51 protein-coding genes and 1 pseudogene (2 of these 52 running past the window's edge) are annotated in these 57,671 nt (G+C 48.8%); 20 read left to right on the forward strand and 32 right to left on the reverse strand.

Annotated elements, in window-relative coordinates:
• The 3 genes in view from H9I35_RS02980 to H9I35_RS02990 are tightly spaced (each overlapping or abutting the next) and all read left to right on the forward strand, a layout consistent with a single transcriptional unit that may run on beyond the window.
• Window positions 1-1,117, forward strand: the 3' portion of a protein-coding gene (locus tag H9I35_RS02980) for a 6-hydroxymethylpterin diphosphokinase MptE-like protein (RefSeq protein ID WP_187420149.1). 365 nt of this gene lie to the left of the window's left edge; the window shows 1,117 of its 1,482 coding nt (coding positions 366-1,482); its start codon lies beyond the left edge, outside the window; it ends in the stop codon at window positions 1,115-1,117.
• The gene (locus H9I35_RS02985; RefSeq protein ID WP_187420150.1) at window positions 1,114-2,712 is read left to right on the forward strand and encodes a 6-hydroxymethylpterin diphosphokinase MptE-like protein; all 1,599 of its coding nucleotides are present in this window, start codon (window positions 1,114-1,116) and stop codon (window positions 2,710-2,712) included. The genes H9I35_RS02980 and H9I35_RS02985 overlap by 4 nt, the downstream gene beginning before the upstream one ends.
• Window positions 2,702-4,060 (forward strand): nucleotidyl cyclase domain-containing protein, encoded by a 1,359-nt coding sequence (locus H9I35_RS02990; RefSeq protein ID WP_187420151.1) that lies wholly within the window; start codon window positions 2,702-2,704, stop codon window positions 4,058-4,060. The genes H9I35_RS02985 and H9I35_RS02990 overlap by 11 nt, the downstream gene beginning before the upstream one ends.
• Before the next feature lie 44 nt (window positions 4,061-4,104).
• On the opposite strand, the gene H9I35_RS02995 is transcribed toward H9I35_RS02990, so the two are convergent.
• From H9I35_RS02995 to H9I35_RS03010, 4 genes are read right to left on the reverse strand one after another with little or no spacing between them, the layout of a single operon-like run.
• Window positions 4,105-6,261 (reverse strand): ATP-dependent helicase, encoded by a 2,157-nt coding sequence (locus H9I35_RS02995; RefSeq protein ID WP_187420152.1) that lies wholly within the window; start codon window positions 6,259-6,261, stop codon window positions 4,105-4,107.
• Complete coding sequence (gene rimO, locus H9I35_RS03000; RefSeq protein WP_371809474.1) at window positions 6,258-7,757, reverse strand: 30S ribosomal protein S12 methylthiotransferase RimO; 1,500 nt, start codon at window positions 7,755-7,757, stop codon at window positions 6,258-6,260. The genes H9I35_RS02995 and rimO overlap by 4 nt, the downstream gene beginning before the upstream one ends.
• Window positions 7,758-7,764: 7 nt before the next feature.
• A complete protein-coding gene (locus H9I35_RS03005; protein WP_187420154.1) occupies window positions 7,765-8,856 on the reverse strand; it encodes a helix-turn-helix domain-containing protein in 1,092 nt (363 codons plus the stop codon).
• A 13-nt stretch (window positions 8,857-8,869) separates the two neighbouring features.
• Window positions 8,870-9,556 carry a LolA family protein gene (locus H9I35_RS03010; RefSeq protein ID WP_187420155.1) on the reverse strand — a complete coding sequence of 229 codons (687 nt, stop codon included), beginning with the start codon at window positions 9,554-9,556 and terminating at the stop codon, window positions 8,870-8,872.
• A gap of 231 nt (window positions 9,557-9,787) precedes the next feature.
• Here H9I35_RS03010 and rpsD point away from each other — a divergent pair, with 231 nt between their 5' ends.
• A complete protein-coding gene (gene rpsD / locus H9I35_RS03015; protein ID WP_187420156.1) occupies window positions 9,788-10,402 on the forward strand; it encodes a 30S ribosomal protein S4 in 615 nt (204 codons plus the stop codon).
• Window positions 10,403-10,566: 164 nt separating this feature from the next.
• Here rpsD and H9I35_RS03020 read toward each other — a convergent pair whose 3' ends face one another.
• From H9I35_RS03020 to H9I35_RS03045, 6 genes are all read right to left on the reverse strand, one after another.
• The gene (locus tag H9I35_RS03020) at window positions 10,567-11,502 is read right to left on the reverse strand and encodes an AEC family transporter (protein ID WP_187420157.1); all 936 of its coding nucleotides are present in this window, start codon (window positions 11,500-11,502) and stop codon (window positions 10,567-10,569) included.
• 72 nt (window positions 11,503-11,574) lie between these two features.
• Window positions 11,575-12,459 (reverse strand): 3-hydroxy-5-phosphonooxypentane-2,4-dione thiolase, encoded by an 885-nt coding sequence (lsrF, locus tag H9I35_RS03025; protein ID WP_187420158.1) that lies wholly within the window; start codon window positions 12,457-12,459, stop codon window positions 11,575-11,577.
• A gap of 150 nt (window positions 12,460-12,609) precedes the next feature.
• Entirely contained in the window at window positions 12,610-13,686 is a 1,077-nt protein-coding gene (locus H9I35_RS03030; protein WP_187420159.1) for a substrate-binding domain-containing protein, read from the reverse strand.
• A gap of 79 nt (window positions 13,687-13,765) precedes the next feature.
• Window positions 13,766-14,767 carry an ABC transporter permease gene (locus tag H9I35_RS03035; protein WP_187420160.1) on the reverse strand — a complete coding sequence of 334 codons (1,002 nt, stop codon included), beginning with the start codon at window positions 14,765-14,767 and terminating at the stop codon, window positions 13,766-13,768.
• Between the two features lie 5 nt (window positions 14,768-14,772).
• A complete protein-coding gene (locus tag H9I35_RS03040; RefSeq protein WP_252722701.1) occupies window positions 14,773-15,768 on the reverse strand; it encodes an ABC transporter permease in 996 nt (331 codons plus the stop codon).
• Window positions 15,769-15,777: 9 nt separating this feature from the next.
• On the reverse strand, window positions 15,778-17,274 hold the full coding sequence (locus tag H9I35_RS03045) for a sugar ABC transporter ATP-binding protein (RefSeq protein ID WP_187420162.1): 1,497 nt from the start codon (window positions 17,272-17,274) through the stop codon (window positions 15,778-15,780).
• A 289-nt stretch (window positions 17,275-17,563) separates the two neighbouring features.
• Here H9I35_RS03045 and H9I35_RS03050 point away from each other — a divergent pair, with 289 nt between their 5' ends.
• From H9I35_RS03050 to H9I35_RS03070, 5 genes are all read left to right on the forward strand, one after another.
• Window positions 17,564-18,490 (forward strand): sugar-binding transcriptional regulator, encoded by a 927-nt coding sequence (locus tag H9I35_RS03050; protein WP_187420163.1) that lies wholly within the window; start codon window positions 17,564-17,566, stop codon window positions 18,488-18,490.
• Window positions 18,491-18,558: 68 nt separating this feature from the next.
• Window positions 18,559-20,133: an autoinducer-2 kinase gene (gene lsrK / locus H9I35_RS03055; RefSeq protein ID WP_187420164.1), complete on the forward strand. Its 1,575-nt coding sequence runs from the start codon at window positions 18,559-18,561 to the stop codon at window positions 20,131-20,133.
• Window positions 20,134-20,423: 290 nt separating this feature from the next.
• A complete protein-coding gene (locus tag H9I35_RS03060) occupies window positions 20,424-20,777 on the forward strand; it encodes a cupin domain-containing protein (protein ID WP_187420165.1) in 354 nt (117 codons plus the stop codon).
• Window positions 20,778-20,823: 46 nt separating this feature from the next.
• Window positions 20,824-22,599, forward strand: a complete 1,776-nt coding sequence (locus H9I35_RS03065; RefSeq protein ID WP_187420166.1) for a hypothetical protein — start codon at window positions 20,824-20,826, stop codon at window positions 22,597-22,599.
• 179 nt (window positions 22,600-22,778) lie between these two features.
• On the forward strand, window positions 22,779-23,900 hold the full coding sequence (locus H9I35_RS03070; RefSeq protein WP_187420167.1) for a CobW family GTP-binding protein: 1,122 nt from the start codon (window positions 22,779-22,781) through the stop codon (window positions 23,898-23,900).
• Between the two features lie 68 nt (window positions 23,901-23,968).
• On the opposite strand, the gene H9I35_RS03075 is transcribed toward H9I35_RS03070, so the two are convergent.
• From H9I35_RS03075 to H9I35_RS03125, 11 genes and pseudogenes are all read right to left on the reverse strand, one after another.
• The gene (locus H9I35_RS03075; RefSeq protein WP_187420168.1) at window positions 23,969-24,268 is read right to left on the reverse strand and encodes a hypothetical protein; all 300 of its coding nucleotides are present in this window, start codon (window positions 24,266-24,268) and stop codon (window positions 23,969-23,971) included.
• Window positions 24,265-24,609, reverse strand: a pseudogene (locus H9I35_RS03080) (class I SAM-dependent methyltransferase); the annotation flags it as partial. The gene H9I35_RS03075 and the pseudogene H9I35_RS03080, both read right to left, overlap by 4 nt.
• Window positions 24,610-24,866: 257 nt before the next feature.
• Window positions 24,867-25,787, reverse strand: a complete 921-nt coding sequence (locus H9I35_RS03085) for an SPFH domain-containing protein (protein WP_187420170.1) — start codon at window positions 25,785-25,787, stop codon at window positions 24,867-24,869.
• Window positions 25,788-25,915: 128 nt separating this feature from the next.
• Window positions 25,916-26,362, reverse strand: coding sequence for an NfeD family protein (locus H9I35_RS03090; RefSeq protein WP_187420171.1), 447 nt, complete (start codon window positions 26,360-26,362; stop codon window positions 25,916-25,918).
• Between the two features lie 50 nt (window positions 26,363-26,412).
• Window positions 26,413-27,924 (reverse strand): dihydroorotase, encoded by a 1,512-nt coding sequence (locus tag H9I35_RS03095; RefSeq protein WP_187420172.1) that lies wholly within the window; start codon window positions 27,922-27,924, stop codon window positions 26,413-26,415.
• Window positions 27,921-28,373, reverse strand: coding sequence for an aspartate carbamoyltransferase regulatory subunit (locus H9I35_RS03100; protein WP_371809464.1), 453 nt, complete (start codon window positions 28,371-28,373; stop codon window positions 27,921-27,923). Before H9I35_RS03100 ends, H9I35_RS03095 begins: the two co-directional genes overlap by 4 nt.
• 81 nt (window positions 28,374-28,454) lie before the next feature.
• On the reverse strand, window positions 28,455-29,378 hold the full coding sequence (gene pyrB / locus H9I35_RS03105; protein ID WP_187420174.1) for an aspartate carbamoyltransferase: 924 nt from the start codon (window positions 29,376-29,378) through the stop codon (window positions 28,455-28,457).
• Between the two features lie 95 nt (window positions 29,379-29,473).
• On the reverse strand, window positions 29,474-30,691 hold the full coding sequence (fabV, locus tag H9I35_RS03110; RefSeq protein ID WP_187420175.1) for an enoyl-ACP reductase FabV: 1,218 nt from the start codon (window positions 30,689-30,691) through the stop codon (window positions 29,474-29,476).
• Between the two features lie 268 nt (window positions 30,692-30,959).
• Window positions 30,960-32,228: a beta-ketoacyl-ACP synthase II gene (fabF, locus tag H9I35_RS03115; protein ID WP_187420176.1), complete on the reverse strand. Its 1,269-nt coding sequence runs from the start codon at window positions 32,226-32,228 to the stop codon at window positions 30,960-30,962.
• A gap of 195 nt (window positions 32,229-32,423) precedes the next feature.
• A complete protein-coding gene (locus H9I35_RS03120) occupies window positions 32,424-35,093 on the reverse strand; it encodes a polynucleotide kinase-phosphatase (protein WP_187420177.1) in 2,670 nt (889 codons plus the stop codon).
• Entirely contained in the window at window positions 35,083-36,486 is a 1,404-nt protein-coding gene (locus H9I35_RS03125) for a 3' terminal RNA ribose 2'-O-methyltransferase Hen1 (RefSeq protein WP_187420178.1), read from the reverse strand. Before H9I35_RS03125 ends, H9I35_RS03120 begins: the two co-directional genes overlap by 11 nt.
• A gap of 237 nt (window positions 36,487-36,723) precedes the next feature.
• On the opposite strand from H9I35_RS03125, the gene infC reads away from it, so the two are divergent.
• The 6 genes from infC to H9I35_RS03155 are packed head-to-tail and all read left to right on the forward strand — an operon-like array spanning window position 36,724 to window position 39,003.
• On the forward strand, window positions 36,724-37,278 hold the full coding sequence (infC, locus tag H9I35_RS03130) for a translation initiation factor IF-3 (protein WP_016520364.1): 555 nt from the start codon (window positions 36,724-36,726) through the stop codon (window positions 37,276-37,278).
• On the forward strand, window positions 37,271-37,471 hold the full coding sequence (gene rpmI / locus H9I35_RS03135) for a 50S ribosomal protein L35 (RefSeq protein ID WP_016520365.1): 201 nt from the start codon (window positions 37,271-37,273) through the stop codon (window positions 37,469-37,471). The genes infC and rpmI overlap by 8 nt, the downstream gene beginning before the upstream one ends.
• Window positions 37,472-37,488: 17 nt before the next feature.
• Window positions 37,489-37,848 (forward strand): 50S ribosomal protein L20, encoded by a 360-nt coding sequence (rplT, locus tag H9I35_RS03140; RefSeq protein ID WP_187385526.1) that lies wholly within the window; start codon window positions 37,489-37,491, stop codon window positions 37,846-37,848.
• Window position 37,849: 1 nt separating this feature from the next.
• Window positions 37,850-38,206, forward strand: coding sequence for a cell division protein ZapB (locus H9I35_RS03145; protein ID WP_187420179.1), 357 nt, complete (start codon window positions 37,850-37,852; stop codon window positions 38,204-38,206).
• A complete protein-coding gene (locus H9I35_RS03150; protein WP_016520368.1) occupies window positions 38,207-38,509 on the forward strand; it encodes a cell division protein ZapA in 303 nt (100 codons plus the stop codon). It abuts the gene before it with no gap.
• Window positions 38,506-39,003 carry a DUF188 domain-containing protein gene (locus H9I35_RS03155; RefSeq protein WP_187420180.1) on the forward strand — a complete coding sequence of 166 codons (498 nt, stop codon included), beginning with the start codon at window positions 38,506-38,508 and terminating at the stop codon, window positions 39,001-39,003. The genes H9I35_RS03150 and H9I35_RS03155 overlap by 4 nt, the downstream gene beginning before the upstream one ends.
• Window positions 39,004-39,098: 95 nt before the next feature.
• Here the strand turns inward: H9I35_RS03155 and H9I35_RS03160 are convergent, their stop codons facing one another.
• The 3 genes from H9I35_RS03160 to H9I35_RS03170 all read right to left on the reverse strand — a co-directional run bounded on the left by H9I35_RS03160 (window position 39,099) and on the right by H9I35_RS03170 (window position 42,818).
• Window positions 39,099-40,385, reverse strand: a complete 1,287-nt coding sequence (locus H9I35_RS03160; RefSeq protein WP_187420181.1) for an HD domain-containing phosphohydrolase — start codon at window positions 40,383-40,385, stop codon at window positions 39,099-39,101.
• A 106-nt stretch (window positions 40,386-40,491) separates the two neighbouring features.
• Entirely contained in the window at window positions 40,492-41,331 is an 840-nt protein-coding gene (locus tag H9I35_RS03165; protein WP_187420182.1) for an RsmB/NOP family class I SAM-dependent RNA methyltransferase, read from the reverse strand.
• 29 nt (window positions 41,332-41,360) lie between these two features.
• Window positions 41,361-42,818, reverse strand: a complete 1,458-nt coding sequence (locus H9I35_RS03170) for a glycoside hydrolase family 3 N-terminal domain-containing protein (RefSeq protein WP_252722702.1) — start codon at window positions 42,816-42,818, stop codon at window positions 41,361-41,363.
• 496 nt (window positions 42,819-43,314) lie between these two features.
• On the opposite strand from H9I35_RS03170, the gene H9I35_RS03175 reads away from it, so the two are divergent.
• Both H9I35_RS03175 and H9I35_RS03180 read left to right on the forward strand, forming a co-directional pair.
• Window positions 43,315-44,103 (forward strand): SDR family NAD(P)-dependent oxidoreductase, encoded by a 789-nt coding sequence (locus H9I35_RS03175; RefSeq protein WP_187420183.1) that lies wholly within the window; start codon window positions 43,315-43,317, stop codon window positions 44,101-44,103.
• Window positions 44,104-44,141: 38 nt separating this feature from the next.
• On the forward strand, window positions 44,142-44,780 hold the full coding sequence (locus H9I35_RS03180) for a GNAT family N-acetyltransferase (RefSeq protein ID WP_187420184.1): 639 nt from the start codon (window positions 44,142-44,144) through the stop codon (window positions 44,778-44,780).
• A gap of 160 nt (window positions 44,781-44,940) precedes the next feature.
• Here the strand turns inward: H9I35_RS03180 and H9I35_RS03185 are convergent, their stop codons facing one another.
• Window positions 44,941-45,447, reverse strand: coding sequence for a hypothetical protein (locus tag H9I35_RS03185; protein ID WP_187420185.1), 507 nt, complete (start codon window positions 45,445-45,447; stop codon window positions 44,941-44,943).
• A complete protein-coding gene (locus tag H9I35_RS03190) occupies window positions 45,444-45,671 on the reverse strand; it encodes a hypothetical protein (protein ID WP_187420186.1) in 228 nt (75 codons plus the stop codon). Before H9I35_RS03190 ends, H9I35_RS03185 begins: the two co-directional genes overlap by 4 nt.
• 174 nt (window positions 45,672-45,845) lie before the next feature.
• Here H9I35_RS03190 and H9I35_RS03195 point away from each other — a divergent pair, with 174 nt between their 5' ends.
• A complete protein-coding gene (locus H9I35_RS03195; protein WP_252722703.1) occupies window positions 45,846-46,997 on the forward strand; it encodes an IS4 family transposase in 1,152 nt (383 codons plus the stop codon).
• Between the two features lie 236 nt (window positions 46,998-47,233).
• The gene (locus H9I35_RS03200) at window positions 47,234-48,502 is read left to right on the forward strand and encodes a diaminopimelate decarboxylase (RefSeq protein ID WP_187420187.1); all 1,269 of its coding nucleotides are present in this window, start codon (window positions 47,234-47,236) and stop codon (window positions 48,500-48,502) included.
• Window positions 48,503-48,602: 100 nt separating this feature from the next.
• Here H9I35_RS03200 and H9I35_RS03205 read toward each other — a convergent pair whose 3' ends face one another.
• The 3 genes from H9I35_RS03205 to H9I35_RS03215 all read right to left on the reverse strand — a co-directional run bounded on the left by H9I35_RS03205 (window position 48,603) and on the right by H9I35_RS03215 (window position 53,090).
• Window positions 48,603-50,291: an ABC transporter permease subunit gene (locus H9I35_RS03205; protein WP_187420188.1), complete on the reverse strand. Its 1,689-nt coding sequence runs from the start codon at window positions 50,289-50,291 to the stop codon at window positions 48,603-48,605.
• Between the two features lie 12 nt (window positions 50,292-50,303).
• A complete protein-coding gene (locus H9I35_RS03210) occupies window positions 50,304-51,797 on the reverse strand; it encodes a sugar ABC transporter ATP-binding protein (RefSeq protein ID WP_187420189.1) in 1,494 nt (497 codons plus the stop codon).
• 96 nt (window positions 51,798-51,893) lie between these two features.
• The gene (locus H9I35_RS03215; protein ID WP_187420190.1) at window positions 51,894-53,090 is read right to left on the reverse strand and encodes a substrate-binding domain-containing protein; all 1,197 of its coding nucleotides are present in this window, start codon (window positions 53,088-53,090) and stop codon (window positions 51,894-51,896) included.
• A 538-nt stretch (window positions 53,091-53,628) separates the two neighbouring features.
• Between H9I35_RS03215 and H9I35_RS03220 the strand changes: the two genes are divergently transcribed.
• Window positions 53,629-54,774, forward strand: coding sequence for an MBL fold metallo-hydrolase (locus tag H9I35_RS03220; protein WP_252722704.1), 1,146 nt, complete (start codon window positions 53,629-53,631; stop codon window positions 54,772-54,774).
• Between the two features lie 174 nt (window positions 54,775-54,948).
• On the opposite strand, the gene H9I35_RS03225 is transcribed toward H9I35_RS03220, so the two are convergent.
• From H9I35_RS03225 to H9I35_RS03235, 3 genes are all read right to left on the reverse strand, one after another.
• Window positions 54,949-56,145: a substrate-binding domain-containing protein gene (locus H9I35_RS03225; RefSeq protein WP_187420191.1), complete on the reverse strand. Its 1,197-nt coding sequence runs from the start codon at window positions 56,143-56,145 to the stop codon at window positions 54,949-54,951.
• Window positions 56,146-56,635: 490 nt separating this feature from the next.
• Window positions 56,636-57,304, reverse strand: a complete 669-nt coding sequence (locus tag H9I35_RS03230) for an amino acid ABC transporter permease (RefSeq protein ID WP_187420192.1) — start codon at window positions 57,302-57,304, stop codon at window positions 56,636-56,638.
• On the reverse strand, window positions 57,305-57,671 hold the end of the coding sequence (locus H9I35_RS03235) for an amino acid ABC transporter substrate-binding protein (RefSeq protein WP_187420193.1). 458 nt of this gene lie beyond the right edge of the window; the window shows 367 of its 825 coding nt (coding positions 459-825); its start codon lies off the right edge, out of view; it ends in the stop codon at window positions 57,305-57,307.

A 57,671-nucleotide genomic window follows, 5' to 3' on the forward strand; every position in this document is an offset into this window, starting at 1 on the left:
TCCTTCCGCACGCGCGTTCCCCCGAAAAAACGAAGCCGTTTGGCGGGAAATAAAAAACGCCGTCGATAAGGGACGCGACGTTCTTTTTACACGGAGCGCTTTTTCTTCGCGCTGGATACTGAACGCATTTTTTATCTGCAAACACATCGAACGGGCAAAGACCCTTATAAAAGGAAACGCTCCCCTCGTCCTCGCAGCTTCGGGACCAAGCCTTACGAACGCGATTCCCCTTCTCGCCCGCTTTCGAAAATATTATTTTCTCATTGCCGTCTCTTCGGCTCTTTCGGTTTTGACCGCTCACGGCATTGTCCCCGATCTCTGTTTTTCAACCGACGGAGGATTTTATGCAAAGGCGCACTTGGCTCGGCTCGCTTTCGTTTCGGGCATACCGCTTGCGCTCGCGGAAGAAGCGGCGTGCGGCGGAACTATTTTATCACAAAACGATATCGTTCCGCTTTCATACGGCGACGGCTTCGCGTCAAAACTTTTTAAATCCTGCGGCATCCCTTCGATAAAAATCGAACGAAACGGTACGGTCAGCGGCAGCGCGCTTTCCTTTGCAAAATCGATAACGGACGGCCCGATTTTTTTCTGCGGTCTCGATCTGGCGCCCGCCCCCGGCTTGCAGCATGCCGAACCGAACGAACTCGACCTCCGCTCGGAAATTTTTGACATAAAAACATTTCCCAAAGAAACGAGAGCTTCGATTTCGCGCTTTACATCCGGCGCACTTGCGCTTTACCGAAAATGGTTTCAAACGCTTTCAGAAGAGAAAACCCGAAACGTCTACCGTCTCGCACACGAGTACGATTTTTCAAATACGCTCGGTGCAATCGGCGACGTCGATTTCGATTTTTTCGAAAAATCGCTTTCACCGAACGGAACATTGCCGCGCATCGCGGATAAAGCGCTCGCACAAAAAAAAGTTGTACAAAAATCCGCCCTCGACTTTGCAAAACGCCACGGGCGAAGCGACGAATGGCTTCACGAATTTTTTCCTGCGGAATATATTTCATGGAAGCGGGAAACGGACGACGAAGAAAAAGAGCGCAAATCGAAAACGCTTGAACAAAAAAGCGATGAACTTCTAAAAAAAATTGAGAGGCTCTTTTCATGACATCGCTTTTTTCGTCGATCATAACGGCAAAAAACGGAAGTCCGGTTCCGCTTTTTCAAAACGGAAAAAGCATGCATTCCCGCTACGATCCCGAAAAAGAAGCCGAACAGTATGCCTCACGTATGGATGAAGCGGGCTTTTTTATCGTCGCGGGTGCCGGAGGCGGCTACTTTATCAGCGCGCTCAAAAAACGATTTCCCCGTTCCTTTATTCTCGCTGCGGAAAATTCTCAAAGCGATATCGATTTCCTGATGAAGATTCCCGTTTTTAATAATTTATCCGGCGACGAAACCGTCCGTATCGTTCCTACGGAAAAAATTTTCGACACGATGCTCGGGTTTTACGTGCCTGCTTTTTACGGCTCTTTTTCGATAATCGAAACGCCCGCATGGGCAAGCGAAAATAAAATCGGCATCGAAGCGTTTCGAACGCAGACGGCGAGCGCGGCACGGGCGATTGCCGCCGATTATTCGGCGCAAGCGCACTTCGGAAAAATCTGGCAGCGTAATATCATAACGAACTTGGCTCAGATCGGCGTACAATCCGCTCCGGCACGCAGCGTACAAAACGATACGTCGTTCACCGCCCCTATCGGAAAAACGGCTTTGATCGCGGCTGCCGGCCCCTCCCTCGACACTGCCGTTTCGTTCATTGAAAAAAAAAGAGAGGAGCTTTACATCATTGCGACGGATACCGCTTACAAAAGTTTCAGAGAACGCGGCATAGTATGCGACGCCGTCGTATCGATCGACGGACAGCTTTTGTCGACACAGCATTTTTTTTCGGACGCACGAACGGAAAATACGCTTTTTATTTTCGACTTATGCGCAAATCCGAGCGCGGTCCGTTTTATTAAAAAATCGGGAGGAAAAATCGCGTTCGTTCAAACCGGACACCCGCTTTCGCTTTACGCATCGCTCTTTTCGGAATATAAAACCGGTACGGCATTTCCGTTTATCCGCACGGGTGCGGGAACGGTAACGATTGCCGCTCTCGACTTCGCGCTGAAAGCGGGATTTTCGAAAATCGCGGTGTGCGGCGCGGACTTTTCATATTCGGAAAAACCGTATATGAAAGGCACTTATTTCGACGCGCTGTACAATTCGTTTTCGAGCCGCACCGAGCCTGTGGAAACGGCCTTCGACGCGCTTATGTTCCGCACCGAACTTTTTCGAAACGGAAAACGGCGTACGAGCGCGACGCTCGACGCATACCGCAAAACGTTCGAATCAATCCTTTTAGAAACGTGTACCGATATCGACTTCGACGGCTTTTTATACCGCGCAGTTTCCGAAAAAGTCCATCCGCCGCTTCGCTTTTGCCGCACTTTCGATATGCCGTCTTTTATTTCCTTTTTCAAAAAGGATTTTTTGCATTGCGAAAAAAAACTTTCGTATCCCGATTTTTCCCCGGTAATCGCTTCGTTTTTTCCCGCAGTCGCTTCGCTTCGAAAAAACAAACACTTCGACGGAGAGCATTGCGGTATAAACGTTTCGGTGCGAATAAAAAATGAAAATTCATCCGCTGCATTTCCCGAACTTTTGAAACTTGCATACGCCGAGATTCTGAGATATACTCGACAATATGAAACGTAAAAGCATTACCGTCTATTCGATCGTCATCGTCTCCGTGTTTGCCGCGGTGATTATCTTTCTTTCCTATAAACTCGGCTGTGAATATGCGACGGGAAGAGAACGTACCGGACGCGAATTCGACAGGCTGGCATCTTCGGCACGAAACGCACTTTTACGCTATGACGTTTCGTCGCCCAACTTCCGCGACGCATTTTCAAAAGCGTGCGGCAATTACGGCGACTACACTTTTATCATATTAAAAAACGCATCGAAGGTTATATTCATATACCCCGAAAATGCCGAAAGTTCGGAAATACGCGCTTCCCGGCTTTCGGAAATACATTCGAGCAGCTTCCGAACGGGAGGAGACACGTACATTCTCACCGCATCGATGTACCTGATCCGCCCTTCTTCCGTTTTTTATTACGCACGCTTTTCTTTCGTCGTTATTCTTGCACTTACCGTCCTCACTTTGATTTTAATAATTTATCTTGAGTTTGCAAATTCCAAATATTCCGTTTCGTCATCCGCAGATGTCATCGAAGAAAAAACGGGCGCTGCGTTTTCCGAAACGGCAGCCGAAAACACGGATCTCCCCTTTGAAGACGATTTGCCTTTCGACAGCGAGATTTTTTCGGACGGCAATGCCGTACCCAAGGGCGAAACTCAAAACAGTGCCGAAGACGGTTTTTCCGCCCCGTATGAAAAAAAATCGGCCGATACGGCCGACGAAAAAAGCGTGCAAAAAATATCTTACGGAGAATTTGAAAACGATCTGCAGGATACCGAAAGCGAATACGTTCCGCCCGAAACGCCTTATTGGGAAGATGAAAGCGAAATGCAAAACGGTTTTTCGCAAAACGATTTTACGGATAAGTTTTCGCCGCTCACCGGCTTCCATTTGGAACAAAATCTCGAAGAAAGACTCGACCGCGAATTGGTACGGGCTGCTTCTTCCGAACAGGACGTATCGCTTTTTATAGTCCGCATTCAAAACCTTTCGTTCGCTTCAAGCGCATCGAAAAGAATATGTGCGTATCTTTTCGAACGCTTTCAATCGAATGATATGCTCTTCGAATACATGAACGACGGTTTTTCCATAATCAAAATCAATATGAACGTCGACGGGGCTCTTGAAATCGCATCTTCGCTGCGTGAAGATATTATTAAAATTATTAAGGGTGAAAACATGGAGCCGAAGTGTACCGTCGGCATTTCATCCCGATCGATGCGGATGCTTCCCGGAAAGAGACTTATTCAGGAAGCACGCGAAGCGCTCGAAAATGCGGAGGCCGACGAAACTTCTCCGATCGTCGCATTCAGAGCGGATGCCGACAAATACCGGAAATTTATCGCCGAAAAAGATTAGCCGGGTTTCCGAAAATCGAATTTTTCAAAGATGCAGGTTACGGATCAATCGCGCACAAGTATCAAAGAATGCGATTGATATTCGGGCATAAAACGTTTTTTTGCACCGCTTTCAAATTGAACCGAAATAACGAATTCTCCGTCGCCGCTCGTATCCGACGAAACGATTTGTCCGTATCCCCAGTCGTCGTGATAAACTCGGCAGCCCCGCTTCCATTTTTCCGAAAGCCCGCTTGCAGCTTCGAAGCGGCCGCTTTGCAGGACGGATTTTTGCACCTTTTCTCCGAGCACGCAAAAGGCGCTTTCCGCCTCTTCTATAAAAACGCTCGGCTCCATAAACTCCGTTCGCCCGTAGAGGCGGCGGCGGGCGCAGGAGGTAACATAGAGTTCGTTTTGCGCCCGCGTTATGCCGACGTAAAAAAGGCGGCGTTCTTCTTCGAGTTCGCTTCCCGTTTTGTCGCCCCGCGGAAAAATACCGTTTTCCAATCCCGTAATGATCACACGCGGAAACTCAAGTCCCTTCGTGTTGTGCAGCGTGATGAGCGTTACCGCATCCCCTTCTCCGTCATCGCCCGTTTCAAGCGAACGGTCGAGCGTGATCGAATCGAGAAACTGCAAAAGCCCGTCTTTCGTACACGCATACAGCGATGCGCTGTTCATGAGTTCCTGCATATTCGCCGCGCGCTGCGTACCCGATATTTCGTCCTGCGTGCGGTGGTATTCGAGCAAGCCCGACGCGTCGAGCACTTTTCCGACAAAGTGCGAAAGCCGCTCCTCTTCCGAAAACGATTTAATAATGCCGTCGTACGCCCCGCAAAACTCACGAATGCCTTCTTTCGCTTTTTTCCCGACATCGCCCGTACACGCTTTTGCCGCTTCTATAAAACCGATCGATTTTTCACGTGCGCAAAAAACGATCATATCCTGCGTCTTTTCTCCGATGCCGCGCGAAGGCTTATTAACGATTCTGCGGAATGCGATTTCATCACGCTCGTTTGCGGCAAGCGATAAAAATGCGAGCGTATCTTTAATTTCTTCGCGCTCGTAGAATTTCAAAGAGCCGACGACGGCATAGGGTATCCGCCGGCGTAAAAATTCGTTTTCAAATCCGAGCGACTGCGCGTTCGTACGATATAAAATCGCCCAATCGCCGTAAGGAGTCTTTTTTTCCGCATGCGCTTTTTCGATGAGTTCTGCGCAAAATCTCGCTTCCGCATCCTGATCGGGTAAATACACGAGTACGGGATCTTTTCCCGCCCCTCGTTCGGCTTTGAGCGTTTTTCCGATGCGGTCTTCGTTGTTTTTTACGACGGCATCCGCGGCGGCAAGAATTTTTCCCGTCGAGCGGTAATTGCGCACGAGTTTAATAATTTTCGTGCCGGGGAATTTTTTGCGGAAAGTCAATATATTTTGTACTTCGGCGCCGCGGAAGCGGTAAATCGACTGGTCATCGTCTCCCACGACGCACACATAAGTACCGCTCCCCTCGTCAGTGCCCGAAAGCGTCTGCAAAAGTTTGAACTGCGCGACGTTCGAATCCTGATATTCGTCTACCATGATGACGCGGAAACGGAAACGCATCTGCTCGCGCACGGCGAGATTTTCTTCCATCACTCGCACCGGCTTTATTATTAAATCGCCGAAATCGGCGTTTCCCGTTTCGGAAAGCCTTTGTTCATACGCGCGGTAGATTGCAGACAGCTCTCCGGTCGAATCGACGGCGGATAAATCGTCGTCCGGAGTAAGACAGTAATCTTTTGCAAGCGAAATTTTATGCGCGGCGAGCTCGGCCTGCTGGCGTCTGAGCGAGGGAACGGCTTTCATCACGAGAGTGGCCGCATCATCGTCATCGTACACGGTAAACGAAGGAGAAAGGTTTGCAACAGCGGCATAGCGGCGCAAAAACCACGCGCCGAACGAGTGAAATGTGCGTATTTCAGCAAAGCTCGCTCTGTCGTCGAGAGCGATCGCACGCTCGCGCATTTCGTTCGCGGCTTTTTTCGTAAAGGTCACCGCAAGTATGGATTCGGGCGGAATTTTTTTTTCGGCAATGAGATAGGCGATCTTTGTCGTAATAACGCGCGTCTTTCCGCTTCCCGCTCCTGCGAGGATCAAAAGCGGACTGTCCGAATGTTCGACCGCTTCTTTCTGTTCGGGATTGAGCGTTTCCATGTACGGAAGATCCGTCCGTGCATCGGTCATCGAGCATCTCCGGTATCATAAAAATCGCTCGCATATAAAAGCGGCGGAATGGAAGCCGCTCCGCGGGATGCGGCAGGTGTTTTTTTATTAATTATTAAATTCGATACAAGATGAGAATCGATATCGACGCCGCTCACGCTGTCGGCAAAAACGCGCACGACGTTTCCGCATTGGACGGCGCTCCGTTCAGCCTCGTCGTCTCTGTCGTAGCGGACGACGAACGAACCGTCGACATCGGGCGCCTGAAACCACGCGCGTCCTATCGCAAGACCTTCTTCTCCCGCGACGACTTCTTCTATGAGTACATCGTATTCTTTTCCGCACCGCATCTTCAAACGGTCTTCGGTGATTTCGCTTTGGAGCGCTTCAAGCACGCGTTTCCGCTCAAGAGCCGTCTTTTGCGCTACCCTGCCCTTCATCCCGTAGGAGGCCGTATCTTCTTCGCGGCTGTAGGTAAAGCAGCCCGACCAATCGCTTTGTATGTCGGAAAGAAAGCGCTGCGTAGAGCGGAAAGCTTCCTCCGTCTCTCCCGGAAAGCCCGTCAAAAAAGTCGTTCTGATCGCGGCATCGGGAAACGAAGATCGGATATCGCGCACGAGGCGCACATATTCTTTTGCCGTACACTTCCGATTCATCGCTTTAATAATTTCGTCGTCGCCGGATTGAAACGGGATGTCGAAATACGGAACGATGCGCGGATCTTTTTGCATGACGGGAAAGATATCGCGGTTGAAGTGATCGGGGTGAATGTAGAGGAGACGCACGATAAAACGGCCTTTAAGGGCGGAAATCTTTTTCAGCAAACGGGCGAGCGCCGAAAGTTTTTCAGTGCCTTCGTTGACGCCGCCTTCTCCGATACGCGAAAGAGGAAATCTCCCCGTACCGAAAACATCGTCCCCGTCTCCCGTACCGTAGGCCGCCAAATCCTGTCCGATGAGGTTGATTTCGTATACGCCGAGCAAAAGCAGCGTTTCAATTTCATCGATGATGTCGTCCGCGCTTCGGCTCCGCACCGAGCCGCGGATGATCGGAATCGCGCAAAAAGTACAGCGGTTGCTGCAGCCTTCCGTAATCTTTACGTATACGGAATTGCGGTACGAAAGCAGCATCGTCCGCTTTCCGCACGATACGCCGCGCTGCTCCGCCGTGACGACGGGACGCTTTCCCGCAAGAAGAGGACGCACGACGGAATCGATTTTCGAAAGATCTCCGTTTCCGAAAATACCGTCCGCTTCTGGAAGAGAATCTTTCAGCACGTCCGCATAACGCTCGGCAAGACATCCTGCAAGCAATACTTTCGCATCGGGATAATTTTTTTTCGCACGAAGAAGCGCATCGATCGATTCTTTTTTTGCGGAATTGATAAAACCGCACGAATTGACAATGATGATGCGAGCTTTCGAAGCGTCGAATGTTTGACGAAAACCGAGCGACGTCAAATGAGATATGATGATTTCACCGTCGACTTGATTTTTCGCGCAGCCGTGCTCGTCGATAAAAAATTCAGTCAAGTTCGACGACCACCAATTTGTATTTGCCTTCGGTATCGCGTACCCACTTGATATCTTGAACGAGTACTTGACCCGCTTTGCCGATTTCAAGATCGTAATTTTTCGTATCGGCAACGACGGTAAATTTTACGGTATTTCCGTTCGACATCCACACGCGCACGCCGTTATTCGCCGTCATCATGACGACTTCTCCGTTCGTAAAATAATTTTCATTGGAACGCTTTCTGTCCACTCTGTAGCGGAATTCGCACGGTCCGCGGAAGGTCGCATTAATCGTAAAAGGATAAGCGCGGTTGTCTTCGAAAATAACCGACTGTGTATGCTTTTGCGGCGAAAGCGGATTTTGCGAAGCCTCTTCTATGGGGATTTCATCGATCGCAAGCATATCGCCGCCTTGCCGTCGCACGAGCATGCGCACTTCCGCTCCGCGAGACGCATCGGTCGATGAGATATCGGAAACGTAGACGATGACGTCGCCCTTTGCGTCTCCGTCGACGTCGAGCTCCGCTTCTTCGGCCAAATCCGTACGAAGCGTACCGACCGGCGTATCCAAGCCGAGCGCCGTAAGCGTATCGCTTACGGTTAGGATGATTTTCCCTTTTTCCGACGGATAGACGATTTTATCGCCGCGGAACAGCCGCTTTTCAAGCGGCTTATCGGTGAGTTCATAGGTTTTCGATTCCATACCCTGCGCGACTACGACGCTGCCGTTTTTATTCGCGTGAGAAAATTTGAAAATTATCAAAACGACAGCCACCGCCGCAACGACAAAGATGCCGGAGCCGACGACGATCGGTATAAAAAAAGACGATTTGTGTTTAACGAACAGACCGTCGGGAACGGGAGATTCCTGAATGGCTTTACTGCGGTACAGCGACATGACCGCGTCGGGGCTTACGCCGAGGTATTCGGCGTAATTGCGCAAAAAGCCTATCATGTAGGGTTCGCCGGGAAATACGGACGTATCTTCCTCTTCCAAACCTCTGATACACTCGGCCGTTATCGACGTTTCTCGTGCGGCCGTATCTCTGTCGATATTTTTTTCTTCGCGTGCGCGTTTTAAAATCGTGCCGTAACTTTCCATAAAAACGCCCGCCTCATTCGGAGAGAAGAAAATTATTATACACGTTTGCCGACGAAGGCGGATCGTAGATAAAACGCTGATCGGGAATACCCTGATTCAATTTGTAATCGGAAAAAGTAAAAACATATTCCGTACCCTGCGGAGTCGTTGCGGAAATCCGTCTGATAAGTTTCGTCTCCGAGTTGACGGCGATCCTGATCGAACGGAACGCTTCGGTCGTATTGCGCCGGTCAAGAACGAGTTTTATAACCTGTTCGTCGGATGTATTATCAAGCGCGACGGGATCCTGCCCCGTTTCGTATTTGATCGTGTAGTAGCGGCTCATAAGCGAAAGCCCCTGTGAAGTCGCAAGCGATGCGCCGCCCGCGCTCGAAGACTGCACCGACTGCTGGAGTACGGCGGAAGAGCCGGGAAGGTAGATCGTGAGCAGATCTCCGTTAAACAATACGACCTGTTCGGCGGGTGTTGAAAAGTCGATGCGGAGCAAGTCGGGCCGTTTGAACGACACACGGGCTTTCATCTGCCGGCTTCCCATGGATATATTCATATCCGCTTCGTAGTCGCGTATGGTCGCGTAAAAATCGGAAACGGTTTTAAAATAATCGCCGGCAGTCGTAATCGTCTGCGCAAAAACCGATGCACAAAAACATATTGAAAAAAACGCTGCCGCACAAAGAGACGCGTATTTCTTATTTAACATAGAAGTATTTTAATCGAGATAAATCATAAGGTCAAGGCGCGCTTGACAAAAAAAGCGCTTCGATACATAATAACGCACATTGTCGGAGTACGGCGTCAAAAAACGCGGCTACTTTTTTGTACGGCGTCTCCCTGCTTTTTATGCAAATCCATTTCCTATAGTTGCATAAAAACAACCGTATCCTGCCGGAATCGGCACAATTGAATATCGCTAATTAAAGAGGTTTAGAGTATGTCGGTAAAACACCCTAAGGGTAAAATAGTCAGAAGACTCGGCACCAATATTTTCGGCAATCCGAAATACAGTAAGCTGTTGACCAAACGGCCGAACGCTCCGGGCAAAGAACGCGGAGCAAAACAACGCGGCAAAACATCCATATACGGCGAACAGTTGAAAGAAAAACAAAAGTTCCGTCTCGCATACGGCATATCGGAAAGGCAGTTCAGAAATATGTTTGCGCGCGCGCAGCGTATGGAAGGCATCACCAGTGACAATATGCTTTCATTGCTGGAACAGCGTTTCGATAACACCGTTTTCAGAATGGGCTTTGCGGTAAGCCGTGCGCAGGCGCGGCAGATGGTTTCGCACTGCTATTTTTATGTAAACGGAAAACCGGCGAACATCCCGTCCATGCGGATCAAAGCAAAAGACGTTATCACATCGAAAGAAAAGAAAGGTATCCAAAATCTTATCCGGCACAATCTGGTTACTTCGCAAGGTAATCGCGGAAGCTGGCTTACCGTCGACGAAGAAAAACTTTCGGCAACCGTTACGGCTCTTCCCGCAGCAGGCGATATCCAGCCGGTCGGCAATATCCAGTACGTTATAGAATTCTATTCCCGCTGATACATATCTTCCGATAAACGGCGTCCGCTCCGCGCTTTTGAAAAGCGAAAGCGGCAACGACGCCGAAAACATTCCGTATTTTTCAAAATCGAAAAATGCGGAATGTTTAAAAGCGCCGCTGAAATAGCGCGTTTCGTTTTAACTTCGAGTTTCCAAAAGAAAACTTACACGACAAAAGACGCAAGGGCGATGTAGCCGAAAATCGTAATGAGCGTATAGAGCGCCAAATACGCGCTCAAAAAAGCGCTTTCATCTTTTCCTTTTACAAATACGCCGTACGCATAGGTCGGCGGCATGATAAAATACAGGACGGTACCGAAGCGATACAGCGGATCTGACGGGTACATCCGCCCGACAATATAATAGACGATACCGCCCATAAAAAGTGCAAAGACGAGCATGCGCGCCAAAACGGTTTTCAGCGTATCGCTCCATTCGATATTCGAAAAGGTAAGTCCGTAACCCACCGTCATAATGATAACCGGTCCGACGGGAGCTCCGACAAAGTTCAAAACGCCTTCGAAAATATTCCCTACCCGCGTCGATGAAAGATACGGCCCGAAGCCGCTTACGGAGCAGAGTATGCCTGCAAGGATCGCAATATTCACCGGAGTCGCAAGCGATTTTCCGAGTTCCGAAGCACGGAGCTTTCCTTTTGTGCGAAGCTGCAAAATCGTAATGATGACCGCCCACTGTGTGACGGCGCCTCCCGCATCGAAGAGCGCAAAGTGGTACAGCTCGCTTTGTCCGAAAAGTAAAATAAAAAGCGCATAGCCTATCGAACCGCCCTCTATCGTCGCGCACATAAAGGGCGCAACGGGCGTTTTAATTTTTAAAAGAGCGCATGTAAGAATTCCGAGACCGAAAGCCGCGAGGTTCATCAGCGCAAAGACGCCGAGCGTAAGCGCTTCTTTCCACGTAAAGCGCATATTGTAAAAGGCCGCAAAAAGCACTGCGGGAAGACATACTTTTACGATGAGCGATTTGATTTCTTCCACGCCGCCGTCGCTTAAAAATTTCGTCTTTCGCGCCCACATCCCTATAGCGATCATGACGACGACGGGAAGCCCGACTTCCGATATTCCTAAAAATTTTTCCATAAAATTATCAATTAAATATACATAAAAAAAACCCCGCCGCGCGGAGCACGGCGGGGTTACAAAATCTTTCGCTTATTTTTTATTGATCTGTTCGGTATAGAATTCGAACGCTTCTTTGTCGGTGAATTTTTTGTGAACGATTTTTCCGATCGCATCGGCCATCGCAACCGGATGCGCGCTCTGGAAAATATTTCGTCCCATATCGAGTCCGCGAGCGCCGTCCCGCATCGCGCGGTACGCCATTTCAAGCGCTTCTTTTTCGGGAAGTTTTTTACCGCCGGCAACGACGATCGGCACGGGACAGGCCGCCGCAACTTCGTCAAACTCTTCGCAATAATACGTCTTTACAATATTTGCACCGAGTTCCGCAACGATGCGTGTTGCAAGTTTAAAATATTTTCCCGTGCGTTCCATATTTTTTCCGACTGCAACAACGCCGAGCGTCGGTATGCTGTAGCGCATCGCAGCGTTTATCGTCTTGGAAAGGTTGTCGATGCTTTCAAGCTGACCGTCGGCGCCGATAAAGGTTTGAACGGCGACGCAGTCCGCGTTCATTCTGATCGCATCTTCCATATCGACCGCAACGACTTCGTGACTCAAATCTTCCTGCACCATGGACGAACCGGAAGACACGCGGAGCGCGATCGCTTTTTTGCAATCCGGGCGTACACAGGTACGCAGCGCGCCCCTCGTCGCCATGAGAACGTCGACGTGATTGTTGAGAAGCGGAATTAAAAGGTCGAGGCGTTCGAGACCCGAAACGGAACCCATAAAATAACCGTGGTCGAATGCGAACATCACGGTATTGCCGCTTTTGGGATTGAAAATATTCGACAAGTGTTTTTTCATACCCCAGTCGAGGTTTCCCGCTCCTTTTACATTAAAGGATCCGTCAACGGCAAAACGGACATCCGTGCAATAATTGTGAGCGACTTTCAAACCGTCTAAATCTGCCATACTGTATTCCTAAAATTATTGATATCGATAGCAATAAGGGGCAAAGCTGCCTCTGAAAACCGCAGTTTTCAGAGCTTCCCCAAAATCGCCGAAAGCCGGCACACGAAACGAATCATGCGCCGGTTTTATTATGCGTTATAATTTCCCTAATTAGAAATTATACTTGTCCATATTTTCTTTTGTAAATACGGCGCGCTCCGGAAGAAGCACGACGCCGGAATCGCTTGCCGTATAGGCTTTCGGATCGAGCACGGTGTTCGGTTCGACTTTTACGGTACCGATCGTCGGGATATCGATCGTATCGCCGACTTTCATGCTGTGGCCGGTCGCCGCCCAGTACGCGAGGTAGCAGGAAATCGCGCCTTGGATACCGCAGTCCCACAAACCCCAGCGGGTGAGGATGCCTGCGCGGCAGTAATCTTTGATTGCGTTCGGTGTCGCAAAGCCGGTGATCGTCACTTTCTTTTGATTGAGACCGAGGTTTTGCGCGGCCTGGCACTGTCCCGGAAGAGCGGTCGAATCGTTGCAGATGATCAAATCGATGTCTTTGTGTGCGGAAAGAACCGCCTCTCCGACGGTGATCGCGCGTTCGGCATCCTGATTCGAATAGTAATTGGCGGGAGCGACGTTGACCCATTTCGGATACTTTTGGCGGATATATTTTTCGCCTGCTACGTGCCACGAGTTTTGATCCGTAACGGTCGCCTGCGAATAGTGCCAGCAGTATTTGATCGTATCCGAATCGGGGTTTTTGCCTCTTTCTTTCAAAGAAGCGACGCCCATGTCGACGAGCATTTTACCGAGGATATCGGGTGTGCCCTGACTCGTCATAAGCTGACGCGCGTCGGGATTGGAATCGGAGTCCCACGTCATAACGGCGAGGCCTGCCTTGCGCGCGGCTTTCAGCGCCTGATCGACGCCGGCCGCATCGACGGTCGAAATCGAAATCGCGTCCGCACCCTGCTGGATCGCATTGTTGATGATATTGACCTGATTCGCAACCGCCGCATCGGGGCTGCCGTCATACTTTACGGTAAAGCCGACCTGCTTCGCGAGCTTTTGCGCGCCTTCGTTTGCCACTTCAAAAAAAGCGTTGCCGCTGATTTTCGGAATGAATACGACAACAACGTTTTTTTTCGAACCGTTACCGCCTTCGTTCGCTCCCGTAGCAAATGCCAAAGAGCCGACCAAAAGCGCCGCCAACATAATCGACAACAATTTTTTCATAAGATTACCTCCTGATATTTTTCGTCGTCTGTCAGTTTTATTTATTAATAATTTTCCGAAAAGATTTATTTTCGAAAAATTATTTTCGCACAGCAGTGAATTTTCCGGCAATGCGTTTCAGAGAAAAGCCCTGCGCGGAAAGACCTCGGGATGCGACAATGATGAGCAGCAGTATGCCGACGGGTATGTCGAGGTACTGCGTGTTCAATCCCGCCATGGATAAACCGAAGCGCATGATGCCGATGACGAGCGCCGACAGCGCCGTCCCCAAAATCGTGCCCGTACCTCCGGTGATCGCCGTCCCGCCGAGTACGACAGCCGTAATAATCGGAAGCGTGAGCTCTTTGCCGAAATCCGCTTTCGCCGTACCGAGGTAGGACGTCAGCACGATGCCCGCAATCGCCGAGCCGATACCGGAAAGCGCGTATGTCGTCATCACGATAAACTTCGTATTGATGCCGGAAAATTCCGCGGCATTCGGATTGATGCCGCAGAGATACACATAGCGGCCGTACTTCGTACGGTGTAAAATAAAATAGGCGATAAACGCGATCGCGATAAAGAGCAGTATCTGCGACGGGATGATGCCGAAAAAACGGAACTGCGTAAAGGCCGTAAATGCGGCAGGAAAACCGCTGATGCCTTTATAGAGTTCGACTTTTGCAATGCGCGTGATCGAAATCGCCAAACCCGAATACAAAAACGAACCTCCGAGCGTGACGACCATGGGCGGAACTTTCGCATAGGCGATGATAAAGCCGCTCAAAAGACCGCACAGCGCTCCCGCAACAACCGCTATGAGACAGGCGACATACACGTTTACGCCGCTTTGAAAGATAACGCCGATGACGATCGACGTAAGCCCGACAATGGAACCGGCTTGAATATCCATACCGCCTGCGATGATGACCATCGTTACGAAAAGCGAAATGATGCATATCGAAATGAAATCGTTGATCGAACCGAGCAATACCATCGGGCGCAAAAAGCGCGGATTTAATATGCCGAACAAAACGATTTCACACGCGATGACGGCGATGAGCAGCAGTTCGTTTGTAAAAGTAAATCGTTTCTTTTCCATAAAAATTATCTGCTCCCCTCTTCCGCCGTCTTTGCCAAAAGCCGCGCTTTGCGCGCTTTTTCGATCGAATGATGTTCCAAAAGACCGTCTACCGTAACGATCGTTATAAGCAGGATGCCCGTGATCGTACTGTCGTAGTCGGAAGAAAATTTCAAAAATACGAGGATACGGTCGATCGACGCCATGATGATCGCACCGATGGATGCGCCGAACAGAGAGCCGACGCCGCCTGAAAGACTGATGCCGCCGAGCACGCAGGCCGCGATAGCTTTCATCTCGTAGCCGTTTCCTGCAATCGGCGTTACGAAACCGATGCGGCTCACATAAACGCAGCCGGCAACCGATGCGAAAAGCGAACACAGCACGAACGCGCTTATCTTCGTCCGCTTTACCGGAATGCCGATGAGTTCGGCTCCTCCGATGTTATCGCCGACCGCATAAAAATTGCGTCCTAAAGAAACGCGGCGTAAAAGCGCCGAACCTCCGATCGCAATCGCAATCGTCACAAGATAAAACCACGTAATGCCGCCGAGTGTCGCCTGACTCAGCGCTTTATACGCGAACGGAACGTTTTCCACCCACTTGCCGCCGGTATACACGTAGATGAGTCCGCGTACGACGCCGTTTACGCCGAGCGTCATGATGATGGAAGGAATGCCGAGATAGACGAGTCCCCAGCCGTTTATAAGACCGCACACGATGCCGATAGCGACGGCGGCGAAAATCGCGAGCGCCCACGGAGCGCCGTCTCGGATCAAGCTCGCGCTCACTGCGGAAGTAAGTCCCATAACAGCGCCGACCGACACGTCGATTTCACCGATGATCAGCACGAATGCGATACCGATCGACAACAAAGCGAACACGACGCTCGAATTGACCGTCTGCATAAGATTCCGCGCGGCAAGAAAATCGTGATTGACGATGCCGACCAATAAAAACAGCACGATCACGACGATGAGCGAAGAAAGGCTTCTCATTTTGAAAAATCGATTAAAAGACATACGCCGCATTTATCCCACCTTTTCCGTTTCCACGCCGAACGATGCCGCCATCAGCGCATCTTCGTTGATTTCGTTTTTTGCAAATTCGTGATTGATCCTGCCGCGGTACATCGTAACGACGCGGTCGCTCATAGCGATGATCTCTTCCATATCCGAACTGATGAGTAAAATCGCGATGCCCGTTTTTTTCAGTTCGTTGATGATCGCGTATACATCGCTTCTCGCACCCGCGTCCACGCCGCGCGTCGGTTCGTCGAGTATGACGAGACGCGGATTCGTCGAAAAGCACCTGCCGATGATAACTTTTTGCTGATTGCCGCCGGAAAGAGATCCCATCTCCTGAGTATCGCCGGTCACTTTGATATGAAAGCCCGAAATGTATTTTTCCGCAAGTGCCTTTTCGCCGGTAGTATTGATGAGGATCTGCTTTAAGCATGCAAGCCGCACCGGCGTGATATTGTTTCGCACCGTCGTCAATTTGAAGATGCCGTTTAAAAATCTGTCTTCGGGAAGATAGTTGATACCCTTTTCGATGATCCGCTTCGTCTTTAAGCCGGTGATGTCTTCACCGTTCAAATACGCTTTTCCGCCGAGCACTTTGTCGCGACCGTACACGGTCGTCGCAAGCTCCGTCTTTCCCGCGCCGACGACGCCCGTCATACCGAGCACTTCTCCCGAATACACATCGAGATTTATATCGGAAAAACCGTAACCGCTAAAATTTTTCAAAGAAAGCACGAGTTCGCGCTTTGCAGGAGCCGAAGAAATATCTTCGACGTGTACTTTGCTCGCACTGTCCGGTGCAAGCCCTTTGAGCAGCATATCGTAGGTAAAATCCTTTACGTCGCCGTTCATCGTAATCGTGCCGTCGATCAAAAGCGCGATGCGGTTCGCAATGACGAACACTTCGTTGAGCCGGTGCGTGATATAGATGACGCTGACCTTTTTTTTCTGAAGCTCTTTGATGATTTTAAAAAGCGAGTTCACTTCGTCGAACGTGAGCGAAGACGTCGGTTCGTCGAAAAACATAACGCGCGCGGATCGCATGAGACCGCGGAGAATTTCGACGAGCTGCTGTTCCGCGATAGAAAGCGTGCGCGCAGTGCGGTTGAAATCGAGTTTCCAGCCGAGCTGAGAAACGATTTCTGTGAGGCGTTCGTGCAGTTCGCTTTTATTGCCGGGGATCCCCATGACGACGTTTTCTTCGAGCGTCATATTCGGAAAAAGCATCGGCTCCTGCGGGATGAGGTAAACACCCGAAGCGAGAGAAGCCGACGGATTTCCGAAGTGCAGCGGTTTTCCGTCAACGAGTATTTCGCCCGAATCGGGCTTTTTAATCCCCATAATCGTCTTTACGAGCGTGCTTTTTCCCGCACCGTTTCCCCCGATAAGCGCAAGCACGTCGCCGGGGTACACGTCCAAGTCGATGCCTTTGAGCACGGCGTTGGAACCGAAAGATTTATAGATTTTCCGTACCGAAAGCATCGGAAAAGTCTGTCCGTCCATAGTCCGTTTCCTCTGTCAAATCATTTTAAATATAGAACTTTTGTTTTATCCAAAAACATTTTCTGTTTGTTCAGTATAAAACGGAAATTTCGATTTGTCAAACAAAAAGTACAAAATTTAGCGAAATTTATATATTTGATACCGATAAAGCGATATGCTGACAAAATACCGGCAAAATCGGCTGAAATTTATTACCGATATGTATATTTTTTTGTTGTGTTTTTTTTAATGTCGTGATATTATGTTCATAAGACGATATTTTGTTCGGATCAGGAGAAAAAAGACGCTTATGACGGCCGACTGGGAAAAAGAGCTTATCGTGCGAACTGCATGGTATTATTATATCAGAAAAAAGACGCAAAAAGAGATAGCCGATATGCTTTCCGTTTCCCGCATGCGCGTCATCCGCCTGCTCGAAAAAGCCGAACAGGAAAACGTCGTCCAAATCACGATCCACACGAACTTTCGCGGCAGACTCGAAGCGGAACAGGCGCTTATCGATTCGTACGGTCTCGCCGACGCCCTCGTCATTCCTTCCGATGAAATGTATACGTCGGCTTCGCTCAACGACGCGATCGCAAGAGCGGCGGCTATGTATATAAACGAACATTTTTCGGACAATCCGATCATCAATATCGGCTACGGAGATACGACCGGCCGTTTTATGAATTATTTTTCGCAGATTTCGAAAAAAAAGCCGACCTACGTATCGCTCACCGGAGGGGTCAGCATCTATTTGCTGAATACGCAGTCGTCGGCAGTCAACGCTTCCCTCTACCTTATCCCCGCTCCCCTTGCGGCATCGACGCCGGAAATCGTAGAGGCGATCAAAAAAGAAAGTGCCGTCATCGAAATAGCGCGCATGCATGCGACCGCAAGCTGTTCGGTTATCGGTATCGGCGGCGTCGACGACAACGCGACCGTCATCAAATCGGGCATCATACAAAAAAGCGATTTCGATTTTTTAAAAATGTGCGGTGCCGCGGGAGACGTACTCGCCCATTTTTTCGACGAAAACGGCAATTTTATCACGAGCGCCGCCGACGAAAATTTGGTAACCTATCCGCCGGAATCGTTGAAAAAACTGCACAACGTTATCGCCGTTGCGGCGGGAAGCGCAAAATACGTCGCGATCAGAGCGGCGCTTCGGGCGCATTACCCCGACATCCTCATAACCGACGAGGATACCGCACGCTGGCTTGTAAAAAATATATAAAGGGAAACCTCTGAAAAATTCGGTTTTGGAGGTTCCGATATAAACCGACGACACGAGGAGGCACTGTTATGGATAAAAAGTATTTGATGGCCGTAGACGCCGGTACGGGAAGCGTCCGCGCCGTCATTTTCGACGTACACGGAAACCAAATCGAATGCGTGCAGGAAGAGTGGAAGCACCTCGAAGATCCGAAATATCCGGGCAGCATGAATTTCGATTGGGAAAAAAATTGGAACGCGGCAAAGCGCTGCATATCGGAAGCAATAAAAAAAGCGAAAATCGACAGCGGCGATATCGCAGCCGTTTCCACTACGTGTATGCGCGAGGGAATCATCCTCTACGATAAAAACGGAAAAGAACTGTGGGCTTGCGCAAACGTCGATGCCCGCAGTACGGCCGAAGTCATCCAATTGAAAAAGATGTCCCCGACGCTCGAACACGAACTCTATCTCGAATCGGGACAAACGTATTCGCTGAGCGCACTTCCTCGCATCCTTTGGGTTAAAAACAATCTCCCTGACGTATACGAAAAAACCGCCGCCGTCGGCATGTTCAACGATTGGCTCATATACAAGATGAGTGGAACGCTTGCCGTAGAGCCGAGTAACGGTTCCACAAGCGGACTCTTTTCGCTTGCGACGAGAACGTGGGACAAAACGATAGCGGAACGCTGCGGCTTAAAAAGCGATATATTCCCCGAATCGAAAGAATGCGGTACGCTTGCCGCCCGCGTCAGCCGCGAAGGCGAAAAAGAAACGGGTCTCAAAGAAGGCACGCTTCTCATCGTCGGCGGAGGCGATGCGCAGCTCGGCACGATCGGCGTCGGAGCGACGGAAGCGAACGATGCGGCGGTTTTCGGCGGAACATTTTGGCAATACGAATACAATACCGCAAGCGGAAAAATCGACGACCGCTGTGACATCCGCGTCAACTGTCACGCTCAGCCCGCTCTGTGGCAATACGAAGCGCTCGCATTTAAGCCCGGCCTCTTTATGCGGTGGTACCGCGACGGATTTTGTGCCGAAGAAAAAAAAGAAGCCGCATCTCTCGGAAAAGACGTATACGCGCTTATGGATGAACACGCGGCAAAGATCCCCGCGGGTTCGCACGGCATGTTCTGCACTTTTACCGACGTTATGAATTTTTCCGCGTGGCGCCATGCCGCACCGACATTTACGAACTTCGATTTGGATGCCGACAAATTCAACAAATATACGTTTTACCGCTCCATTCTCGAAAGCACGGCTCTCGTCACTTACGGCCACATGCAGCTCGTCAAATCCGCGACGGGAAGCATGCCCTCCGTCGTCACCTTCGCAGGAGGCGCTTCGAAAAGCAGGTTGTGGTCGCAAATCGTCTGCGATGCGCTCGGTCTTCCGCTCCGCATTCCCGCAGTAAAAGAAGCGACCGCGCTCGGCGCTGCAATGCTTGCGGCAACGGGAGTCGGCATATACGCGAGCATCAAAGAAGCGGCGGATGCCATGGTAAAAATCGAAGCGACGCTCGAACCCGACATGGAAAATCATAAAAAGTATATGGAAATGTATAAAACGTGGCGGAAGATATACGATGCCGAACTCGGCTTAAGCGATGCGGGCGTTACAAACTATATGTGGTCCGCTCCGGGCGTCGGCAAACATTGAGTTTCCGGAGGCGGTTAATTATTAATCAATATCGGCTGCGGTGCTTGCGCATCGAAAAGTTTTTATGGAGGATGGTCAAAAGCGGCGTCTGAATTATCGCCGTCGCTTTTGACTTCGAGTTTGCCAGGATGTTTGCAGAAGGCGTGTATAGGTATCGTTCCGATAAAATCGAATGAATACGATACGCTTTATTTTGCAAACTCGATTATTGAACGTGTGCGCACACGCGCACGGCTAAAAACTTTTTCGGAAATTCATATTTCCTGCAAAAGTTTTTATGGAGGAATACAATGTTTATTGTGGATGAAAAAGACAAAGAGTATCGATTTAAGGACAGCGGTCCGAAATATCTGATGAAAGGCCCCCGCATGAATTTCGCAATCGTACAGTTTCAAGCGGGACAGGATTTTCAAGCGCACTATCACGACGTAATGGAAGAAAATTTCTATATACTTGAAGGCGAAGTCGATATCGTCGTCGACAACGTCGTCCATCATCTGACAAAGGGGCAGTTTATCCACATCGAACCGAAGGAAGTTCACTATGTGATCAACCGTTCGAAAAGCGTCATGCGCATGGTTTCATCACTTGCACCTTATCAGGAAAATGATAAAATAGAAGTCGATAATCCCGTACTCAACTGAGGATTTATAAACTGCAGTTTTCTGCAAAATTTTTTATGGAGGTATTATGAATTTATTGAAGAAAAAAGGAATCCGTCTGCTGTTTGCAGCGGCATTCGTTACGGTACTTGCATCGTGTACGTCGGTCCGCGTCGCCGAAGTAACCGGCCGCGTCCGCGTCATCCGTACGCAGGAAGATATGAACGCTCTCCTCGGTTTCAACGGAGGCTGGTCGGCAAACAGTAAAATCGGTTTTTTAAACGAAGATGTCCGCGAATGGAAAGCGGCCGATACGGGTTTGCCGTTTGACGGCGTCGTCATCGAACGCGGAGCGAATATCAAAGTATGCGTCCCGGGTAAAGTCGTATCTTACGGAGAAAAAACGCTTTTCGTTCCGGCAGGAAAATTTATTAAAGTCAAATCGGGAGCAAAACTGCAGATCTGGAGCGGTAAAACTTTGTACGATTTCGATACGTTCCACTTTATCGTGGGCGGCACGGGCACAAACAATCCCGAAGTTTCGCAAAAAGTGAACAGCACCGCCGCGGCAAGCGTCCTGAACGATTCTTTCAAACATGCGATCGACATCGACAAGGGCGGCACGCTCATCCTCGGTTCGAACAGCGCAAAGGCGAACGACTCGGCGGTTCTCTGGCTTGCAGACGGGAGGTCTACCGGAGCCGACGGAAATCCGAGTCCCTATGCGGGATCCATCCGCATAGACGGCGATCTTCAAGTAGTATGCGGCGCCGGCGCCGGCGTTGCCAAAATCCGCACGGTACGAAATCTCAGAGGCACGGGTTCTACACTGACGGGAAGCGGCAGACTGTACATCCGCGGACTGAATAAAATTCACGGCAACGCGATCTTCGCGATCAACGAATTCGACCGCGGAGAATATTCGGACGGTATGGATTGGATCGACGAGCCGTATATCAAACTGGGTACCATCGAAATCGTTGCGGACGGAATCGAAGGTATCTACAATCCCGACGGTACCGTCGACGGAAGCCCGGGATACAGAAACAATGCAACGGCGGGCTTTTACTATGTCGCACCGAGCGGTACGATCGACGTCGATCACATGATCGTAAAATGCACTAACAAAGGTACAACGGCGGATGCGACCGTCGCGTTGGCAAATTTCAATACGGAGCGCGGCATTCTCGGCGGCAAAGTGACGGAGACCGGACCGAAAGCCCGGCTCGGAGATGTGTACGTCTACAACGCCGCGGAAAAAGATAAAGACGGCCCGCTTTCGGCGATATACACCGTACAGGGCGTTTTCGATGCGACCGTCGACGGAAAAGTAAAAGTCGAATGCCCGAACGGAGGAGCGGCGGCGATCGTCGCAACGGGACACAACAGATGGACGGGTGCGGAAAAAACGATTTCTCGAATGGGTTCGGTCGAAGTGACGTCCAAAGGGAAAAATGCATTTTTCCAAAGCGCGGCCTTTGACGGATTCGGCACTTATGTAAAAGGCGACGTAACGGTCAGCGGCCGCAACGACGGAAAGATCGCTCCGTTTATCGGCGCGGTTCCGCCCGGACCGGATATGGGAAAAGGCGGCAAAAGCGGAGTCGCACCCGAAGCCGAAGATGTGCGCCACGAACAGTTTGTCGTTCAAGGCGGTATCGTCGACATAGGCGGAAAAGTTTCGGTCGCAAATACGGACAAAAATTTCTACACGCTCGTAAGCAATGAAAAAGGTTCGACGACAACGGTCGGTTCGCTTTTTATTAACGGAACGCCTCTCGGAGCGAGCGAAAACGCCGTTTCGCTTGGAACGAGCGGACAATCGCGTTTTGTAAATGAAGGCACGTTTACGATTAAAAAATAATCCCGCGTTTTAAGGAATGTTTAAAAGCGCCGCTCAAATAGCGCGGCGCTTTTAACTTCGAGTTTCTTTTGAAAACCTGCGGCCGCGCAGCATGCGCGGCCGTTTTTATATGCAAGAAGGACAACCGTATTTGTCATTTTTTCGTTTTTTCATTATATTATAGCGATAAGGATATTATCATGGAAAAAAAATTGACACCGATTACGCTCCTGTGCGGATACCTCGGAGCGGGAAAAACGACGCTTTTAAATAACGTCCTGACCAATCAAAAAGGCTATAAAGTCGCCGTCATCGTAAACGATATCGGAGAAGTAAACGTCGACGCGAAACTCATCGCCGACGGCGCGAAGATAACCGACACGAGCAGTATCGTTCCGCTCACCAACGGCTGCATCTGCTGTACGCTCAAAACGCAGCTCGCGCAAAACATCGAAAATCTTATTAAAACGGGCAAATACGATTACATCATGATCGAAGCGAGCGGCGTGTGCGAACCCATGCCGATCGCCCAGGAACTCGAAACGATTTCAAACGGCAAACTCGACAATGTCGTCGGAGTCGTCGACGCGAAGCGCCTCGTCGACGAATTTTCCGGCGGAGATGCGCTGCTCAAAGAAAAAGAAGAAGACGACATCGAATCTCTGCTCGTCCAGCAGATCGAATTCTGTTCGACATTATTAATTAATAAAATCGATTTGGTCGACGAAGCCGAATTGAAAAAAGTCCGCGCCGTCATCAACACGATCCATCCGAACGTAAAGATCATCGAAACGCAAAACGGCAAAGTGCAGGTCGAAGACATCATGGGAACGGGTTCGTTCGATTTTGAAAAAGTATACGGAAGCGCCGGCTGGTGCCGCGCAATCGAAGAAGAGGAAGAAGAAGGCGAACACCATCACCACAAAGAAGAAGGCGACAGCGGAAGCGACGAAGACGAATACGGCATAAGCACGTTCATCTATACGAGGCGAAAACCTTTCGACCGTGTAAAGCTCGATTCTTACGCGAATCGCTGGCCGAAAAATATTATCCGCTGCAAAGGCATTATGTGGTTCAAAGACGAACCCGATATGGCGTGGGTATTCGAAACGAGCGGCCGCCAAATCCAAGCGGGGTACTCGGGAGCATGGCTTGCCGCGTGCCCGAAAGCGGAACAGGAACAAGTGCTCGCGGAAAATCCGCAGATGAAAAAAGATTGGGACGCGAAAGTCGGCGACCGAATGATAAAGCTTTGCATCATCGGACAGAATTTGGACAAAGAAAAAATTTCAAAAGAACTCGACGAAGTTCTCGCGGATTGAAAAACCGAAGCGTAAGGTGCTGTCCGAAAAATTCGGCGTTCGGACAGTTCCCTTACCGCGCTTTATTTTTACGATTTGAATTCGATAACATCGAGCTGTGACATACCGCTTTTATCGGAATAGGCTGCCAAAAGTCTATAGAGCATTCTGAAACGTTTGACGCTCTTCATATATCCCGCCATCATTCCCTTTTTCCGCACGGAAACGAAATGAGCGCTCCAGCCGTGCAATTCCTTTTCCGGATCGTCGAGACAAAAATTCGTTCCGATATCGATTCCGGACGCTTTGATCGCTTTCAGATCGAGTTCCATGCCTTTGCGATTTTGAGCGTCGAACGCAAGCCTTGCACCGGGAAAACACTCGGTCATAGCGCAAAACAATTTTTTTCACGCTCGCCCGAAGGAATAAGAGCTTCACGCACTTCGATGACGTTCGGGAAATCCACATTGACAAAGCGGCACGTCCCGTTGTCCGCCAGATGTCCCGTCGTATCCAAACCGCAGCCCATATTGACGATGAGCGCATTCGGATGATCTTTCAAATATTCTTTTACTTCCTGCGCAAGCGCGTACTGTCTCATCGCTGTGGCAAGGGAACCGAGCTTCATCGCGATGCTTTTTTCTTTCTTTTTCAGCACGGAAAAATCGTAATCGAGAGCGGCCATAAGCGCTTCGCAATCGGTATCTTTGAAGATATCGGGATAATTACGGACAGCCCATGCTTTTCCGTACTACGGAATGACAAGCGTTTCCTGTACCGTATTTTTTTCGATTTTTACTTTCCGTTTTACCATAGTTGCTTCACCCTTCCGTAAATATTGCCGCAGCCCACGATCGAAGCGCATGAGCACGGTGCGTAAACGGCGCTTATCCGCACGGACAGCCTGAAAACAATCGGCTTTCGGGCGGCGCCTTTTGCACGCCTCCCGCCCGTTTGCGATTCCACGCGCGGCAGCGGAACCGTCGATTACTTTTTCCCTATTTCACCGATCGCCGATACTACGCCCGCAAGATTTTGAAAATCCGCCGGCACGATGATTTTCGTCGCCTGTCCGTTCGCGGCTTTTTCAAGCGTTTCAAGGCTGCGAAGCTTCACGACCGCTTCGTCGATGCGCACGTCTTTGATCATCTGTAATCCTGCTGCCGTCGCCTGCTGCACTTCGCGGATCGCCTGAGCTTCGCCTTCGGCTTTTCGGATCTGCGCTTCTTTTTCGGCTTCCGCATGTAAGATCGTCGCCTGCTTTTGCGCTTCGGCTTCGAGAATGCGCGCCTGTTTTTGTCCCTCGGCGACGAGGATCTCCGACTGCTTTTGTCCTTCGGCGATCAATATCTTTTCGCGCCGTTCGCGTTCGGCGCGCATTTGCTTTTCCATCGCTTCGCGGATCGCTTCCGGCGGCATGATGTTTTTCACTTCGACGCGGTTTACTTTGATACCCCACGGATCGGTCGCTTCGTCGAGTATCGAGCGCATCTTGGTGTTGATGACGTCGCGGCTCGTAAGCGTCGCATCCAAATCCAGCTCTCCGATAATATTGCGCAGCGTCGTCGCGCTCAAATTTTCTATGGCGAGCATCGGATTTTCGACGCCGTAGGTATACAGTTTCGCATCGGTGATCTGCATATAGACGACGGTATCGATTTTCATCGTAACGTTATCTTTTGTGATAACCGGCTGCGGCGGAAAATCGAGCACACGTTCTTTGAGCGACACTTTATTTGCGACGCGGTCGATAAACGGCGTCTTTACATGCAAACCCGTCTGCCACGTCGCAATATACGTACCGAGCCGCTCGATCACGAAAGCTCTCGCCTGCGGAACGATTTGAATATTCGTGATGACAAGCACCATGACGATGACAACCAATGCGATGACAACATATAAGTTCATAATTCCTCCAAGAATTTATTAATTAACCTGAACGGCATGTTTCGAAAACATTTCAAAATAAAGCTGTGCTTTCGGCAGGAACTTCGTTTGCCGGTTCACACCGAAAGCCGTGAGCGTGTTAATTGCGCTCATTCTTTTTCGGGAACGACGACGGCGGTATTGCCTTCGAGTCTCACGATTTTGCATTCCTTCCCTTTTTCGATAGTTTCGCCGCTTTCCGATCGCGCAGTCCACACAATGCCGAGCGCTTTTACCGCACCCTTATCGAACTCCGTCATGCGTTCCGTAACGAGCACTTTTTTACCGATAAGGCTGTCCGCGTTCGTCGGCATTCTTTTTGCGAGTTTTTTTGCCGCAAGCGGCCGCGTAAAGATAAGCAGCACAAGCGAAAGAGCGGTGAAAATAAAAAGCTGCCATTTAAACGGGATCGGCGCGAGTGACAAAAAGATCATCATAAACGCTCCGCACGCAAACCAAATCGTCGTGAGCGCCATCGTAAGCGATTCGATGACGATACAGAGGATAACGACGATAAGCCACAACCACGGCAAATTATTTAAAATAAGCATCGGCATACTTATAAATATAACATAAAAAAAGTTTTTTGTATATTTTCAAAAGACAATCAGTCGGAGTATCCGAATACCCGCCTGCCTGCGACAAAGAGCTCTTTTACTTTGCCGACGAGTTCCCGGCCGTTGAAAGGGGTCGCTTTCCCCTTACTGAAAAAGGCGTTCGCGTCCACCGTCCACTTTTCTTCGGGATCGACAAATACGATGTCGGCATCGAAACCGGGAGCGAGTACGCCTTTATTGAGACGGAGGATGCGCGCGGGATTTGCCGACATGAGAGCCGATAATCTCTTCGCTCCGAGCTGACCGCTTGCAACGAGGACGGTATTGCACACCGCAAAAGCCGTTTCGAGCCCCGTAAAACCGGGACTGCCTGAGACTTTGTCTTCGAGCGTATGCGGCGCGTGATCGGTCGCGATGACATCGACCGTACCGTCGCGGAGCCCTTCGAGAAGCACGACTCTGTCGTCTTCGCTCCTGAGCGGCGGATTTACGAGCGCGCGTATAAAAGGTTCGTCGGTACCGCAGAGAGCCAAGTGATGCGGAGTGACTTCGCAGGTAACGCGAAAACGTTTTTCTTCCCTCGCTTCGGGGACATAGCGCGTACCGTCGAGAAAAGTTTCGTAGGCGGCGTCCGCTTCGTCGGCGAGGTAGTCCTCTTCATCGTCCGAAAGCGATTCTTTTGCGCTGCGCACGGCATCGAGAGCGGCAGCAGTACTCACATGTGCGATGTGCACATGGCACCCCGCTTCGCGAGCGATCATGATATTTCGGATCGTCGCGCTGTTTTCCGCAAGAGCAAGCAAATCGTTCGCCTTTGTCAAAAGGCTCGCGATTTTGTCGAGCACTTCGTCGGGAACGTCATCGTCGTCGTCCGCTCCCCACGCGGCAAGGTGATAGGCTTCCATCAGTTTGAGCGCTTCATGTCGATATGTTTTTGCCGCGGCGGCAAGCGATGCGTCTTCGCTGTGACAGCTTACGATGATGCCGCGGCGGGAAGCTTTTGTCATAGCGTCGAGCATGACGGAAGCGGATGCGACATCGTTTCCGTCTTCGGTGATAAGCGGCACGCGGGATGCGTCGAGCTCTTCGATGTGTCGGGTATTCGTGCCTCCGAAATCCTTTGTGATGCTCACCGACTGTATCACGCCGGCAAGAGCGAGCGAGGAGGCTTCCCGGTCGATTTCGAGCGCGCTCATCTGAGAGGAAACGACGGGAGTCGTGTTCGGCATCGCAACGACGGTACCGAAGCCTCCGGCACAAGCGGCGCGCAAACCGCTTGTCAAATCTTCTTTTTGCGTCTGCCCCGGATAACGCAAGTGCACATGCATATCGATAAAAGCGGGCATGAGCGTGAGCCCCTGCGCGTCGACGTATTCGACTGAAGTCTGCTCGTAGCCGTCTTCGGCGAGCACGGAAAGCGCGAGAGCTTCCGTCGTTTTTTTATTCGTAAAATAGCCGGTATAGACCGCGCGGATTTTATCGTCCACGACAAGCAGCGCTCCGGGCGTGTCGATCGCTTCGTCGAGGAGGTGTGCATTGTAAAAAAGAAGAGCGCGCGTCACGATTTTGCCTCCACGGGATTTCCGTCTTCACCTGCCGTATAAAGCGCGTCGCAGTATTCGCAGCGGTACAATCTTTTTATGCGGTCGACGAGCAAAAAGGTCGACGGAACGAAATTTTCGCTCGCCGTGATGCAGCGCGGATTTTTACAGCGGAATACGTTTTGCACCCGCGGCGGAAGCGCCATATTGATTTTCCGAACGACCTTTTCATCTTTAATAATATTGACGCAGATATCGGGATCGATAAAACCGAGCACCGAAAAATCGATATCGATGATATTGTCGATTTTGATCATATCTTTTTTGCCGCTCTTTTGCGACGGCACGTTCATGATGAGCGCCGACGTAAAAGGAGAAGCGTCGAGGCCGAGCCGGCGGAAAATGCGCCAGCCCGTTCCCGCTTTGATATGATCGATCACCAAACCGTTTTTAATCGCCGTTACGTTCATCACCGCCTCCGCTTGTATCGGGAACCCGAAAGACCGCAATTTAAGATCGCTTAAAAAGCCGACCGAATTTTTAAAACCGTCCTATAGACAGCCCGTCAATTTTGCAATGAGCGCCATGCGCGCATACATGCCGTACTTCACCTGCCTGAAATATGCAGAGCGCGGATCGTCGTCTACTTCCGGCGCTATTTCGTTTACGCGCGGCAGCGGATGAAGCACGATCATATCCGGGCGCGCAAGCTTCATCTTGGCTTTGTCGAGGATATAGCTGTCTTTTAATCGTATATAATCCTGTTCGTTGAAAAAGCGCTCTTTTTGCACGCGCGTCATATAGAGGATATCGATCGTATCGATAACGTCTTCGAGGCGACGTACGCTTTCGTATTTGACGCTGGATGCATCGAGTACGCTTTCCCGCATGTATTCGGGGATCGCAAGTTCGCTCGGACTGATAAACACGAATTTATTATTTTTATAGCGACACATCGCCTGCACGAGACTGTGCACGGTGCGTCCGAATTTCAAATCTCCGCAAAAGCCTACGGTAAGATTTTCAAAACCGCCGCGCAGCTCCCGTATCGTCACCAAATCGGTGAGCGTCTGCGTCGGGTGAAAGTGTCCGCCGTCGCCCGCGTTTATAAGAGGACACGACGAAAAGCGGGAAGCGAGGAGCGCCGCACCTTCTTTCGGACTGCGCATCGCGATGACGTCGACATAAGAGGATACGACGCGGATCGTATCGGAAAGAGATTCTCCTTTTACAGAAGAACTCGACTGCGCATCCGAAAACCCCTCGACCGCCCCTCCGAGACGGAGCATCGCCGCTTCGAAGGAAAGACGCGTTCGCGTACTCGGTTCAAAAAAAAGAGCCGCGAGAATTTTCCCGCGGCACACATCTTGAAACGCTGCAGGATCGACGATCATCTGTTCGGAAAGAGAACAGATTTCATCGATCTCTTCGACGGAAAGATCATCCGGCTCTATAAGGTGGCGCCCTTCCAACATGCAAATCCTCCGCTCTTTACGCCCCGCTTTTGCGCTCGGCACAAAAGACGGAGCGGTATTATTAATTAATAATTTCCATCGGCATCAAGCGCCGTTCAATCGATCGTATCCATGCGCGCGACATCCTTATCGTAATCGACGCCCGCGATATCGAACCCGTTTGCGGCGAGAAAGTCGTGCTTGTAGCCTTCGAGGTCGCAGAGCTCGCGGAGATTTTCCTGCGTTACCGACTTCATGCTTTCGAGACATTTTTTCTGCACGTCGTCCGCAAGTTCGAGATCGTCGATTCTGATACGATGCTCGCTGTCGGTCGGAACCGTACCGTCGGCCGTATAGAGCCGTTCGGCGAAGAGGCGCTCCATCTGTTCGATGCAGCCTTCATGCGTTCCCTTTTCTTTCATCACTTTAAATAAAATCGACAGATACAGCGATATGATCGGGATAACCGCGCTCGAACGCGTGACGAGTCCCTTGTTGACGGAAATGTACGCGCCTCCGCCGACCGAGTTTTTCAGCTCTTTATCCAAGTCGAGCGCAGCTTTTTCCAAATCGAGCTTTGCAGTGCCGATCGTGCCGTCGCGGTAAATCGCATGACTGAGTTCGGGTCCGATGTACGAATACGCGATCGTGCGGCAGCCTTGTGCGAGTACGCCCGCATCGGACAGCTGTTTGATCCAGCGTCTCCAGTCGTCTCCGCCCATTACTTTGATCGTGCTTGCGATTTCTTCTTCCGTCGCCGGCTCCGCGCTCGACTCTTTGAGCGTCTCGGTCATAATATCGATGCACTTTCCGCTGTAGGGTTTTCCGCGCGGCTTGATTACCGATTTATAGAGTACTTTCGTATCGGGATCGGTGCGCACGGGACTTGCAAGACTGTAAATTATTAAATCGAATTTGGCTCCGAGTTTTTTCACTTCGTCGATGACGCTCTCTCTCGTTTCGTCGGCAAAAGCGTCTGCATTCAGCGTAACGGATGCAAGTCCTTCTTTTTTCGCCGCGCGGTCGAAAGCCGCATTGTTATACCAGCCGGGCGTGCCGCCCTTCGTTTCCGTTCCCGCTTTTTCGAAAGAAACGCCGATCGTGTCGGCTCCGTATTCGAATGCGGCGACGATGCGGCTCGCAAGTCCGTATCCCGTCGAACAGCCGAGCACGAGTACGGTTTTCGGTCCCGCCCCGCCTTCTTTTGCACCCTTGATGCCGCGCTTCGTTTTTTGCGTCTTGATATACGCGATTTCGTTTTCCGTTTCTTTTGCACAGCCTACGGGATGCGCGTTGATACAGATACTGCTTCGAACCATCGGTTTAATAATCATAACTACCTCTCATAAAAACTTTTGCAGGATGTTTTAACATCCGAAAAAGTTTTTAGCCGTGCGCGAAAGCGCATACGTTATATAATCGAGTTTGCAAAATACAGTATACCCGTACGCATACGATTTTTATCGTAACGATACGCATACACAGTTTCCGCAAACATACGCGCAAACTCGAGATAAAAAGCGGAGGCGCTATTTCAGCCGATGCTTTTTATCGTACCTCTCATAAAAACTTTTACAACTTCGAATCAACTTCCGTCTTTCTTTATTCGTACCGCTTAACGATGACGCACCCGTTGTGTCCGCCGAAACCGAGCGATACGCTCGCCGCCGCATCGATGCGCATTTCCCGGCCTTTATTCGGAACGTAATCCAAATCGCAGCCGTGCTCGATATCGGGTTCGTCGAGATTCATCGTCGCAGGTGCAAAACCGTCTCCGATCGCTTTGACGCAAAAGAGCGCTTCAATAACACCCGCAGCTCCGATCATGTGCCCGGTCATACTCTTCGTCGATGACACCGCCAATGTATATGCGTGATCTCCGAAAGCGCGCTTTATCATTTTCGTTTCCGTTTCGTCGTTCGCCTGCGTCGACGTACCGTGCGCATTGTAATACTGAACCGAAGAAGGCTGCATACCCGCGTCGGCAAAAGCGCGCTCGATGCAAAGCGCTCCCCCCGAACCGTCGGGAGTAGGTGCGGTTATGTGGTAGGCGTCGCTCGACGATCCGTAGCCTCCGATTTCCGCATAGATGCGCGCACCGCGCTTTTTCGCATGTTCGAGTTCTTCAAGCACGAGGGCGGCGCTTCCTTCGGCCATAACGAAGCCGTCTCTCGTTTTATCGAAGGGGCGGCTCGCCTTTTCCGGACAATCGTTGAACGAAGAAGCGAGCGCTTGCAGCACTTGAAAGCAGCCGATGCTGAATCCCGTGATGCACGCTTCCGTGCCGCTTCCGATGCACACGTCCACCCTTCCGCTTCGAATCAAATCGGAAGCAAGACCGATCGCATCGGTACCTGAAGCGCAAGCCGTCGAAAGCGTCCATACGGGGCCGTGTACGCCGAGGAGCATGCTGACGTTCGCGGCAGCTTCGTTTTGCAGCATCATCGGAGCGGTAAGCGGCGGAAGCCGGCTCACGCCGAAGCGGGGATCGCAGTATTTTTTAAAACCGTCTTCGATCGCGTCGTAGCCGCCGATACCGACGCCGTTTACGATGCCCGAGGCATCCGCCCCGAAAGACGATTCGTCATAGCCCGCATCGCGAATGGCCTGCAGAGAAGAGGCCGTGAGAAAGCGCGTAAACCGCGCCATTTTGCGTACGAGTTTATGATCCAAACCGTACGCGTCGAGTGAAAAATCTTTTACTTCAGCTGCAATCTTTACGGGATAATCGGAAGCATCGAAAAGGGTAATTTTCCCGATGCCACTTTTGCCCCCTTTAATGCCCGCCCATGTCGATGCGACATCGTTTCCGAGCGGAGTGACGGCACCCAAACCCGTAATGACTACACGTCTTCGTGATTGAATATCCATTGAGTCAGTGTACAAGGTATGGCATTTTTATTCAATAAGCGGATTGCATACACGCATTATCTTATGACAACGCAATCTTTTTTATGCATAAGATACCATGCGAACGATATCGGCATGAAAACAATTAAAAAAAAATACATAAAAGCAGCATACTATTCGTTAAAAAAAATTACGCAACCGTGCAGATCGCAATGATTACAGCCGCGGATCAGTCGGTTCGCTTTCCGTTGCGAGAACGGCAAAGACACTTTCGTGAATGCGCCTGAGCGGTTCTTTTTTGACAAAACGTTCGAGAGCTTCGATCCCCAACGCAAATTCCTGTACTGCAAGCGCTCTCTTTTTTGCAAGCCCGCGTTTTTTCAGGCGAATAAGATTTTCTTTTTCGCAATACTCCGGGCCGTAGATGATGCGAAGATATTCTTTTCCGCGGCATTTAACGGCAGGCTGCAAAATGGAGCCGTCCTTACCGTATGCGATAAAATCATAGGGCTTTACCACCATACCTTCTCCGCCTTTACCGGTCAAATCAAGCCACCATGTTACCGCATCGTTTGTTTCCGATTCGTCTTCCAAATGCACGATTTTATACGGAGTCATTTTAAAAAGAGTTGAGTCCGCACGGCATATCTCCGCTATATACTCCATATGCCATTGATGATTTTTATCGGAATGGACGGATCCCTCAGTTGCCAAAATATGGAAGGGTGCAAGTTTATAATCGTCTACGCTTGAAACTTCCCAGCAATAGGTTCGGTACGCGGAAACGAATTTTTCCGCCGACTCCTTCTTTCCTAAAAACGTATGCAGCAATTCCCGAGAACCTTCAATGCCGCGCAGTGCCGTTAAACGTAAAACCTCTTCCGCTTCCGAAAGCGCGTTGAGCGCCGCAGATCCGGTTGCGGCATATTGATCGTGAATAAGGCTTTGCGCTTTTGCCGACCACGGCATGAGTTCGGTATCGAGGCACACCCAGTCGGTATCGTGTTTTTCCCAAAAACCGGAACGGGTCAACGCATCGCGTATTTTTTCCAAAAACGCTTTTTCGATTTCCTTATCGTTAAAAAAATTACGCCCCGTACGGGTATAGCAAATACCGAAACCTTCGTCTGCAATACCGAATCGGTTTTCGGCAGTCCGTTCATCCCGACAGATAATCAATACGGCTCGTGAACCCATATGCTTTTCTTCGCAAACTATTGTTCGGATGCCGCGATTTTTATAATACGCAAATGCTTCGAGCGGGTATTCCAAAAAATCGTCGAGCGTACTCGTTTCGCTCGGCGACATGGTCGGCGGCAGGTAGATGAGCCACTTGGGATTAACTGCAAAACGACTCATCGCTTCAAGGGCGGCGATGGAATTTTCTTCCCGAATTAAAATATTGTTTTTAAGTCGCGTCTGAACGATACGCCGTCCCGTAACGTCTTTTATGTCGAGGACATCATCATCCTGATGTTGAAGCGTTATAGAGGCATGGCTGTCGCCGTTTGCGCGTGCCGTCTCTGTCTCCGACGAAAGCGCATTTCCTCGCTCCGCCTTTTCGTTTTCCAACGCATTCGCCGTTCCGAATCCTATCGATTCAATCGGTTTAACCGGTTTGCAGTATATCTTTTGCGCTTTTACCGAAACGAGTTCCTCTTCGGGATAACGCAGCGCCGTGAGCGAACCGCCGAACACGCAGCCCGTATCTATATCGATCGTATTGTTGAGCCACTGGGCGGAGATGACGGGCGTATGACCGTACACGACCTTTGCGCGGCCGCGGTATTCCGATGCCCAGTTGTACCGCACCGGTAAACCGAATTCATCCGTTTCGCCGGTAGTTTCCCCATACAGGCAAAACGAACGCACCGCCCCTGAGCCGCGTCCCTGCATTTCCTCTTTAAGGCCTGCATGAGCGACAACGAGTTTGCCCGAATCCAATACATAGTGGCTGATCAAGCCGTATAAAAATTCTTTTACGTCGCTTTTAAATGCATCGGATTCTCCTTCAAGTTGCTCAAGCGTTTCGGCCAAACCGTATTTTTCCTGTACCGTCTTTCCGTTCAGTTTCTTTTGGAGCTTCATATCGTGATTTCCCGGAACACAGAGTGCCGTCCCGCCTCGCACCATACTCATAACGAGTTTTAATACGGCCGGAGAAGCGGGTCCCCTGTCGACCAAATCGCCTAAAAAAATAACCGTACGATTTTCGGGGTGGCTTACTTTAAATCCGAAGTTTGTTCCGTCATCGGCCGTCGGTTCTATCGCATAATGCAGTTTTTGCAAAAGCGCAACCAACTCTTCATAGCAGCCGTGCACGTCTCCGATGATATCGAATGGGCCGTGCAGTTCGGTTTTATCGTTGTATAATTTTTCCCGCACGATCGATGTAACGGCGTCGACTTCGCCTTCGGACTTAAAAACATACAGCTTTTTAAATCCTTCTTTTTTTAAGCTTTTGGAGGAACGCTTAAAATCCTGCATCTGCCGCCTGATGACATGGGCGGAAAGGGTTCTGTCCGTACGCGCCGCATTTCTGCTTTCGCACAGCTCCTGCGGCATATCGAAAACGATTGCGACGGGAAGAACGTGAAAAGAACGCGCTATATCGAGTAATTTTTTCCGTGCGTCGGCTTGAATATTTGTCGCATCGGCAACGGTGAGCAAGCCGTTTTTAAGCCGCATTGAAATGATAAAATGAAACAGATCAAAAGCATCACGCGAAGAGGTCTGATCGTTTTCATCGTTGGAAACAATTCCGCGACACGTATCCGAAGAAACGATTTCATATTTTGCAAAATGTTTTTTCGCAAAGCTGCTCTTGCCCGAACCCGAAACTCCCACGAGCAGAACCAAGGCCGTTTTCGGTATATTAATTTCCATATGTAAATACCGCCATCTGCGACGGCGCTCCTATACTTTCCTCTTCTTCGCCGACCGGAAAAAACGCAAGGGCATAATTGTTTTTACGAGCAACCTCTTCCGCCCATGCTTTGAATTCTTTCCGCGTCCATTCAAAGCGATGATCGCTATGCCTCATTTTTCCCTCCGGCAGATTTTCATAACGTACATTGTATTCGCTGTTCGGGGTGGTAAGCACGACTGTCTTGGGCTTGGCATACATGAAGATCGATTTTTCCAGTGCTGGCAATCTGTTCGGATCGAGGTGTTCTATCACTTCAACGACGGCTGCGGCATCGAACCCGTCGAAACGCCTGTCCCGATAGGCAAGCGAACTTTGAAATAATGAAAGCCGTTCGCGCTGCTTGGCAGGCAGTTCTTCCCAATGCAGTTTTTCTTTACATTTTGTCAATTCCGAATATGAAACGTCGGTACCGGCAATACGCGTATATTGTTTTTCTTTTAAAAGCAGCTTCAGCAATTTGCCGTCGCCGCAGCCTAAATCGATAACGCTTGCCGCCCCGCTCATACGCACTTTTTCGGCAACGAGCTTTAAACGCACGTCGTGCAGACGTTCTTTTTTTTCTTTTCGTGCAGGCGCTTCGTCGGCTGTTTCGCTTTCATCGCCGCCGCTTTCTTCTGCGTGGAGCACTTCAATGGCGGAACGTACGAGCGATTTTAAATTGATCAAATATCGCGAGACGATGATTTCCTTTTCAGGATGCCCTTCGATCCAGCCCTTTCCTTTTCGAAGCAGCTTATCGACTTCATCCTGCGTGATAAAATAATGCTTTTCGTTATCCAAAACGGGAATCAAAACATACAGGTGCGACAGTAATTGCTTTAAAGGCAGTTTGTTTTTGAGCGTAAGGGTAAAATATTTTCCGTATCCCCATTCGGGAAACTGCGTATCAAGCGGATGCCGCTTCGCTTCGACCGTGTAGCCGAGCGGTTCAAAGAGCTTTTTAATCAAGACTTCCCCGCCGTGCGGAGCCGGCAGCACGGAGATCTTTGCCGTTAATGAAAGCGGCAGATCGACGAATTCCGGTCGTTCTTTACAGTTTCCGTTTAAGGCACTTGAAAAGGCATTTGAAATTGCCGTACTCATAAATGAAGAAGCGACATAGGGACGATCATTGACGTATTGTCCGAGTAAAAAATCTTTTCCCGCAAAATTCTTTGCGTTACGCACCATGCCGACGGGATCGATATCCAAGAGGATGGCCGCCGTCGCTTTTTCTTTTCCGTATTCGGGGTAAAAAATATACACCTTGCCGACCGACAGCTTCGCCGTCTGCAGTTTGTCGGGGTGCTTATGCAACAGAAAACTTAAAGCTTCGGCGTTATTTCCTTCAGCCGTTATCGTCAGCAACATATCCGCTCCGTTTTGATGTTTATGCAATCGTATTGGAAATTTCCAAAAATTGTGCTTATTTGAACAAGCTTAATTATATACAAAAGAAAAACGGCTTGCAATCAACGCGTATTTTCGTGCGTATCCTCTTTTTATCCGATATCTTTGACAATCGAGCACTAGACATTTCGATATATATTATTATATAATATCGATTACATTACATGGTAGACGTGTTTTCAGACACAGGGAGGATAGTTGGCCTATACTAACAACAATAAGGGCTTACGGATTAACGAACAAATCCGCGTACGGGAAATCAGGTTAATAGATGATGAGGGTAATCAAAAAGGAATCGTACCTACGATTGATGCGCTCAGAATGGCTAGGGATGAGGACCTCGACCTTGTTGAAGTTTCGCCAAACGCGAACCCGCCGGTCTGCAAAATACTCGACTTCGGCAAATACCGGTTTGAAATGGAAAAAAAGCTCCGAGACTCCAAGAAAAACCAAAAGGTATTAAAGCTCAAGGAAATCCGTATGCAGCCGAAAATCGGCCCGGGCGACCTTGACACGAAAGCCAAGCATGTGCAGGAATTCCTCGACGAAGGCAATAAAGTCAAAATCACGATCCGCTTCCGCGGACGAGAATTGGCTCACACCGAACTCGGATACGGAGTCCTGCAGGAAGTTCTGAAAAGGCTTACTTCCGCATACGTCGTCGAAAAACCGGCCGCTATGGAAGGCAAGTTTATGTCGATGATCATTTCGGGAAAGGCCAAAACAACAAGTGAGGTAAAATCGAATGCCTAAGATGAAGACGAAAAAGTCCGCCGCCAAGCGTTATTCGCTTACCGGCAGCGGAAAAGTCAAGTACAAAAAAATGAACCTCCGCCATATTCTCACCAAGCGTTCTTCAAAACGGAAACGCCAGCTCCGCGCTGCAGGAATTATGGCCGAAGACTCTGCTAAAAAAGTAAGAAAGCAGATGCTGCCGTACGGCTGATCTTTAGGAGTTAAAACATGTCAAGAGCAATAGACGGATCAAAACGTAAAAACCGCCGCATCAAAATCCTAAAGCTTGCAAAGGGTTTCAGAGGCGACAGAAAATCGAATTTCAAAGCCGCAAAAGACGCGGTCGTAAAAGCGCTGCGCCACGCCTATGTCGACAGACGCGACAGAAAGGGCAATTTCCGCGCGCTGTGGATTGCACGTATCAACGCGGCCGTCCGCGACGAAGGGCTTTCGTACTCCCGCTTTATCGACGGCTGTACCAAGGCAGGTGTCGCAATCAACCGAAAAGCACTTGCAAATATGGCAATCGAAGATCCCGCGGCGTTCAAAGCAGTCGTGGACATCGCAAAGAACGCACTGAAGGCATAATATGATATCGCTCGATCAGATTCTTCTTCTTGAACGAAAAGTGGAAAGCGCTGTGGAAAGAATCTCACAGCTGCAGTCGGAAAACGATGCTCTGCGCACCAAGTGTGCCGAGCTCACAAATGCGCTTGCCGACAAATCGGAGCGGCTTTCCTCTATCGAACAGGATCAGAGCAAGATCGAAAACGGCATATTAAAAGCGCTCGACCGGCTCAATTCAATCGAAAATTCCGTACTGAGAGCCGGAAGCGCAGCCTCCGCTGTAAAAGCTCCTCTAAGTCCGAAAGCGCACGAGAGCGCGCCCGTCACTGCCGACGAACCGAAAAAATCCGAAGCGGACGGACAGTTCGATATCTTCTAAATGGGTTCCCTCCAAATCGACCTGCTCGGTTCTTCTTTTGCGATCAAAGCGAACGAAGAATCGGCTTACCTTGAAAAACTGCTCGGCTATTATAAACGCATCACCGAAGAAGTAAAAAAAACGGGCGGCTTGACCAAGCCCGTCGAAATAGCGATCATGAGCGGCATCACGCTTGTCGACGAATTATATAAAGAAAAATCGAAAAATGCAAAACTCTTAAACGGAACGAAGGAAACCGACGATGAAGAAGCCGAACGTCTCACGCTCCGCATGATAGACAGGATCGATAAGGCGCTCGAGTGAAACCCGTGCATGTGTGGGTGGATGCCGATTCCTGTCCCCGAGCGGTACGCGATTATATTATTAAAAAAGCGGCGGATCTTTCACTTGCCGTCAGCTTTGTCGCAAACCGCACCGTTCCCGTCGATGAAAAATTATTAATCGATAAAAAATTATCTTTCGAAAGCGTCATTTGCGAAAACACGCCCGGCGCGGCCGACGACTATATCACAAGCCGTGCGGAAAAAGGCGACATGATCGTCACGCGCGACATTCCGCTTGCAGCAAAGCTTGCCGAACGGGACTTGTGCGTATTAAACGACCGAGGTATGTCGTACACAAAAGAAAGCGCAAAAAAAAAGCTTGCCGACAGAAATTTCAATATGCAGCTTGCAGAAGCGGGGCTTACCGGAAACAAAAAAAACGTCTACGGCAAAAAAGAATTCGCACTTTTTGCCGCATGTTTCGATAAAGAGATAATCAAATTGATCCGCGATCGATCGCTCTCGCTGCTGTAAACAATACGGCTTTTCGCAAAATATTTGCAGTCGAAGACGTATGCTTTTTACAGCGGCGTTATATTCGATTTTACGATCTCGGCAGTCAAATACTTTTAAACGGATTCTCCGTGATTTTCAGGAGCCGATTCTTCGTCGGGATATGCGAGCAGGATGGCCGAAATGCGGCTTTTTACCTGCAAAAACGCCGCGACGATTTCAGGGTCGAACTGCGTACCCGCTCCTTTTTCGATCTCTTCAAATGCCTTTTCGGGAGGCCACGCGTCTTTATACGAGCGGCGATGACTGAGCGCATCGAACACGTCGGCAACGCTTATGATACGAGCGGCGAGCGGGATCGCATCCCCTCCCAGCGCTTCCGCAGGAGGAAGCGGCTCGCCTATTTTATACGTGCGGTAATCGACATTGCCGGGATAACCCGACGGCGATTTATCCCACGCTTCGTGATGATGGAGCGCAACGTCGCGGCACATCGAGTCGAGCTGGGAAGAACCGTCTCCGAAAATCTGCGCACCGATGCACGTATGACTTTTCAATACGGCGCGGTTTTTATCGTTCGGACCGTAGCGCTTCGGACTGTGAAGCACCGCATCGGGAATGCCGACTTTGCCGATGTCGTGAAATTTTGCGGCTATTTTCAAGCAGTCGCGGAAACAATGTTTTTCATGTTCGGGAATATTATGATCGAATGCCCAGCGGTCGTAGATTTCAAGAGAATTTTCGGCGACGCGCATAACGTGCGGATACGTTTCTTTCGGATCGCGAAGCTCGGCCATCTTCAGCATGCGCTGCACCATCAAATTCGTCTGATACGTATTTTGCAGCGCTTGTCGGACGTTCGACGCAAAGTGCGTAATATAAAGCTCCGCGTCTTCATCGAAGCCGATAAGTTTTCCCGATTCGTCCTGTGCGTTTATGAGCTGCATGACGCCGAGCAGTTTTCCGGACTGCATTTTGAGCGGCAGCGTATAAATCGATTTTGTGTGATATCCGGTTTCGATATCGTTTGCTTTATTAAAAACATAAGGCTTATCGGCAGGAATCCGATACGCATCCTGAATGTTGACCGGCTCTCCCGACAGCGCCACATAACCGGAAATCGATTTTTCATTGATCGGAACGGAAAACGAAAGATACGGAAGCTTTTCTCCGGGTTTGAGTTTTTTCAGCTGCGTATCGTTTTGCGCGTATTTTATACGAAGTTTACCGTCTTCGATTTCGTAGATGGAACCCGCATCGGCACGGACGATGGATCGCGTTTCGGTAAGAATCCGTTCGAGAAGGACATCGATATCTTGGATTTCTTCAAGTTTTTTTTCAAGTTCAAAAATTTTCTGCAGCTTTTGCTCTTTTTGTACAACACTTTTTTTGGACCGTTTCATGCGCAGTTTCCCTATTACGATATCGAATACAAATCCGCTTACTCCCCCTCCCCTTTATTATATCGGCGTTTAAAATAAAATACAATGTAAATTTATAATATATAAATCATAATACCGTTTTTCGAATCAGAGAAAAATATATCGGCCCCGCGCCTCTTTGTACGTCGGGCAGAACATGAAAACCGTATTTTGTCTTTTCGGCTTCGGGAAAAAGCGTATCGCAAAACGGCAGGAGCCTTTGTCTTTCGCGTGGAACGGCATCGAGTGCGATTTTTGCCGTATCGAATTTTTTCAAAAGCCGCTCTACGATGCCGTCGTTTTCGGCCGGAGCAAGAGCGCACGTCGAATAAAGGATATAACCTTCAGGATTCAGCATACGGTAGGCCGACGACAACAGAGCCCACTGAGCGATTGCCGAAGTTTTTATCCGCGAAGGAGTCCACTCGGCAAGGTATTTTGCATCGGTAAAAACGTGACGCTCGGACGAACACGGTGCGTCGAGCAGGATGCGGTCAAAACGCGCGTTTTCGTCGAGGCACATTTTCGCACCGTCGCACAAGCTCGCCTTTACGCGCGCAAAAACGGTTTCGCAAAGACAATTTTCAAGGACGCGCTTGAGTCTCCGGCAGCGCTCACGGGAACGCTCGTTTGCAACGAGCATTGCATCCTCTTCCATAAGCGATGCGAGGACGAGCGTTTTTCCGCCGGGAGCGGCGCAAAGGTCGAGAAGCGTATGGGCGCCTGAAAGCGGAAGCGAAAAAGCCGCCAAAACGCTTGCGGCATCGAGAAAATACGGCTCCTTTCCGCCCGCGTTCCACGCCGCATAGCGGACATCGCCCGAAAGCGCTTCTCTTATTTTCGGCCATCGCTCTCCGTACAGCGCCGAATAGTACGCTTCGAATCCCGCCCTTCCCGAAAGTTTTTGCGCTTCTCTATCTTTCCGCATATCGCGCTCCGTCCATGCATCGCTTTCCGCTAGAGTTTTGCATTTCGATCGGTATCCGCTTCCGATACCCGTGTGCACTTACCGGAATACACTTCGGCGACAAAAACATCGTTTTCTTTTTTTGCGATTCGAAAGGCTTCCGCCCTCGCCCGCCTCTCTTCGCCGTACCTAAGTGCGTCCGTACTTTGAGAGGCAGTAGCGACGTACGGCAAAGTACCTACGCTTTGAGAGACAGATCCTGCGTACGGTACTGCGGAATTTTGAACGACACGCCAAACGCCGTCTCTTTTTTCAAGCGAGAGAATACCCCGTTCGATTTTAAAATCGATAACGCGGCGTGCGGACTCTTCGATCCGCTTTGCAAAGTCTTCATCTTCCCTCGCGCGCGAGACGAGCAGCGCATGTTGGCGTGCAAACTTTTTTTCGGAAATCATAATCACGTCGACGCCCGCTTCGATCGCCGAAAGCGCCGCACGCTCCGGAGGATAGCCGTTTTCCGCAAGAGCCGCCATAAAGATATCGTCCGAAAACACGAGACCTTTAAATCCGAGCTCGCCGCGAAGTTTATCGTCTATCCAAATACGCGAAAGACATGCGGGAGTGCGGGGATCGGCAAGGGAAACGCGGGCGTGCGACATGAGTACGCCTGCGCTGCCGCGAGAGACAAGGCGGGAAAACGGATAGCGAACCGTTTTATTAAATTCTTCTTCGGTAATATCGATTTCGGGCAAACCCGTGTGCGGGTCGGTATTCGTGTTGCCGGGAAAATGTTTTATCACCGCGGCGACACCGTTATTTTGCAGCGCATTGAGAGACGCCGTTCCGTATGCGACTACGCTCGACGCATCGCCGAAACTTCGATCTCCGATAAAGGCTTCGTTCGATTCGGTACGCGTTTCAACGACAGGCGCTATATTGACGGTAAAGCCGAGCAGCCGCATCTGCAATGCCTGCAGCGAATAGAGTCGATACGCGTCCGAAACGGAAAACGTTTCGGCGACGGCTCCGTTTGCGGGGAGCTTTCCGGAAACCGCCCTAAGCCGGCATACGTCTCCACCTTCCTGATCGAGGGCGAAGTACGGCGGAATGCAGCCGTGTGCAGAACAGTACGAAAAAATCGAATCGGTAAAATTAATAATTTTTTCAGGAGTATCGGCGATATTGTATGAAAAGAAAATATAGCCGCCGGGCATGAGCGCTTTAGTGCGCGAAGAATCGGTCCATTCGACAGGAGTGAAGACATCGTCGCCGACGAGGTTTTCCATAAAGAGCTGGGCGGCTTTTTCTTCGATCGTAAGGGATGCAACATAGGAAAAAAGCGCATCCCGTTTTGCAGTAAGCGTGCGGACGGCATCTTCATGCACAACGCGCGCACACTCTCTCATAACCCGCTCGCGCCGCATTTGCCGTCTTTCGGACACGGAACACGAAGTAAAAACAAAAGCTGCAATCAAAAAAAACGCGACAACGTTCCGTACACTCCGCATACAACGGAGTATATGCCTTTTTGGAGGATACCGCAAGAGTTCGTTCGGGGTACATCCGTGTACCCCTCACTAACGTATTTTTGCTTTACGCAAAAATACGCGGCTGCTGTGCTAAGATGCGACACGGCATCCGTGCCGTGCATTGAAAGCGGAGTGCAAAATGAGGCGAAGTTCCCCTCACCGCTTGCAACGAGCGCGTCAGCGCGAAGTTTCCCGCGCTGAAATCGGCACAAACGGGGCGTTGCGGGGTGTCCCCGCTGGAAGGGGTAGGGGCTGTCTCAAAAGTCGGTTACTTTCTCGACAGCCTGTCGAGTTTAAAATTAAGTCTTTATATTATAATGACTTAATTTTAAACGTCGCATATAAAATCAAGGAATCTGTCCAAAAACTGAAGTTTTTGAACAGCCGCGAGGGGAAGGCTTTCCCCCTTATTAAATTTCGGCGCGTATTCGAAACCGGAATTGCCCGGAAAACGCTTATCGTTTATACTGAACGCATGAAAAAAATCGGCATCGTCACCGGAGCGAGTTCCGGAATGGGGGAAGAATTCGCGCTTGAGATCGCACGGCAAAAAAAGTGCAACGAAGTCTGGCTCATCGCGCGCAGAAAAGAAAAGCTCGATGCGCTCTGCAAAAAAATCAAAGCGGAAAAAAGCGTCGTCCCCCGCGCCGTCTGCATGGACATAAGCGGACGCGAAGGGGTCGAACGTTTTGCAAAGCTGCTTGAAAAAGAAGGCGGCGATTTTACCGTCGTCATACTCGTCAATAACGCGGGCTTCGGCACCTACGGCCCCTTTTCGGAAACCGACGTCATGCGCGAACTCGATATGATAGATTTGAACTGCACGGCGCTCACCGGCCTTTGCGGCGTATCGCTTCCGTATATGACAAAGGGATCGCTCATCATCAACACGGCAAGTCTCGCTTCTTTTTCGCCGCTCGGAAATTTTGCCGTCTACGCCGCGACGAAAGCCTACGTGCTGAACTTTACGCTCGCGCTCGCAGCCGAAGTGAGGGATCGCGGCATACGGGTGTGCGCGCTTTGCCCCGGATCCGTGAGCACCGAATTCGCGGAAGTCGCGTCGAACGGCGCGCGCAAAGAAGTGCTGCACGGGGTTCCGGCAGACAAAACGGTCGCGCACTGTTTAAAATGCGCGGAACGAGGAAAGAAAACCGCGCTCATGACATGGAAGTGGAAACTTTTCGCCGCAGCGAGCCGATTGCTCGGCCGCTATACGATCGCGCGCTTTACATACAAACATTGGAAGCGCCCGTATAGGAAATAGGATGAGAAGGGGCGGCGGAAAACGATAAGGAAACACCGATGAATAAAAACGACTGTATCATTCGTTTGGAAAAGAAAGAGGAATACCGGAAAGTTGAAAACCTTGTACGCGAAAGTTTTTGGAATGTATATCGTCCGGGATGTCAAGAGCACTATATTCTACAACAGCTGCGGAATGATCCCGCATTCGTTCACGAGCTTGATTTTGTGATGGAAAAGGACGGCAAACTCATCGGGCAAAATATCTTCGTTAGAGCAATGATTAAAGCCGACAACGGAAATGACATTCCGATTATGACGATGGGGCCGATCTGTATTACGCCGGCGTTACAGCGAAAAGGTTACGGAAAGATTCTGCTTGACTATTCCCTTGAAAAGGCGAGAGAACTCGGCTGCGGAGCCGTGTGCTTTGAAGGCAACATCGATTTTTACGGTAAGAGCGGTTTTTCTTATGCGAGTGCATACGGCATCAGATATCATGGATTACCGGAGGGAGCAGATGCGTCCTTTTTTCTTTGCAAAGAATTGATTCCGGGTTATCTGTCCGATATTACCGGAGAATATGCCGCACCGAAAGGATACTCAGCCTGCGACGAGTATCCGAATAAGTTTGCAGTATACGAAGCGGGCTTTCCGGACAAAGAAAAACGAAAGCTTTCCGGACAGATTTTTGATTAAAAAGTATTTATTTATAGGAACCCGTCTGCTTTTTATGCTTTACTTTTACCGATATGCGCTCGGAACGGCTTTTTGAAATTCTCTTTATTTTCCGACGAAGAACTTTTTTTCCAAAGGCGCCGGAAAATAAAGAGAAGACTGAAACGGTTCTGTAATGACATTACAATCCTATTTTCTTACAAATGAGTTTAAGCGTTTTTTTGGGGTATGCATTCGCATTAATATAAATGATTTGATTTGAGTTTCCCCTAATATCCAAATGTAGATTTCCTTCATTTTTTATAAGTGCATGCCCCATAGAAACACTCGTTATTTCACTGAGCATAATTTTTTCCGTGCAAACAAAACGATAACGTTTCGTAAGAACACCATCCTTTATTATTATATGACCGGCATCCATAACATAAAACATAGTAAATGCCAAGAGCCAAGAAATCACAAATACACCTATCCAAGATTTCCAATAATCAATATCAGTCATCCAATCCAAAAAAACATCATTATAAAGCCCAGTCCCAATACTAAATGACAAGGCGATGAGGGGTATAACAATCATAATTACAACTGAAGCGGTTTTCCACCATACAGGCAAAAAGATTTCTTCATTTCTTTTTAATACTTTTCTCTCATTAAAAAAAGCTCTGAAATTTAGAATAAAACTTTTCATTCGGGAGCCTTCATAATTAAGTCGCTTTGATTTATTTCCGCCTGTAGATAATTTTTATATATTTTTTCCATCGTTTCCAAATCTATAACATTCAAATAAAAATCTTCTATCGTGGAAATTCTCTGATCGCCTTTATCTTCTCCCATACCGATATAAACGAGATAGCGTTTGTTTCCTTTTTCGATAGTGTAAAAGCCCCATTTACATTCATCAAAGTAGGGCACATTTTTAGTGTTCCCGATGATCTCTATTTCATAGTTTGAAGGTATATATCCGACGGAGGTTAAATATAATTTTCCTCACTACTGTCCAAGATAAATTAGATACTATTTAAAGTCTGTAATTCGTGATATAGTTAAGTTGGCACACAAAACAATATCACATAAGGAATTACAGACATGAATAAATATAACACAAAACTCGGACAGTTGCTATCTTTACTAGAGAGACCTCAATTTGAAAAATGCGTAAAAGCGACAGGGGCTGACAAGCACTGCAAAGGCTTTTCCGCATGGCAGCAGTTTGTAACTATGGCTTATGCACAGATAGCAAATCCGCACGGACTTCGAAGCCTGGAAAACTCGCTGAACGCAAATAAAACCTGCCTGTATCATCTGGGAGTTCAAAAAGACGTGAAGCGCGCGACAATTTCGTATGCGAATACTACCAGAAAACCCGAGGTGTTCGAGAAGCTGTTTTATTCACTCTCGTCAGCCCTTGACCGGAATGGACGCAAGAAATTCAGAAAGGATTTCTACGGAATCGATGCGACAGAGCAGAGCCTGAATCTGCATGATTTTCCATGGGCGACTTTCAGAAGCACAAAAAGCGGTGTCAAAATTCATCTTACCTATGACATCAATAACAGTCTGCCGAAATATCTTTTCATAACCAATGTAAACGAACATGAAAATAACACGCTGAAAAAAATGAATATCGCCAAAGGATGTACGGTCACATTCGATAAAGGCTACTGCAATTACGCGGTTTTCGGAGATTTTTGCCGTGATAAAATCTTTTTTGTTACAAGATTAAAGGAAAACGCACAGTACCGTGTCATTGAGGAACACGAAAGCAGGAATAAGCACATAACGCTTGATAGGACGATCGAATTTACCGGTATGCAGACAGGCAGGAAATGTCCTTTTCCTCTGCGAGTCATAAAATCCGTTGATGAGAAAACAGGAAAGGAAATTAGGATTCTGACAAACATATTCAATCTGAGCGCCGGATATATCGCCGGGATGTATCGGGCCAGATGGAACATCGAAATATTTTTCAAGACAATAAAGCAGAATCTGCGAATCAAGAAGTTTTTCGGCCGGACAGAAAATGCCATAAAAACACAAATCTGGATTGCGCTGACTGTGTATCTTCTGTACATGAAACTGCGGCAGCTGTGTATATATAGAGGCAAAAACTTTACAAACTTTATGTCGGAATTAAAAGTCTGCCTTTTTGAACGAAAGGACTTATTTGAATGGTTTGCCGGAAGCCCGCCTCCTGCTGTTTACCATCCTAGTGATTTTCAACAGGAGCTATGGGCATGATTTTATCTTGGACAGTAGTGTTTTTAAAGAATCGATTTCATCTTTCCTAAGACACGCGACATCCGGACACTCTCGTTTTTTCCCGATTGCAAAGCATATTAAAAAGTAAAATTTTCAAATCCCTTATCAACAACTCATATTTTTACACCGTTGATTTCATTTAAGGCTCATGCTATAGTCGACATGACAGGCTGCGATACACAAGCGCATCAGATACATTGCGATAAGGGTTATATATGAGTTCCGATTTTCCGCTCAAGCACGATGAGCTTTTAAAATTAATAAAAAATTTCCCGACCCCTTTTTACCTTTACGATGAAAGGGCGATCCGCGAAAACATGCGCCGCTTTACCGCGGCTTTTTCCGCCTTTCCGAAGTTCCGCGAACACTTCGCCGTAAAAGCGATGCCGAATCCCTATATGCTTAAAATCCTCGCGGAAGAAGGATGCGGCGCCGACTGTTCGAGCTTACCCGAACTCATGCTCTCCGATTTGGCGGGTATCGAGGGAGAACACGTCATATTTACATCGAACGAAACGCCCGCTTCCGAATTTCAATACGCATACGAGCACGGAAACCTCATCAACTTGGACGACATCACCCACATCGATTTTTTAAAAAAAGCGCTCGGCGGCAGATTACCGAAGCTGCTATGTTTCCGCTACAACCCCGGTCCGCTCAAGCAAGGCGGCAACGCGATCATCGGAAAACCCGAAGAAGCGAAATACGGCCTCTCGCGCGAACAGCTTTTCGAAGCCTATGCGCGCTGCAAAGAAGAAGGCGTCGAACGATTCGGACTTCACACGATGGTCGCTTCGAACGAACTCAATCCCGATTTTTTTATCGACACGGCGGATATCCTCTTCGATCTCTGCGTCGAAATAAAACAAAGACTCGGCATAAAAATCGAATTCGTCGATTTGGGCGGAGGCGTCGGCATTCCGTACAAGCCGGAACAAAAAGCGGTCGATCTCGGCTATGTAGCGCGCGGCATCAAAAAAATCTATGACGAAAAAATTATTAAAAACGATCTCGATCCTATGGGCATCTACTGGGAATGCGGCAGACCCGTCACCGGCCCCTACGGTTGGCTTATTGCGACGGCAATCCACGAAAAACACATCTACCGCGATTATATCGGAGTCGACGCGTGCATGGCGGACTTAATGCGGCCCGGTATGTACGGCGCTTATCACGAAGTGACCGTCAGCGGAAAAGAAAACGCGGTAAAAGACAGGGTATACGATGTCGTCGGATCTCTGTGCGAAAACTGCGATAAATTCGCCGTACAACGGAGCCTGCCGAAAATCGATATCGGCGATATTTTAATAATTCACGATGCGGGCGCGCACGGAAGAGCGATGGGATTCAACTACAACGGAAAGCTCAGAGCGGGCGAAGTGCTCATGCGGAGCGACGGTTCATTCAAAGAAATCAGACGGCGTGAAACGATTGCCGACTATTTTGCTACGCTCGATTTGGACGGCGTAAAAAATTTCAAATAACAAAAGATTACCGCTTTTCGATTAATCGGCACACCTCATAATAACACTATACCCCGATCTTAAGCGAAGTATGGTGACTAATCTATCGTCCTTGCATTTTTTATTTGCGTTTCAAATATTTAATCGAATCGAGGGCAACAGCAGCAATTAAAATCAACCCTTTAAATACAAACTGCAGATTCGTATCAATGCCGAGGAACGTCAGACAATAAGTCAAACCGGTAAATATGATAACGCCGATGACGGCGCCTCCGATTTTACCAATACCGCCGTTAAATGAAATACCGCCAACGACACAGGCCGCGATCGCATCGAGTTCATACCCCTGCCCTGTGCCGGCGCTCGCATTCGCTTTAAATGCTTCAAAAAACGAGCCAAATCCGTAGAACACACCGGCCATAGCAAAGATACCGATCGTGACCCAAAATACACTGATACCGCTCACGCTCGCCGCTTCCGAATTACCTCCGACCGCATACATATTCTTACCGAAAGTCGTTTTATTCCATATAAACCACGCGATAAATATAGCAACAACAGCGGGAATTATTAATTTGGGGAATGTTATAAATTCGCCGTTGAGGAATCCGAGTTCCCATCTGCCACCGAGCATATCTTTAATACCCGCATCAATTGAACCGACGGGTGTGCCGCTTGTACCGAAAAAAAGAAGACCGTAGATGATAAGCTGCGTCGCAAGCGTTGAGATAAACGGATGGATTCGAAGCTTTGCGCTGAACACGCCTGCAAAACAACTGAACAGCACGCAAAACACGATCGATATGACAAGTGCAAGGGCAAGCCGAGCAGGAACGGGAAGCGGAGTGAAATCCCATGCGCCGAGATGAAAAAAAGTTACGATATTTTTTCCCGGATGCAAAATAAGTCCCGTGATGACAGAGCCGAGTGCAACCATTCGACCAATACTTAAATCGGTGCCGGCTATGAGAATGAGCCCCGCAACACCGAGCGCATAGAACATACGCACAGAAGCCTGTTCGAGTATCGTAAAGATATTCGGCAACGTTAAAAGCTGTCCGTTTCCCGAAATAGGAGCGACTATGATGCACACGATAAAAAACACGAAAATTGCCAAATACAAACCGTTATTTAAAAAAAATTTCGACGGCTTGAATTGATATACATAATTTTGCCAGCCGAGCGATATATTTTCCGAAAAGCGAGGAGAACCGTTTCTTAAACTGCGATTTTTTTGCACGCGATCGACATATGCCTGATTTTTTGCCACTTTCGCGCGGTCGACGTCGGATACGTATTTGCTGTGCGCGTCGAAGAGAGCCGCCTTATGCTCGTAGCCGTTTATCGAAAGCGCTTCTTTTTTTGCCGTTCGATCCGCAAGCGTCGTTTTTCCGCAATACGATTTGACGATCGCTTCGCGCCGTCGGTTAAAATCCGTATTGATCGCAGCGATATCGTTTTTATATTTTTCCGCAAGAGAAGCGATCTTTTTATTTTGCGCATCGTGCACGCTTCGTATATAGATTCCGGCAATTTCATTTGCATACGCAACCGCTTCCTTTTGCAAAATCGAAATTTCATTTTTATTTTTCGCGGCGACGACGCGGGCTTCGGCGATCTGCCGTAGGTCTTCGGCGATCCGCGCATTGCGAGCTGCCGAATCGATAAGCTTATTGCGTTTAAGAGATGCGATGTCCTGCTTGAGCTCGGAAATTTTATTTACACCGTTGCGACGCAGCTCAGCGAGTTTATCGCCGTATTCTTTCAGTTTTTTGTCGTCGTCAAGATAATTGCCATATTCGTTTTCCATACGTCCTCCGCATTACAGATATTTCGCCGAAAGGCGCAAGAGTGCTTCCTGATCGGTATCGTTCGTATCGACAACACCCGCGAGCCGATGATTCGACATAACGGCTATACGATTCGTAATGCCGAGAATTTCCGGCATTTCGCTCGAAACAACGATAATCGTTTTTCCTTCTTTTGCCATTCTAATGATAAGCTGATAAATTTCATACTTTGCCCCGACATCGATACCACGCGTCGGCTCATCCATGAGAAATACTTCGGGGGAACGTTCAATCCATTTTCCAATGATGACTTTTTGTTGGTTGCCGCCAGAAAGAGAAGTGATAATTTCATCGGCGGACACACATTTTGTTTTCATCTGTGTAATTTCGCGGTTTGCCGCTTCATATAATTTCCGATTCGACAAAATGCCGTTCGATTTGTAGCTCGCAAGATTTGTAATTGTCGTATTAAATTCTATAGATGCTTTTCCGAACATACCGTTAAACTTCCGTTCTTCGGTCACAAGGGCAAAACCGTGTTCCATCGCATCGCGACTGTCCGCAAAGTAAAGGCGTTTCCCGCCGTAGCTAATTTCTCCCGATGCAATGGTTCGCACGCCGAACATCGCCTCAAGCAATTCTGACCGCCCGGCACCGACAAGACCGTAAAGTCCAAATATTTCACCTTTCCTGACGGTAAACGAAATATCTTCAAGCACCGGTTCGTACTTTGTCGTAAGCGATTTCACTTCAAAAATATAATCGCCGGGAACGTTATCGACATCAGGATAACGCTTTTCAAGAGAACGCCCAACCATTGCCGAAATAAGCTCGTTCATTTCCGTCGTTTTAGTGTCTTTCGTCAAAATCATTTTTCCGTCGCGGAGAACTGCGACGTCGTCGCACACAAGAAACACTTCATCCATTTTATGAGAAATATAGATAAATGACACGCCTTTTTTTTTCAGATTTTTAACGATCGAAAAAAGTTTGGCAACCTCGTTTTCGGTCAGAGAAGAGGTTGGTTCGTCGAGCACGATTATCTTCGCGTTGTAGGAAACCGCTTTTGCGATTTCGACCATCTGCCGCTGCGACACGGACATCGATCTCATGATCGTGCGCGGATCGACGTTCATATCCAAAGAGTTGAACAGCTTGACGCTGTCTTTCAACATCTTCGCTTCATCGATTACGCCGAAGCGTTTCGGATATCTTCCGAGATAAAGGTTGTCCATGACGGAACGGTCAAGACATTGGTTCAGCTCCTGATGTACCATCGCGACACCGTTTTCAAGAGCCTCTTTCGGGCTCTTAAAATCAACGGGCTTTCCATCAAGCATAAACTGCCCTTCATCTTTAGTGTAGATTCCGAACAGACATTTCATCATCGTAGATTTACCCGCTCCGTTTTCGCCCATCAAACCGAGTACGGAACTTTTTTTTACCTCAAGATTGATACCGTCCAAAACTTTATTTTTTACAAAAGACTTTGAAAGATTTTTTACCTCAAGGATAATATCGTCCATTATACGCACCTTATTAATTTAACGCATTTGGTTTCAAAAAAGGCCGTGTCCTTTTCGAGGACACAGCCTTGTCCGATGCAATCAAATCAAAAACTATTAATACTTGAGTTTATCGGTATAATCACGACCGGAATTTGTTTTAACCACATTGATCGCGTATGCATCGTAATTGTTCAGGTTCGTAAATTTGTCAAGACAACTCGATTCGTTTTGACCGTCTCCCTGAACAATGGTAAGATCAAGATTCATAAACGGCGCATAGTAGCGGAGCGCAGGCACATATGCCGATGACAACCAGTTGTCGCCGGAATTGAATACGGTGAGCAACACTTTTTTAGCAGGGGCATTCGTCTGCCTAATTCCCGCATCGCGCTGACCTGCCGTATACTGTTGACAGTTGACTATATTTACACCGGAATTTTTTGCCAGCAGCGCACGCGCATCGGATATATATTCCATCAGCGGGGTGATTTTATTGCCATACTGATCGGCTTCCGAGATTCCCTTTGTATATACATCGCTTCCCGAAAGACCATCGAGCAGATTTCGCAGTACTTGCAAAGTTCCCGCTGCCTGCGCGTCCGTATTCTGTGAAACCGTACCGCTGAGCCTCCCCGCACCGATTGCTTCAATCGCATCCGCATTCGCATCGTATCCAAAAATCGGAACCCCCGAGGGGTAGTTAGACGCCTGAAGACACCCCATTGCCATACCGTCGTTGTTGGAAACAACCATATCGATCTGCGTACCGAAACGCGTAGCCCAACCGCTCATCGCATCAGTTGCCGCGTTCGCATTCCATGTCGAACCGTCCGTCCCCGTCATTGCGCGGCTTTCAAGTTCGATAACGCGCATCATCCTGCCGCCCACTTGTACCGAGCCTTCTTTTGATACACCCGGATCGGTCGAACCGTTCCACGTTCCCAGCGCTTTACGAATACCTTCCGTACGCGCCGTTGAATTATTGTGCCCCATATCGCCGATACAAAGCACATAACCGATTACTCCATCGCCGTTTCTATCGACCGATACGGGAGATGCTGCAAGATAATCAGTAATGAGCCGTCCCTGCACCGATCCTCCGTCCAGACTGTCAACACCCACGTAGTAAGTCTGCGGATTCCAATTCATAACCGCCATATCGATTTCTCCCGTCGTCGGATCAGACGGCTGACGATTATAAAACACGAGCGGCTTATCTTTATTTTGAACCTTTGCCGCCTGCTTGCTGCATCCGATAAACGCGATACCGATGACCGCCGAAAAAACGGCAGCTGCAATTGTTTTTTTCATTCAATTACTCCTGAAAACATGAACCTGCCCAAACAATTCAATCTTCGGACAGCTTCCTTGTTTTACTATACAATTTTACTTTTATAGGTTCAATTTCGAGATCTTTAATCTCGAAATTTAAAAACCCTTTCGAAGTGCAAGTAAATGGCAAGCCTTGAAAACAAATAAGATTATACTCAAGGCAAGATTCCGTTTGCGCCCCCGTTTCAAGCGTTAGGATTACGGAAAGCCTACTCCAAAAGATCGGTCGCGGCATACACAGCGAGTTTGCAAAGCAAGCTCGGTAGTGAGTGCAACAAACAAAGTTCTCACCGAAAGCACACCTTTATTTAAACAATAGTTTCAATACTCATCATTCGCCCTTACAGTATACAGCCAAATAAGAAATTGTCAAATGAAAATTATCTACACACTGCTCCTTACAATATCCGTTACATCTACTGTAAAGTTTTCCATCAATCACATGCAACGAACCGTATCGGATGCCCCAACAACACATAATCCCCTCTTCTATAATAAATTAGAATTCCGTGCTATAATGAAAAAAGAAGTACGCTTTTGGACACTTCTTTATAAAAGCTTTTTTAGATGTAGAGGTAAAAGTATGGTTGACAAAATGAAATCAGAATATTGGGGGGACGGCATGGACGCAGGCACGGCGATAAGCGATGCGCGAAAAATGACACGTGAAATTTGGCTTCAAGAATGTTTTCCCGAATGGCATCACATGCTCAACCAACAGATTGAAAATATGCAGGTTCCTAAAAGATCTTTTGCACTTTGGATGCTCGGTGGCCCCTCATGGGCGTTTAAATCTTCGGGTGGCGTGACATTTTTGATTGATAATTATTCAGGGTCTTCATCAACGAGCAAATATTCATCGGACGGAGCCTGCCGCATGACCGGCGCGTCATATTTATCTTGGCTTCGTATAAATCCTCATGTGATCGATCCTTGGAAATTTAATCGACTTGATGCAGTATTCGCAACGCATCCTCATTCAGACCATGCCGATTTTTATACAGTATCCGCAACACTTCAAACGACGGACTGCAAATTCGTCGGTCCGAAAAACGTATGTGCACTGTTCAGAAAATGGAATGTTCCTGAAGACAGAATCATCGAAGTGAAGCCCGGTGATACTTTCAAGATAAAAGACGTAAGTATATATGTGGAAAAAAATTACGACTACATGGCATGTATGACCGGTGATTATAAGATCAGTGAACCTTTCGATTTTGATGCAAATGCCGTTTCATTCATCCTCGAATCGGGCGGCCATTCCGTCATTTTCGTAGGCGACACGCTGTACAATGACGGTTTTACTGCAGTCGGACATCGTCACAAAATCGACATCGTCATAGCGGCGATGGGACATAATGCCCCGGGCATTTCCGACAAAATGAATCCATGGGATGTCATGCGCGTAGCACAGAATCTCCGCGCAAAAATCGTCATACCCGACCACTACGAAAACTGGTCTAGCAGCGCGATTGATCCGCATGAGCTGCAAAAAATAGTCGACGCGAATGACAAAAATTTGAAAACCTGTATTATGAAAAGCGGGGGTATATATGTGTATCCGCGCGATAAAGACATGAGAGAATATATATATCCTGATTGGCGCGAAAGATATGACTGGGAAAAAAGCATCATGTATGGAACTATAAATAAAACTAAATGATCGTTATTACGAAAAACACCGATTAAGGCAATATATAATAATCTGTACTTTTTCACACAGCTTTGCTGCAATATAAAAACCGCAAAGCCGACAGTAATAACGCATTTGGTTTCAAAAAAGGCCGTGTCCTTTTCGAGGACACAGCCTTGTCCGATGCAATCAAATCAAAAACTATTAATACTTGAGTTTATCGGTATAATCACGACCGGAATTTGTTTTAACCACATTGATCGCGTATGCATCGTAATTGTTCAGGTTCGTAAATTTGTCAAGACAACTCGATTCGTTTTGACCGTCTCCCTGAACAATGGTAAGATCAAGATTCATAAGCGGCGCATAGTAGCGGAGCGCAGGCACATATGCCGATGACAACCAGTTGTCGCCGGAATTGAATACGGTGAGCAACACTTTTTTAGCAGGGGCATTCGTCTGCCTAATTCCCGCATCGCGCTGACCTGCCGTATACTGTTGACAGTTGACTATATTTACACCGGAATTTTTTGCCAGCAGCGCACGCGCATCGGATATATATTCCATCAGTGGGGTGATTTTATTGCCATACTGATCGGCTTCCGAGATTCCCTTTGTATATACATCGCTTCCCGAAAGACCATCGAGCAGATTTCGCAGTACTTGCAAAGTTCCCGCTGCCTGCGCGTCCGTATTCTGTGAAACCGTACCGCTGAGCCTCCCCGCACCGATTGCTTCAATCGCATCCGCATTCGCATCGTATCCAAAAATCGGAACCCCCGAGGGGTAGTTAGACGCCTGAAGACACCCCATTGCCATACCGTCGTTGTTGGAAACAACCATATCGATCTGCGTACCGAAACGCGTAGCCCAACCGCTCATCGCATCAGTTGCCGCGTTCGCATTCCATGTCGAACCGTCCGTCCCCGTCATTGCGCGGCTTTCAAGTTCGATAACGCGCATCATCCTGCCGCCCACTTGTACCGAGCCTTCTTTTGATACACCCGGATCGGTCGAACCGTTCCACGTTCCCAGCGCTTTACGAATACCTTCCGTACGCGCCGTTGAATTATTGTGCCCCATATCGCCGATACAAAGCACATAACCGATTACTCCATCGCCGTTTCTATCGACCGATACGGGAGATGCTGCAAGATAATCAGTAATGAGCCGCCCCTGCACCGATCCTCCGTCCAGACTGTCAACACCCACGTAGTAAGTCTGCGGATTCCAATTCATAACCGCCATATCGATTTCTCCCGTCGTCGGATCAGACGGCTGACGATTATAAAACACGAGCGGCTTATCTTTATTTTGAACCTTTGCCGCCTGCTTGCTGCATCCGATAAACGCGATACCGATGACCGCCGAAAAAACGGCAGCTGCAATTGTTTTTTTCATTCAATTACTCCTGAAAACATGAACCTGCCCAAACAATTCAATCTTCGGACAGCTTCCTTGTTTTACACAATTTTACTTTTATAGGTTCAATTTCGAGGTCTTTAATCTCGAAATTTAAAAACCCTTTCGAAGTGCAAGTAAATGGCAAGCCTTGAAAACAAATAAGATTATACTCAAGGCAAGATTCCGTTTGCGCCCCCGTTTCAAGCGTTAGGATTACGGAAAGCCTACTCCAAAAGATCGGTCGCGGCATACACAGCGAGTTTGCAAAGCAAGCTCGGTAGTGAGTGCAACAAACAAAGTTCTCACCGAAAGCACACCTTTATTTAAACAATAGTTTCAATACTCATCATTCGCCCTTACAGTATACAGCCAAATAAGAAATTGTCAAATGAAAATTATCTACACACTGCTCCTTACAATATCCGTTACATCTACTGTAAAGTTTTTCCATCAATCACATGCAACGAACCGTAAATCATATCGCTCGCTAACGATAATAAGCGAGTTTCGTTTCGATCCTCGCAAATACGATTTCGACACCCCAATTCATCGCAAGATAAAAAATGCCCGCGACGAAGAGCGGCATAAACGAAAAGAGGCGGCTCTGCGTTTCCTGCGCGACGCGCAAAAGTTCGGATACACCGATAACTTGCACGAGAGCGGTATCTTTGACAAGGGTTATCACTTCGTTTCCCATAGCGGGCATGATCCGTTTGACAACTTGCGGCAAGACAATGTAGAAAAAAGTTTGCCGCTTCGTATAGCCGAGTACTTTCGCCGCTTCGTATTGCCCTTTGGGAATCGACTCGATGCCGCCGCGGTAAATCTCCGCAAAGTATGCCGCATAATTGACAATGAGCGCGACAATAGCTGCAAGAAAACGAGGCCATGCGACGCGAAAATCGGTACCGAAATTATTGTTGAACCAAAGGCACAAAAGACTCGGACCGAAGTAGACGACGAGCAGCTGCAGCATGAGAGGCGTGCCGCGTATGACGAGCAAAAACGCTTTTATTATGTTTGAAAGTATTTTATTTTTCGCCATACGCCCCGCGCAAAACGGAAAGGCAAGCGGGAGCGCAAAAAGCAGCGTCAAAAAAAACACTTCGAGCGATGTTACGCTTCCGCGCAGCATCGCCTGCAGCATCTTCGCCATTTATTGTCCAATCACCGAAATATCGCGGCCGAACCACTTTTCCGAAACGGCGGTAACCGTTCCGTCTTTTTGCATATCTTCCAAAACACTCTGCACTTTATCGCACAGCGCTGCGCTCCCCTTACGGAACGCGATACCGTAACTTTCGTAAGAAAGCGCTTCATCGATGACGGTAAAGGGCTTTCCCGTCGCGGCTATGCTGTAATTTGCGACGACGCTGTCCATGACCACTCCGTCGACTCCGCGGATATCGAGGTCATTGAGAGCGGTAACATTGTCTTTTAAAAGCACTTGTTCTTTGAGCGAGCTCGAAAACTCCTTGTTTCCGTCTACGGCTTCCTGCGCACTCGAACCGCTTTGCAGCGCG

Origin of the sequence: Treponema sp. Marseille-Q4132, assembly GCF_014334835.1 — a bacterium.
GTDB classification, from domain to species: Bacteria; Spirochaetota; Spirochaetia; order Treponematales; family Treponemataceae; genus Treponema_D; species Treponema_D paredis.

What these genes read in the sequence shown, in the direction of transcription:
- H9I35_RS02985 (WP_187420150.1), top strand. Translation starts at nt 1,114, where the DNA reads ATGACATCGCTTTTTTCGTCGATCATAACGGCAAAAAACGGAAGTCCG.
- H9I35_RS02990 (WP_187420151.1), top strand. Translation starts at nt 2,702, where the DNA reads ATGAAACGTAAAAGCATTACCGTCTATTCGATCGTCATCGTCTCCGTG.
- H9I35_RS02995 (WP_187420152.1), bottom strand. Translation starts at nt 6,261, where the DNA reads ATGACCGATGCACGGACGGATCTTCCGTACATGGAAACGCTCAATCCC.
- H9I35_RS03005 (WP_187420154.1), bottom strand. Translation starts at nt 8,856, where the DNA reads ATGGAAAGTTACGGCACGATTTTAAAACGCGCACGCGAAGAAAAAAAT.
- H9I35_RS03010 (WP_187420155.1), bottom strand. Translation starts at nt 9,556, where the DNA reads ATGTTAAATAAGAAATACGCGTCTCTTTGTGCGGCAGCGTTTTTTTCA.
- rpsD (WP_187420156.1), top strand. Translation starts at nt 9,788, where the DNA reads ATGTCGGTAAAACACCCTAAGGGTAAAATAGTCAGAAGACTCGGCACC.
- H9I35_RS03020 (WP_187420157.1), bottom strand. Translation starts at nt 11,502, where the DNA reads ATGGAAAAATTTTTAGGAATATCGGAAGTCGGGCTTCCCGTCGTCGTC.
- lsrF (WP_187420158.1), bottom strand. Translation starts at nt 12,459, where the DNA reads ATGGCAGATTTAGACGGTTTGAAAGTCGCTCACAATTATTGCACGGAT.
- H9I35_RS03030 (WP_187420159.1), bottom strand. Translation starts at nt 13,686, where the DNA reads ATGAAAAAATTGTTGTCGATTATGTTGGCGGCGCTTTTGGTCGGCTCT.
- H9I35_RS03035 (WP_187420160.1), bottom strand. Translation starts at nt 14,767, where the DNA reads ATGGAAAAGAAACGATTTACTTTTACAAACGAACTGCTGCTCATCGCC.
- H9I35_RS03040 (WP_252722701.1), bottom strand. Translation starts at nt 15,768, where the DNA reads ATGTCTTTTAATCGATTTTTCAAAATGAGAAGCCTTTCTTCGCTCATC.
- H9I35_RS03045 (WP_187420162.1), bottom strand. Translation starts at nt 17,274, where the DNA reads ATGGACGGACAGACTTTTCCGATGCTTTCGGTACGGAAAATCTATAAA.
- H9I35_RS03050 (WP_187420163.1), top strand. Translation starts at nt 17,564, where the DNA reads ATGACGGCCGACTGGGAAAAAGAGCTTATCGTGCGAACTGCATGGTAT.
- lsrK (WP_187420164.1), top strand. Translation starts at nt 18,559, where the DNA reads ATGGATAAAAAGTATTTGATGGCCGTAGACGCCGGTACGGGAAGCGTC.
- H9I35_RS03060 (WP_187420165.1), top strand. Translation starts at nt 20,424, where the DNA reads ATGTTTATTGTGGATGAAAAAGACAAAGAGTATCGATTTAAGGACAGC.
- H9I35_RS03065 (WP_187420166.1), top strand. Translation starts at nt 20,824, where the DNA reads ATGAATTTATTGAAGAAAAAAGGAATCCGTCTGCTGTTTGCAGCGGCA.
- H9I35_RS03070 (WP_187420167.1), top strand. Translation starts at nt 22,779, where the DNA reads ATGGAAAAAAAATTGACACCGATTACGCTCCTGTGCGGATACCTCGGA.
- H9I35_RS03075 (WP_187420168.1), bottom strand. Translation starts at nt 24,268, where the DNA reads ATGACCGAGTGTTTTCCCGGTGCAAGGCTTGCGTTCGACGCTCAAAAT.
- H9I35_RS03085 (WP_187420170.1), bottom strand. Translation starts at nt 25,787, where the DNA reads ATGAACTTATATGTTGTCATCGCATTGGTTGTCATCGTCATGGTGCTT.
- H9I35_RS03090 (WP_187420171.1), bottom strand. Translation starts at nt 26,362, where the DNA reads ATGCCGATGCTTATTTTAAATAATTTGCCGTGGTTGTGGCTTATCGTC.
- H9I35_RS03100 (WP_371809464.1), bottom strand. Translation starts at nt 28,373, where the DNA reads ATGAACGTAACGGCGATTAAAAACGGTTTGGTGATCGATCATATCAAA.
- pyrB (WP_187420174.1), bottom strand. Translation starts at nt 29,378, where the DNA reads ATGTTGGAAGGGCGCCACCTTATAGAGCCGGATGATCTTTCCGTCGAA.
- fabV (WP_187420175.1), bottom strand. Translation starts at nt 30,691, where the DNA reads ATGATTATTAAACCGATGGTTCGAAGCAGTATCTGTATCAACGCGCAT.
- fabF (WP_187420176.1), bottom strand. Translation starts at nt 32,228, where the DNA reads ATGGATATTCAATCACGAAGACGTGTAGTCATTACGGGTTTGGGTGCC.
- H9I35_RS03120 (WP_187420177.1), bottom strand. Translation starts at nt 35,093, where the DNA reads ATGGAAATTAATATACCGAAAACGGCCTTGGTTCTGCTCGTGGGAGTT.
- H9I35_RS03125 (WP_187420178.1), bottom strand. Translation starts at nt 36,486, where the DNA reads ATGTTGCTGACGATAACGGCTGAAGGAAATAACGCCGAAGCTTTAAGT.
- rpmI (WP_016520365.1), top strand. Translation starts at nt 37,271, where the DNA reads ATGCCTAAGATGAAGACGAAAAAGTCCGCCGCCAAGCGTTATTCGCTT.
- rplT (WP_187385526.1), top strand. Translation starts at nt 37,489, where the DNA reads ATGTCAAGAGCAATAGACGGATCAAAACGTAAAAACCGCCGCATCAAA.
- H9I35_RS03145 (WP_187420179.1), top strand. Translation starts at nt 37,850, where the DNA reads ATGATATCGCTCGATCAGATTCTTCTTCTTGAACGAAAAGTGGAAAGC.
- H9I35_RS03150 (WP_016520368.1), top strand. Translation starts at nt 38,207, where the DNA reads ATGGGTTCCCTCCAAATCGACCTGCTCGGTTCTTCTTTTGCGATCAAA.
- H9I35_RS03160 (WP_187420181.1), bottom strand. Translation starts at nt 40,385, where the DNA reads ATGAAACGGTCCAAAAAAAGTGTTGTACAAAAAGAGCAAAAGCTGCAG.
- H9I35_RS03165 (WP_187420182.1), bottom strand. Translation starts at nt 41,331, where the DNA reads ATGCGGAAAGATAGAGAAGCGCAAAAACTTTCGGGAAGGGCGGGATTC.
- H9I35_RS03170 (WP_252722702.1), bottom strand. Translation starts at nt 42,818, where the DNA reads ATGCGGAGTGTACGGAACGTTGTCGCGTTTTTTTTGATTGCAGCTTTT.
- H9I35_RS03175 (WP_187420183.1), top strand. Translation starts at nt 43,315, where the DNA reads ATGAAAAAAATCGGCATCGTCACCGGAGCGAGTTCCGGAATGGGGGAA.
- H9I35_RS03180 (WP_187420184.1), top strand. Translation starts at nt 44,142, where the DNA reads ATGAATAAAAACGACTGTATCATTCGTTTGGAAAAGAAAGAGGAATAC.
- H9I35_RS03185 (WP_187420185.1), bottom strand. Translation starts at nt 45,447, where the DNA reads ATGAAAAGTTTTATTCTAAATTTCAGAGCTTTTTTTAATGAGAGAAAA.
- H9I35_RS03195 (WP_252722703.1), top strand. Translation starts at nt 45,846, where the DNA reads ATGAATAAATATAACACAAAACTCGGACAGTTGCTATCTTTACTAGAG.
- H9I35_RS03200 (WP_187420187.1), top strand. Translation starts at nt 47,234, where the DNA reads ATGAGTTCCGATTTTCCGCTCAAGCACGATGAGCTTTTAAAATTAATA.
- H9I35_RS03205 (WP_187420188.1), bottom strand. Translation starts at nt 50,291, where the DNA reads ATGGAAAACGAATATGGCAATTATCTTGACGACGACAAAAAACTGAAA.
- H9I35_RS03210 (WP_187420189.1), bottom strand. Translation starts at nt 51,797, where the DNA reads ATGGACGATATTATCCTTGAGGTAAAAAATCTTTCAAAGTCTTTTGTA.
- H9I35_RS03215 (WP_187420190.1), bottom strand. Translation starts at nt 53,090, where the DNA reads ATGAAAAAAACAATTGCAGCTGCCGTTTTTTCGGCGGTCATCGGTATC.
- H9I35_RS03220 (WP_252722704.1), top strand. Translation starts at nt 53,629, where the DNA reads ATGAAAAAAGAAGTACGCTTTTGGACACTTCTTTATAAAAGCTTTTTT.
- H9I35_RS03225 (WP_187420191.1), bottom strand. Translation starts at nt 56,145, where the DNA reads ATGAAAAAAACAATTGCAGCTGCCGTTTTTTCGGCGGTCATCGGTATC.
- H9I35_RS03230 (WP_187420192.1), bottom strand. Translation starts at nt 57,304, where the DNA reads ATGGCGAAGATGCTGCAGGCGATGCTGCGCGGAAGCGTAACATCGCTC.